This window comes from Nitrosospira sp. Nsp18, from assembly GCF_900103145.1.
Lineage (GTDB): Bacteria > Pseudomonadota > Gammaproteobacteria > Burkholderiales > Nitrosomonadaceae > Nitrosospira.
On the sequence record NZ_FMWY01000010.1, the window covers coordinates 1 to 57,671 of the forward strand.

50 protein-coding genes and 1 tRNA gene (1 of these 51 running past the window's edge) are annotated in these 57,671 nt (G+C 52.6%); 29 read left to right on the forward strand and 22 right to left on the reverse strand.

The window, feature by feature from the left end; genetic code table 11:
- Positions 1 to 168: 168 nt before the first annotated feature.
- From BLS94_RS06260 to BLS94_RS06290, 6 genes are all read right to left on the reverse strand, one after another.
- A complete protein-coding gene (locus tag BLS94_RS06260; RefSeq protein WP_090958640.1) occupies positions 169 to 675 on the reverse strand; it encodes a DUF302 domain-containing protein in 507 nt (168 codons plus the stop codon).
- A complete protein-coding gene (locus BLS94_RS06265) occupies positions 672 to 1,667 on the reverse strand; it encodes a nitrilase-related carbon-nitrogen hydrolase (protein WP_090958643.1) in 996 nt (331 codons plus the stop codon). The genes BLS94_RS06260 and BLS94_RS06265 overlap by 4 nt, the downstream gene beginning before the upstream one ends.
- 387 nt (positions 1,668 to 2,054) lie before the next feature.
- On the reverse strand, positions 2,055 to 2,456 hold the full coding sequence (locus tag BLS94_RS06270) for a cupin domain-containing protein (protein WP_218124753.1): 402 nt from the start codon (positions 2,454 to 2,456) through the stop codon (positions 2,055 to 2,057).
- Between the two features lie 384 nt (positions 2,457 to 2,840).
- Positions 2,841 to 3,242: a cupin domain-containing protein gene (locus BLS94_RS06275; RefSeq protein ID WP_072767846.1), complete on the reverse strand. Its 402-nt coding sequence runs from the start codon at positions 3,240 to 3,242 to the stop codon at positions 2,841 to 2,843.
- Positions 3,243 to 3,328: 86 nt separating this feature from the next.
- Entirely contained in the window at positions 3,329 to 3,808 is a 480-nt protein-coding gene (locus tag BLS94_RS06280; protein WP_072767845.1) for a carboxymuconolactone decarboxylase family protein, read from the reverse strand.
- Between the two features lie 946 nt (positions 3,809 to 4,754).
- Positions 4,755 to 7,343, reverse strand: a complete 2,589-nt coding sequence (locus BLS94_RS06290; protein ID WP_090958646.1) for a TonB-dependent receptor — start codon at positions 7,341 to 7,343, stop codon at positions 4,755 to 4,757.
- A gap of 770 nt (positions 7,344 to 8,113) precedes the next feature.
- Here BLS94_RS06290 and BLS94_RS06300 point away from each other — a divergent pair.
- A complete protein-coding gene (locus BLS94_RS06300) occupies positions 8,114 to 8,887 on the forward strand; it encodes a Kazal-type serine protease inhibitor domain protein (RefSeq protein WP_090958650.1) in 774 nt (257 codons plus the stop codon).
- Between the two features lie 127 nt (positions 8,888 to 9,014).
- Positions 9,015 to 10,202, forward strand: coding sequence for a geranylgeranyl reductase family protein (locus tag BLS94_RS06305; protein WP_090958653.1), 1,188 nt, complete (start codon positions 9,015 to 9,017; stop codon positions 10,200 to 10,202).
- 262 nt (positions 10,203 to 10,464) lie between these two features.
- Here the strand turns inward: BLS94_RS06305 and BLS94_RS06310 are convergent, their stop codons facing one another.
- Together BLS94_RS06310 and BLS94_RS06315 are read right to left on the reverse strand one after the other, a co-directional pair.
- Positions 10,465 to 10,794 (reverse strand): BON domain-containing protein, encoded by a 330-nt coding sequence (locus BLS94_RS06310; protein ID WP_090958656.1) that lies wholly within the window; start codon positions 10,792 to 10,794, stop codon positions 10,465 to 10,467.
- A gap of 506 nt (positions 10,795 to 11,300) precedes the next feature.
- Positions 11,301 to 11,376 (reverse strand) — tRNA-Met (locus BLS94_RS06315).
- A 205-nt stretch (positions 11,377 to 11,581) separates the two neighbouring features.
- Here BLS94_RS06315 and BLS94_RS06320 point away from each other — a divergent pair.
- Both BLS94_RS06320 and BLS94_RS06325 read left to right on the forward strand, forming a co-directional pair.
- A complete protein-coding gene (locus tag BLS94_RS06320) occupies positions 11,582 to 12,751 on the forward strand; it encodes a UbiH/UbiF family hydroxylase (RefSeq protein WP_090958659.1) in 1,170 nt (389 codons plus the stop codon).
- A gap of 324 nt (positions 12,752 to 13,075) precedes the next feature.
- Complete coding sequence (locus BLS94_RS06325; protein WP_072767838.1) at positions 13,076 to 13,789, forward strand: DsbC family protein; 714 nt, start codon at positions 13,076 to 13,078, stop codon at positions 13,787 to 13,789.
- A 35-nt stretch (positions 13,790 to 13,824) separates the two neighbouring features.
- Here the strand turns inward: BLS94_RS06325 and BLS94_RS06330 are convergent, their stop codons facing one another.
- A complete protein-coding gene (locus BLS94_RS06330) occupies positions 13,825 to 15,012 on the reverse strand; it encodes a murein transglycosylase A (RefSeq protein ID WP_072767837.1) in 1,188 nt (395 codons plus the stop codon).
- 39 nt (positions 15,013 to 15,051) lie between these two features.
- Here BLS94_RS06330 and BLS94_RS15195 point away from each other — a divergent pair, with 39 nt between their 5' ends.
- Together BLS94_RS15195 and gdhA are read left to right on the forward strand one after the other, a co-directional pair.
- Entirely contained in the window at positions 15,052 to 15,186 is a 135-nt protein-coding gene (locus BLS94_RS15195) for a hypothetical protein (RefSeq protein WP_256325308.1), read from the forward strand.
- Positions 15,187 to 15,384: 198 nt separating this feature from the next.
- Positions 15,385 to 16,728: an NADP-specific glutamate dehydrogenase gene (gene gdhA, locus BLS94_RS06335; protein ID WP_090958662.1), complete on the forward strand. Its 1,344-nt coding sequence runs from the start codon at positions 15,385 to 15,387 to the stop codon at positions 16,726 to 16,728.
- Positions 16,729 to 16,788: 60 nt separating this feature from the next.
- Here the strand turns inward: gdhA and BLS94_RS06340 are convergent, their stop codons facing one another.
- Entirely contained in the window at positions 16,789 to 18,153 is a 1,365-nt protein-coding gene (locus tag BLS94_RS06340) for an NAD-dependent succinate-semialdehyde dehydrogenase (RefSeq protein WP_090958666.1), read from the reverse strand.
- A 114-nt stretch (positions 18,154 to 18,267) separates the two neighbouring features.
- On the opposite strand from BLS94_RS06340, the gene BLS94_RS06345 reads away from it, so the two are divergent.
- From BLS94_RS06345 to BLS94_RS06355, 3 genes are read left to right on the forward strand one after another with little or no spacing between them, the layout of a single operon-like run.
- A complete protein-coding gene (locus tag BLS94_RS06345; RefSeq protein WP_090958669.1) occupies positions 18,268 to 20,217 on the forward strand; it encodes a transglycosylase SLT domain-containing protein in 1,950 nt (649 codons plus the stop codon).
- Complete coding sequence (locus tag BLS94_RS06350; protein ID WP_090958672.1) at positions 20,214 to 21,146, forward strand: complex I NDUFA9 subunit family protein; 933 nt, start codon at positions 20,214 to 20,216, stop codon at positions 21,144 to 21,146. The genes BLS94_RS06345 and BLS94_RS06350 overlap by 4 nt, the downstream gene beginning before the upstream one ends.
- A 26-nt stretch (positions 21,147 to 21,172) precedes the next feature.
- Positions 21,173 to 22,405: a multifunctional CCA addition/repair protein gene (locus tag BLS94_RS06355; RefSeq protein ID WP_090958675.1), complete on the forward strand. Its 1,233-nt coding sequence runs from the start codon at positions 21,173 to 21,175 to the stop codon at positions 22,403 to 22,405.
- Positions 22,406 to 22,674: 269 nt separating this feature from the next.
- Here BLS94_RS06355 and msrA read toward each other — a convergent pair whose 3' ends face one another.
- The 6 genes from msrA to BLS94_RS06390 all read right to left on the reverse strand — a co-directional run bounded on the left by msrA (position 22,675) and on the right by BLS94_RS06390 (position 28,809).
- On the reverse strand, positions 22,675 to 23,154 hold the full coding sequence (gene msrA, locus BLS94_RS06360) for a peptide-methionine (S)-S-oxide reductase MsrA (RefSeq protein WP_072767831.1): 480 nt from the start codon (positions 23,152 to 23,154) through the stop codon (positions 22,675 to 22,677).
- Positions 23,155 to 23,398: 244 nt separating this feature from the next.
- A complete protein-coding gene (locus BLS94_RS06365; protein ID WP_090958678.1) occupies positions 23,399 to 24,151 on the reverse strand; it encodes an SDR family oxidoreductase in 753 nt (250 codons plus the stop codon).
- Between the two features lie 22 nt (positions 24,152 to 24,173).
- Complete coding sequence (locus BLS94_RS06370; RefSeq protein ID WP_090958681.1) at positions 24,174 to 24,821, reverse strand: thiol:disulfide interchange protein DsbA/DsbL; 648 nt, start codon at positions 24,819 to 24,821, stop codon at positions 24,174 to 24,176.
- An 80-nt stretch (positions 24,822 to 24,901) separates the two neighbouring features.
- A complete protein-coding gene (locus BLS94_RS06375; protein ID WP_090958684.1) occupies positions 24,902 to 25,507 on the reverse strand; it encodes an SPOR domain-containing protein in 606 nt (201 codons plus the stop codon).
- A gap of 23 nt (positions 25,508 to 25,530) precedes the next feature.
- On the reverse strand, positions 25,531 to 27,279 hold the full coding sequence (argS, locus tag BLS94_RS06380) for an arginine--tRNA ligase (RefSeq protein ID WP_090958687.1): 1,749 nt from the start codon (positions 27,277 to 27,279) through the stop codon (positions 25,531 to 25,533).
- Positions 27,280 to 27,534: 255 nt separating this feature from the next.
- On the reverse strand, positions 27,535 to 28,809 hold the full coding sequence (locus tag BLS94_RS06390; protein ID WP_090958691.1) for a TIGR03790 family protein: 1,275 nt from the start codon (positions 28,807 to 28,809) through the stop codon (positions 27,535 to 27,537).
- A gap of 167 nt (positions 28,810 to 28,976) precedes the next feature.
- Between BLS94_RS06390 and BLS94_RS06395 the strand changes: the two genes are divergently transcribed.
- From BLS94_RS06395 to BLS94_RS06450, 11 genes are all read left to right on the forward strand, one after another.
- On the forward strand, positions 28,977 to 30,110 hold the full coding sequence (locus tag BLS94_RS06395; RefSeq protein ID WP_072767825.1) for a rhomboid family intramembrane serine protease: 1,134 nt from the start codon (positions 28,977 to 28,979) through the stop codon (positions 30,108 to 30,110).
- Between the two features lie 433 nt (positions 30,111 to 30,543).
- Complete coding sequence (locus BLS94_RS06400; protein ID WP_072767824.1) at positions 30,544 to 33,399, forward strand: ribonucleoside-diphosphate reductase subunit alpha; 2,856 nt, start codon at positions 30,544 to 30,546, stop codon at positions 33,397 to 33,399.
- Positions 33,400 to 33,435: 36 nt separating this feature from the next.
- A complete protein-coding gene (locus BLS94_RS06405; RefSeq protein ID WP_072767823.1) occupies positions 33,436 to 34,623 on the forward strand; it encodes a ribonucleotide-diphosphate reductase subunit beta in 1,188 nt (395 codons plus the stop codon).
- Positions 34,624 to 34,789: 166 nt separating this feature from the next.
- Positions 34,790 to 35,308, forward strand: coding sequence for a histone (locus BLS94_RS15040; protein WP_143021655.1), 519 nt, complete (start codon positions 34,790 to 34,792; stop codon positions 35,306 to 35,308).
- 306 nt (positions 35,309 to 35,614) lie between these two features.
- The gene (locus tag BLS94_RS06420; RefSeq protein ID WP_090958700.1) at positions 35,615 to 35,893 is read left to right on the forward strand and encodes a hypothetical protein; all 279 of its coding nucleotides are present in this window, start codon (positions 35,615 to 35,617) and stop codon (positions 35,891 to 35,893) included.
- A 267-nt stretch (positions 35,894 to 36,160) separates the two neighbouring features.
- Positions 36,161 to 37,558, forward strand: coding sequence for a class II fumarate hydratase (gene fumC, locus BLS94_RS06425; protein WP_090958703.1), 1,398 nt, complete (start codon positions 36,161 to 36,163; stop codon positions 37,556 to 37,558).
- Positions 37,559 to 37,761: 203 nt separating this feature from the next.
- On the forward strand, positions 37,762 to 38,928 hold the full coding sequence (locus BLS94_RS06430) for a patatin-like phospholipase family protein (RefSeq protein ID WP_176767806.1): 1,167 nt from the start codon (positions 37,762 to 37,764) through the stop codon (positions 38,926 to 38,928).
- Positions 38,929 to 39,024: 96 nt separating this feature from the next.
- Entirely contained in the window at positions 39,025 to 39,750 is a 726-nt protein-coding gene (locus tag BLS94_RS06435; protein WP_090958706.1) for a TerC family protein, read from the forward strand.
- Between the two features lie 202 nt (positions 39,751 to 39,952).
- Positions 39,953 to 40,378, forward strand: a complete 426-nt coding sequence (locus BLS94_RS06440) for a universal stress protein (protein ID WP_072767817.1) — start codon at positions 39,953 to 39,955, stop codon at positions 40,376 to 40,378.
- A gap of 59 nt (positions 40,379 to 40,437) precedes the next feature.
- On the forward strand, positions 40,438 to 40,926 hold the full coding sequence (locus BLS94_RS06445) for a pilin (protein WP_090958708.1): 489 nt from the start codon (positions 40,438 to 40,440) through the stop codon (positions 40,924 to 40,926).
- A gap of 352 nt (positions 40,927 to 41,278) precedes the next feature.
- Positions 41,279 to 41,743 carry a hypothetical protein gene (locus BLS94_RS06450; RefSeq protein ID WP_090958711.1) on the forward strand — a complete coding sequence of 155 codons (465 nt, stop codon included), beginning with the start codon at positions 41,279 to 41,281 and terminating at the stop codon, positions 41,741 to 41,743.
- On the opposite strand, the gene BLS94_RS06455 is transcribed toward BLS94_RS06450, so the two are convergent.
- A complete protein-coding gene (locus BLS94_RS06455; RefSeq protein WP_090958714.1) occupies positions 41,731 to 42,195 on the reverse strand; it encodes a sodium:proline symporter in 465 nt (154 codons plus the stop codon). The two genes, BLS94_RS06450 and BLS94_RS06455, sit on opposite strands and share 13 nt — an antisense overlap.
- A 408-nt stretch (positions 42,196 to 42,603) precedes the next feature.
- On the opposite strand from BLS94_RS06455, the gene BLS94_RS06460 reads away from it, so the two are divergent.
- The 7 genes from BLS94_RS06460 to BLS94_RS06490 all read left to right on the forward strand — a co-directional run bounded on the left by BLS94_RS06460 (position 42,604) and on the right by BLS94_RS06490 (position 49,609).
- Positions 42,604 to 43,164, forward strand: a complete 561-nt coding sequence (locus BLS94_RS06460) for a YqgE/AlgH family protein (RefSeq protein ID WP_072767813.1) — start codon at positions 42,604 to 42,606, stop codon at positions 43,162 to 43,164.
- A 66-nt stretch (positions 43,165 to 43,230) separates the two neighbouring features.
- A complete protein-coding gene (ruvX, locus tag BLS94_RS06465; protein ID WP_090958717.1) occupies positions 43,231 to 43,674 on the forward strand; it encodes a Holliday junction resolvase RuvX in 444 nt (147 codons plus the stop codon).
- The gene (gene pyrR / locus BLS94_RS06470) at positions 43,661 to 44,170 is read left to right on the forward strand and encodes a bifunctional pyr operon transcriptional regulator/uracil phosphoribosyltransferase PyrR (protein ID WP_090958836.1); all 510 of its coding nucleotides are present in this window, start codon (positions 43,661 to 43,663) and stop codon (positions 44,168 to 44,170) included. The genes ruvX and pyrR overlap by 14 nt, the downstream gene beginning before the upstream one ends.
- A gap of 3 nt (positions 44,171 to 44,173) precedes the next feature.
- Entirely contained in the window at positions 44,174 to 45,121 is a 948-nt protein-coding gene (locus tag BLS94_RS06475) for an aspartate carbamoyltransferase catalytic subunit (RefSeq protein WP_072767811.1), read from the forward strand.
- 5 nt (positions 45,122 to 45,126) lie between these two features.
- A complete protein-coding gene (locus tag BLS94_RS06480; protein ID WP_072767810.1) occupies positions 45,127 to 46,401 on the forward strand; it encodes a dihydroorotase in 1,275 nt (424 codons plus the stop codon).
- Between the two features lie 72 nt (positions 46,402 to 46,473).
- Positions 46,474 to 48,621 (forward strand): M3 family metallopeptidase, encoded by a 2,148-nt coding sequence (locus BLS94_RS06485; protein ID WP_090958720.1) that lies wholly within the window; start codon positions 46,474 to 46,476, stop codon positions 48,619 to 48,621.
- Positions 48,622 to 49,051: 430 nt separating this feature from the next.
- Positions 49,052 to 49,609, forward strand: a complete 558-nt coding sequence (locus BLS94_RS06490; protein ID WP_072767808.1) for a cytochrome P460 family protein — start codon at positions 49,052 to 49,054, stop codon at positions 49,607 to 49,609.
- 22 nt (positions 49,610 to 49,631) lie between these two features.
- Here the strand turns inward: BLS94_RS06490 and BLS94_RS14835 are convergent, their stop codons facing one another.
- Complete coding sequence (locus tag BLS94_RS14835; protein WP_176767807.1) at positions 49,632 to 49,796, reverse strand: hypothetical protein; 165 nt, start codon at positions 49,794 to 49,796, stop codon at positions 49,632 to 49,634.
- A 497-nt stretch (positions 49,797 to 50,293) separates the two neighbouring features.
- On the opposite strand from BLS94_RS14835, the gene BLS94_RS06495 reads away from it, so the two are divergent.
- On the forward strand, positions 50,294 to 51,241 hold the full coding sequence (locus BLS94_RS06495) for a class I SAM-dependent methyltransferase (protein WP_090958723.1): 948 nt from the start codon (positions 50,294 to 50,296) through the stop codon (positions 51,239 to 51,241).
- Between the two features lie 155 nt (positions 51,242 to 51,396).
- Here BLS94_RS06495 and secA read toward each other — a convergent pair whose 3' ends face one another.
- Together secA and BLS94_RS06505 are read right to left on the reverse strand one after the other, a co-directional pair.
- On the reverse strand, positions 51,397 to 54,150 hold the full coding sequence (secA, locus tag BLS94_RS06500) for a preprotein translocase subunit SecA (protein WP_090958725.1): 2,754 nt from the start codon (positions 54,148 to 54,150) through the stop codon (positions 51,397 to 51,399).
- 88 nt (positions 54,151 to 54,238) lie between these two features.
- Positions 54,239 to 55,156 (reverse strand): M23 family metallopeptidase, encoded by a 918-nt coding sequence (locus BLS94_RS06505; protein ID WP_090958728.1) that lies wholly within the window; start codon positions 55,154 to 55,156, stop codon positions 54,239 to 54,241.
- 26 nt (positions 55,157 to 55,182) lie between these two features.
- Here BLS94_RS06505 and BLS94_RS06510 point away from each other — a divergent pair, with 26 nt between their 5' ends.
- Entirely contained in the window at positions 55,183 to 55,665 is a 483-nt protein-coding gene (locus BLS94_RS06510) for a DciA family protein (RefSeq protein WP_072767805.1), read from the forward strand.
- A 255-nt stretch (positions 55,666 to 55,920) separates the two neighbouring features.
- Here BLS94_RS06510 and ftsZ read toward each other — a convergent pair whose 3' ends face one another.
- Entirely contained in the window at positions 55,921 to 57,087 is a 1,167-nt protein-coding gene (gene ftsZ / locus BLS94_RS06515; protein WP_072767804.1) for a cell division protein FtsZ, read from the reverse strand.
- A gap of 139 nt (positions 57,088 to 57,226) precedes the next feature.
- On the reverse strand, positions 57,227 to 57,671 hold the 3' end of the coding sequence (gene ftsA, locus BLS94_RS06520) for a cell division protein FtsA (protein WP_090958732.1). 794 nt of this gene lie beyond the right edge of the window; the window shows 445 of its 1,239 coding nt (coding positions 795-1,239); its start codon lies beyond the right edge, outside the window; it ends in the stop codon at positions 57,227 to 57,229.

Below are 57,671 nucleotides of genomic sequence, written 5' to 3' on the forward strand. Positions count from 1 at the left end.
CATTCACCACTGCAAACGAGGTGAGGGATACGGCTTGGGTGGCAAGTCCAGTCCGGACGGTGAGGCCAAGCATGAATTCGCAACCCGCCTCGCCAGTCCGGTGCCAATTTAAATGCCATATCGAGAGTTCAGGGCCTTAGAGTCAGTTGTGACAAGAGGCTGATCAGCCTACGCCATCGTCACCTTTGCAGCCAGCGACTGGAGCTTCGCATCAAGTTCCTTGGCGGCTGCGAGCAGTGGTTCATTTGCCTCGACGGCCATTAGCGATGAAGGCCTTACATATGTCAGGCTGCTTTGATCCTGGTCCTCTTCAATCACGATGAGTTCCACCGGTGCGAAAAGACCCGCCGTCAAATCATGACGCAACATAGTGATGGCCAGCACTGGGTTTCCAATTATGAAGCGGAATACCTTCTTTTGAATGCCAACTTTCTTTATCCAGGCACCATGATTCAGCACAGCGAATAGAATGAATCCGCTGGGCCCCGCATGAGATTCCACTTCCGCCTTGTACGACTCCCAACTTTCAAACTTTGCAGGAAGGTCGTCGATCATCAGTGGTTTTTCTCCGACGTCGGCCAGCAATGCCCGCACGACTTCGTCAAAAGATTTCTTGCTGTCGAACCTGATGCGGACGCCCTGGAAGGGGATTTCTTGCGGGCTGCCAGTTGTCATCGTGGTTCTCCCGCAGTTACGGCGCAATGATGATCTCCTTCCTCGGCAACCGCAATACGGTGAGCGTTGCGCTCTTCGACATGAGCAACAGGCGTGCGATCAATCAACAGGCTGAGGAGTTCCGGGCGACTATAGTGGCCGCGCGAATCCATTTTTCCCTTACGCTTATCGATCAAGGAGAAATCAAGATCGGCAATCACCACCCCTTCACCAGTGCGCAGAGGCTCACCCATCAATTCGCCTTGCGGTGACACAATCGCGGTAAAGCATCCACTAGAGATCGGACCAATGGGGCACCCCGTGTCCTGCATAATCCGAGCTTGTTGATCTGCATTCAGCCAGGCGGTGGCGTTGACAACAAAGCAACCGGACTCCAGTGCGTGTTGGCGGATGTTTACTTGAGCCTGTTCGGAGAAGAGGTCGCCCCCGAACGACCCGGGATACATCGCAGAATGAATCTGCTCGCCATCAGCCATCAATGCGTAACGGGCCAGCGGGTTGTAATGTTCCCAGCAAGCCAGTTGACCGATACGACCGACTGCGCTGTCGACAACCCGCAGTCCGGAACCGTCACCCTGCCCCCAGATCATGCGTTCATGGTAGGTCGGGGAAATCTTACGGCGGCGCTGAATCAAGGATCCGTCAGCATCGAACAGCAACTGTGCATTATAGAGGGTGCCGCCATCGCGCTCATTTACGCCAATGGATACCACCATCCCGGCTTGCCTACACGCTTCACTGATGGCGTGAGTAGCGGCCGAGGGTATAGTCACTGCTTGGTCAAGTAATCGGAGGTATTCCGTTTCCATCTCGAAAGGCCGCTGTACAAAGGAGAAATAGGGGTAGTAAGGGACCACCGTCTCTGGGAAGGTGGCGAACTGGACTCCCTGGCGGCCAAGCTCGAAAATCTTCTGTAGAACTTTATCCACGGTACCTTCGCGGCTGTAAAGCACCGGGCTGATTTGTACGGCAGCGCCTTTTATGAGGTTCATTGCAGTACCCTTTACTGGTCAATTATTGAAAGCTGCGGTTCCTGTACGTGTAGTCCACCGAACCGTCCAGCCCCGCAAGCTTTGCTGGTAGCACTTCTCCCGATAGATCCCGAAGCTTCCAATGTAGTTCGTCGCAATTGTCATGCAGTATTGGCTGTTAGTTGTGGGGCAACCGGATAAGCCGCGCTAGGGATGCCAACCGTCGCAAGTGGCTTGGCCGCGAAAGAGCCGGCAAACAACCGGTTTGCAGGATCCATCCTGCACCACAAGCCATGAGAATCGCGTGCATTTGGACATCCACTAAGGACTTCTGACCCCCCAGTATGAATTTCTTTCTGACTCCCTGGGCGACCACTCTAACCCAACGGTGCAAGTCAAAGCGGACCTTTACTTTTCCAGTACCAGAGATGGAGCGCCTTTCTCCTTAACCAGAAAAACAAGGAATTTTGCTGGCTTTGTGCTACTTGCGTTCCGGGAAACGGTGTGAATATCGTTGAGATCTTCATAATAGCTCTGGCCCGGCGTCAGCGTGACTTCCTTTCCGCCTTTCACCTGCGTCACGATGGAACCCTCCAATACGTAAAGAAACACCTGCGCATTGTGGCGGTGGGCAGGGCTCGAATAGCCCGGCGGAAAGTCCACGGTATACATCTGAGCTTCCTTGCCGGAAACTCCTGCCAGATCTTTCGATATGAGCGGCGTGACAATCTCCTGCGCCATCAGGGGACTGATTATGATAAGAGGACCGGTTATGAGAAATGCCAGCAGCAACATTGGTCTTGCAGACATGTGCATTGCTCCTTTTAAATATATCGTGTTTTAGAATTGAGAGGAGACATTAATAGAGCTGGCGCTCGACGAACACATTGTTCCTCCAGGCGCCATACCCGTCCATGGGAGCTTACACTCCTGCCCCTGAAGGCCTGCACAACCTCATCCCCGTGAACGCGCTGCCGTCACTATTCACAACCTCCGGTTTCCTGACAGCCAGGTTAAATAGTTGCGTGTATATGTACAAGGCTCGATTTGACTATAGTACAGAAAGCATTTTTTGCTAAATAAGGATTATGGCGGTCGGAATTAGGCTGAGCGTTGAGCCAGCAAAGCCAAGGTTTTACGCACTCGCCCTGCCATGGATAGTCGAGGGGCCGGTCGTCTTAAGCCGTGTGGGCGTCAGTGCACCGGCGTAAGAACAGGCTCGCCGCTGTTCTTCAACAGGAAGACCAGAAACTTGGCGGGCTTGGTGAGGCTGGCGTTGCGCCCGATGGTGTGCACATCGTTTGGGCCTTCGTAGAAGGTCTGGCCGGGCGTTAGCGTCACCGGCTTTCCGCCCTGCACGCTCATCACAATCGAACCCTCCAGCACGTAGATGAAACCATGCGCATGGTGGCGATGCACGGGGTCGACAGCGCCTGGCGGATAGTCGACGATGAGCATCAGGGTTTCCTTGCCCGGATAATCGGCCAGCGCCTTGGTCATCAATGGCGTCACGCGCGCCGATGCTGGCGCCTGCTGTGCGCTGGCCGTACCGGCTGCCAACAGCAGCAGCACGGCGAGAGTTCTGAAAATAGTCATGGCTTGTTCCTCGTTGCTGGCCTGCGGCCCATGCGTCGTGGTGAGTTCGGCGCGACGACGTACCACGCAGTCGCGCCGATGCCTGATCAGTACAAACCGGATTTGTCCAAGCCGAATGCCTCGTCATATGAGCCGGGTACAGTCTGGAAGCCCACGCTGACGCGATTCCAGGCGTTGATTGACATCACCAGGAAGGTCAGGTCGGACAATTCCTTATCGGACAGCTGCGTGCGAACACGTTCGTAGACGTTATCTGGCACGCCCTGGGCGGGGAGCTGGGTCAGGATTTCAGTCCATGCCAACGCGGCGCGCTCGCGCGGATTAAACAGCGTGGACTCGTGCCAGATCGCGATATGGTGCAGACGGAGCGGTCGTTCACCATGGATCGTGGCTTCCTTGACGTGCATATCCACGCAGAACGCGCAGCCGTTGATCTGCGATGCCCTGATATTCACCAGATCATGAATAGACTCCTCGATCGTGGAGTGCCTAAGGGCCATGCTGAACTCGACGAATTTCTTGAACAGCTCGGGGGATTGCTTCTGGTAGTCAATGCGCTGGGTCATGATGAATCCTCAATGGTTGACAAAGCCCTATGAGGGGTGACTGGGTATCAACCAGTCACACGGGCCGGGACTGACGCGCCACGGGACACAGTCAAGATGTGAGTCGCTGCTGGCGTTGGGCTATAGGCTTGGCGCGGCGCCGATGCGTTCCCAATCTATCTATAGCACAAATCACGATATGCGGAGCGGGCTCTCGACCTTTAAGATTGAGCTTTAGCTGCCGAATAACCGACGGCATCAAGAACATAAATATTTTTTCAAAGTGAAACTCACCTGGCCTATTCTGAAAATATCCTCAACCATGATAAGATTTCATAGCCATGCCATTATGAGGGGAATCTCTATGCTCAATTTGGATTCGGAGACAATCATCATCAAATGTCCTCACTGTTCAATTAAGTACGAGGAGACAATTTCACGGCTGAAGTACGAACCAAAACTTGCCTGCCCTCATTGCGACAATTACGTTGGGGTCAACCTTCTGGAATTGCATATCGCGCTGGAATCGGTGCAAAAATCCTGTGATGCTTTCCTCAAGAGAATAATGAGAGAGCCCAACCGCAAGCGTTTGCCGTAGGCATCAAATGTTCAATACAGGCGAGTTTTTGCGTATTCCGCGCTGAAAGTTTGTTTTTGCCGTATCTGTTGATGTGCAGTGCTATCGTTCACTTGCCCGATCTCCTCGTCAGTTGTAGGTCGGGCTCCGCCCGACGATCGTAGAATGATGTCGGGCGGAGCCCGACCTACCGATAATTGTGCACGTCGCAGACGATAGAGGATTGCTGAACGCCAACAGGTAATAGACTCAACAGTGGGTACCGGCAGTGGTCAACAATACCGTCTATGCAAATTGCAAGGTAAGCCGGGGGCTGGTTCTGGCAAAACGGGGCTCGACACTCAATTGCGCCTGAGCTACAAACCCGACAACTTTCAAATACCGCCGCTTCTAATAATTAAACTTTAGCTGGGCAAAGAAAGTCCGTTGGGGAAAAGGGTGAAAGATCCAGTACTTGTCATTGTTGACGTTGTTGATGCCGCCGATAGCCGTCCACTGCCGGGTGATTTTGTATTTCGCGATCAAATCGGCGACAACATAGCTCGTTATCCCAGTGTAGGCAAAACCATTCGTATCGCTATTGTTCAACTGGCCAAACTGGCCGCTGCTGTAACGAACACTCACTGAAGCCGTCAGTTTCTCGTTTGCGCGATAAGTGATTATTGCGTTGGCGCGCCAAGTGGGAAGCCTGGGTTGACGTTTGCCGGTTGAGGGAACCGCCGCGTTGGGATTGGCTGCTGTCGGCCCTAATGCCGCCGCTGCCGCATCTGCATCGTGGTTACTGTTTATCCGGGAATCCACCCAGGTGAAATTACCGAGGATATCAAGGCCTTTTATACCTGCGTCGGTTTTCTCCCCCGAAACCTCGATGCCATAAGTATCGATTTCGCCCACATTCGAAATAAAGGTTGCTTGCGAAGTGGTACCGTTAGCCGTAATCAATCCCGTCTGGGAAAAAATAGCGTTTTTTATACGCTCCTGGAACAAGCTGAGACGCAACCTCCCCTTGTCCGGAAAATATTCGGCGGAAAGCTCGGAAGCAAGGGCATCTTCAGGCCTGAGATTGGGGTTTCCATTGACTGATATTGCACTGGCCCCGGTCCCCACCGTCGTGGTTTGAAATAGCTCAGAGGCGGTTGCATAACGGTAAGCCTGACCGATGGCGGCACCGATCTTCACGCGATCCATGGGCCTCCAGGTCAACTTGCCCTTGGGCGAAAAATTGACTGCGCTCTTGTTAGCTTGATCGACCGTTCTGAGTTCAGTGTGAGCGGGGGTACTTCCGTTAGCGGGGATATTTACAGTTGTCGCATTAAAACCGTCGTATGCATGCCAATTCTCCAGACGGCCTCCGACTGTAAAGTTCCAATCCTCATGAAAATCCCAAGCGTCCTGTATCCAGTAACCTTCAGTCTGTGTCTTGCCGGTCGAGTTTGAAAAGATACTTTGACCGTTGCCGCTTTGCCAGTTGCTCGTATTGAACACCGGATTCTTGAGCATATACAGGTCATGGTGAAAGCCAAAACTGATCTCATGGTAGCCCAGCAGATCGACGCTTGGCCGCCAGATGCCCTTGGCATCGATAGTATGCCAACCGGAGCCGGACAAACTGGTGATTCTACCCGGAGCATTGCCGGCGAACGCAAGGGTGGGGTCGACCGTAGGTGCGCGAACGGTATCCTTGCCTAAATCAATCACGCTTCCCGCTAATTCCCAATCAAATATTCCCCCTGTATTGGACCGAAGATTCATGCCGTGCGACCAGGTTGTCTGATCGGTCTGATTACCCGCAAAGGTGGGGCTATTCAGAGCGGACAGATTGTATCGCCTGCCGCCGATATTGACGAAGCCGCTTTGTACCGGATTCCCCGCTGCATCCCTCAGGTAGCTTTGCGTGTTCGAGCTAGCGTTGTTCTGCCACATGCCCAAGGTATAGGCGATCTTTATGGTTGGGGTAATATCATAGGCCCATTTCCACTTGAAATTATCCTGTACCGTGTGGTTGATGTTCCCAGCGCCCAGCGTCTGGTTGGGCGCATTTGTAGCATTTGCGCCCGCGAACGCCCCTGTTACCACTGTATCTCCACTGTTGGCTGCGGTGGTCGAGTTGAGCGCTGTCGCAAACGTTATTGGCTGGCTATGAGCATCGAGATGGCTGTAGTCGAACCGGAATGACAAGTCGTTATACCGATGGCCGATATTTCCGGAGTACCGCTGGGTATCGTAGGTTTCTTTTGTGCCATAGAGATTGAAAGTCTGCCAGGATGATTGCGCATCGGCACCCACTTCAAATTTATCCGGCATTCGCGTGGTGATATTAATCACCCCACCTATTGAATTGCCGGCGTAGGCTGCCGAAAATGGGCCGTACATAATATCGATACGCTCGATTTCAGCGGGCGATACGGTATTCCAGCGAGGCGAACCCGTGTTTGTGTTGTTATTGCCGAGCAACGAGGACAGCAAGATACCATCCGCATAAATCAGGTTGCGCGCGCTGGCTGATGTGCCCGAGGTGCGCATCCCCACGGGCGCGTTGGTGTCACCGATATAGCGATTGCGTACTTGAATGGATGGCATGTACTTAATGGCATCCTCTGTAGCCATGAGATTGACCGTACTGTCCAGTTTTTCCCTGGTCATGCTTTCTGTGGTCTGAGGAAGCCTGTACCTTTCCTTTTCGGTTTGCTTTGAGATCGGCTTCACTTTTCCCCCGATCGTCATTTCCGGCAATTTGACCGCGGGCTCGCCAGTCGGCGTCTGTTTTTCGGCGGCTCCAGCAGGAGTCTGCGCTATCTCCGTACCAGCGGAACGTGCTGGCGCAGGGGTGCCGGCAAGGGGCTTTTTAATTGGTGCTAATTCAGCCTCGACGTCATCTTTTGCCTGCGACCCGTGCTCATCGGTTGCCCAGACAGAAGATACGCAGAGCAAACTTGCCAAGGCAAACGGCATCGATTTCAGCTTTATATTCGGTTTCATATTTCCTCACCTGCTTTTCTTATTACTGAAAAACAGCTGTTTATCGACGCTGCACGATGTATTTTTAAAAGATTTTCGCCAGTCCGTTGATTCCGCTTGATGTAGTTCAGAAAGCCGAAGTTTTCCATGCCGATCTTGCAGCCGATCGTGATCAGTGAACGCAGGCAACGGAATAGCAGACTGATCAATAATCCAAAGTTCGCACCCTGGAATTGGAACGCGAGAATAATCTATTTCAGTCAGCGCAGGAATGCGGCAAATTGTCGCACTATATAAAACAGTGGTTTATTGATCAGCAAGTTACAGCTCCTGGTTCTTCCATGGCAGCCTTTGAATGAGCAGTCACGATTGGCCTCTAGCTGCAATCGAGAAAATGATTTTTCCCTCATTTTCTATTAGATCAGCGGCTTCCGTTTCAGGCGTTCGGGAAACAGAGAAGCATATGAGTAGTGCGGACATTTACAGGTCCGTGGTCTGTCTAGCCCCTGGGTATCTATCCGAACTATTCGCCATACTCGGGCGTCGACGCCTCAGCGAAAGTTGGTCAGGCTGAAATCAGGGAATATGTAAATAGACTTGACTATAAAACAAACACTGCTATGAATACATTGAAGGTTTGCAAGAGCTATCGTTTTTCATTTTCAGATGAAGATGCCTATAAAGGCTTATTAATTATGTCGCGACCACCAGCTGAGCGCCGATTTTGAAATTAATCGATCAATCATTCGGACCAACTTGTATCCAAATCTAAAACAACAGGAGTCACTATCATGAAACAACTGCGCGTGATGGGAACCTTTTCCGCATTGATGGGAATATTGGCTGCGCTTAGCCCTATTGAGGCTATTACCGTATCCCAGGCAGAACCGATGAAACCTTCGAAGATAATCAAGACGGAATATCAATATGCCGCAAAGGTCGCTTGTTCGCTGCTGCTACCGCACCAGGACGGCTCATTGGCGCGCGGCACCTACCGTACGGCTGTCAACATACACAATCCCACCAATAAAGAAGTTACCGTCGCCGCCAAGGTGGCGCTTGCGACACAGTTCGGCTCCGAGCCAGGACCATTCGGCGTAACGCCGTTCAAGGAAGCGGTTCTCCAGCCAGACGGGGCAGTCGGCGTAAACTGCTTTGATATTGCAGGTTACTTTTGTCCCATTGATGGCGTTTGTGTCGATTTTGCATTCCTGGAAGGATTCCTGGTAATAAAAAGTCCGGTACCCCTGGACGTGGTTGGCGTTTATACCGCCCGGCATACGGATGGAGAAGTTGAATCCATCGATGTAGAAGCGGTGGAGCCGCGGCAGATTCGCGAAACGGTCAAGATTGGTGCGACAGAGCCAACCAAACCGGGCGGCGGGAAACGCGTCGATTATCCGCCCAAGGGGAGCTCCGCCTATGGCGAGAAGGAACCGAAACAAATGTGTGGAGGAATTGCCGGATTTCCATGCCCTGATGGCAAGAAGTGTGTGGATGATCCTTCTGACAATTGTGATCCCACCCGTGGTGGCGCCGACTGCAGCGGTATTTGCGTGAAATAACTGCGCTCGGTTTAGAAAGAGTTTGTTTTAAAGTTTAAAGCGCAACGCTTGAGCTTGGTCTTGTTGATGGACGGCTGTATCCATGGGGGCACGTGGAAACAACGTTCCGGACACCTGAGACGATCCAATGCGACACGTCTATGACGTCATCATCGTTGGTGCGGGGCCCGCAGGTTGTGCGGCCGCCCGCACTTTAGCCAGCGCTGGCTTTTATGTTGGTTTGTTTGACAAGGCGATCTTCCCGCGTGACAAAACTTGTGGAGACGCCTTGATTCCTGATGCGCATCACGCGCTGAAAAAACTCGGCCTGATGGAGCGCGTTACCAAAATCTCCTGCCCTGCCAAAGGGATGCGTCTGATTGGCTTCAATGGCAGCAGCGTTTTGATCCGAGCGGATAGCGCTTGTGTGCCGCGCCTGAAATTGGATGAGTTATTGCTGGAGAGCGCCATGGAAGCCGGTAGCGAGTTTATACCTGACCACGAGTTCGCCGGCATTCTTGATGAGAACGAGGAAAATTACCAGGTGGAGTTCGCGAGAAATGGTAATTATGTCTTCGCGAGGGCACATTGGATATTGCTGGCAACCGGTGCTAATGTCAGGTCAATTCAGCACGCTGGCTTATTGCTGAGAGCTGAATGTCGCAATTTCGCGGCTCGCCAGTATGTGCGTAACGAACGCTTGGCAAGAGATCTGCACGAGCTGACATTTACTTTTGATCCCTCGGTGAAGGGCGGTTATGGCTGGATTTTTCCGGGGCCGGATGCAATATTCAATATCGGCATCGGATTCTTTGGTTCCGCACATAAATACTGCAACCCTCGTCGCAGCTACGAGCGGTTTATTGCCAAATTACCCCTTGCTCAAGACTTGATGCGAGATGGCAAGATCATCAGCCCTCTCAAAGGCTCACCACTTCGCACCGGCTTGTCCGGTACGCGCTTCGCCCGCGGCGGCTTGCTGGGCATCGGAGAATGCATCGGCGCGACTTTTCCGCTTACCGGCGAGGGAATCGGAAAAGCAATGGAAACGGGCATTCTTGCGGCGGAGGCGATTATGGCCCAATACGATCTAGGTCGCGCCGCTGTAGCCCAAGCCTATACCCAAAGTATAAAAGCCCTCCAGCCAAAGTTTGAAGTCTACCGTAAAGCCGAATTTTTATTTAACTGGCCGTACCTGACCAACAAGCTAGTGGGGCATACCGCTAAAAGCGAATATACGCGCGGCAAAGTGGAAGGGTTGTTTAACGAAACGTCCGATCCCGGTTTTTTGCTAATGCTCTCAAGATGGATGAGGATTCTTTTCGCTAATCGGTGAAGCTATGCTTCAATATCGCCTCTATTGATTAGCTCTGTTGATGGGCCAAGTGAATAGTATGAATTTCGTCATTCCGGGGCTTGCCCGGAATACAGTCCAAGCTGACGACGGCATACTTTACATGCCGCCGCAGGCCAGGTCCCACCCCGTAGCAAGACGCAATGACTTGGTTTATTTCTACACGGCAAATACCCGACAAAAAACCGGCCGAATCATCCGGCCGTTGTATTCCTGGTGGAGCTAGGGCACGAGCAGAATTGGCCTAATGCTCTTTCTTGATCTTTATGTGACTTATGACCTTCGTGACACCTTCGACGGCGTGAGCGATCGAATGTGCTTTATCGATTTCAGCTTGACTCCTGGCTGTGCCGCTCAGCACTACTACACCATTCTTATCTGTATCAACCATGATATGCATCGCGCTGACATCCTTTTCGGCCGCCAACCTGGCTTTGATCTTGCTGGTGATTACCGAATCCTTAACAAATTCACCCACACTTGAATCCGAGTCGTGACTTGCGGAAAAGCCCGTAACAGGCATCCATAACGTCCCGATCACAAATATACTTGCCAAAAGCTTAGTTGTTTTCATTGTCTTATCCTTCGAAATTGGGTAGGGATACAGAATGTCACTTCCCTCGTGCTCGGTCTGTACGGTGCCGTACACTGGCGCTGCGCCGTAGCGCTCTATATAGCGCTATTCACTTCAGAATGGTACGAAACAAATAGGTGCCGTGAAATAAATTAACGGATCGGGATAAAAAGCTTTAATACAGCGAAAGAAGACGGTGTATCGTTGGCGGTAGCTAGCAGCCTGTCGGGCTTGAAGATCACAGCGAAAAAGTGACTGGGTGAGGAGGATTTTAAGGATTTTGAAGGTCAATAATTATTCTATTGGCCGAAAAAGCGGCGAGATATGAACCAGCCAGACGCTTTTGCAGCGATTTCCTTTAAGTACGCAGGCTGCTAAGGGTAGGACCAAGGTATCCATCGGTACGCGCTTGACATACCATTACCCAAATGAAGCATGGAAGGATCTCGGTTCAGCGCTCCACTACTGCGCGACGAAGTTGTATTACGCTTAATTGCTTGATTTTTTGGTAGCGAATCCCAGATTCGAACTGGGGACCAACGGATTATGATTCCGCTGCTCTAACCACTGAGCTAATTCGCCACGTATAAGCCGAAGAGGTCGAATTTTGCCTTCAGCAAGGGACGCTGTCAAGATTAACAAGGATTTCCCGCTGCTATCTCCATGATCTTTCAGGAAGAAAAAAGATGGCTCTAGCTGAGTTTCATAATACGTTCCGGTATGACGTTTAGCGTCCGGTGATATTCCAACCTCATCCCACCTAAACCAAAGCCTGTATAATGCCTTTATGAAATTCGACGTCATTATTGTCGGCGGCGGCCTGGTTGGAGCAAGCCTGGCGCTTGCTCTCAAAGACAGCGGCCTCAAAATAGCATTGGTGGAGTCGCGCCCACCTCTCCCGCTACCCGCTGACGACAGTTGGGACAGCAGAATCTATGCCATCAGCCCAGGCAGCATGGCCTTCCTGCAAAACCTGGGGGTCTGGCAAACGCTCGACAAATCCCGGATGAGCCCGGTATACAACATGGCCGTGTTTGGCGATGATAGCGCCGCACGCATTGATTTCAGCGCTTATGATATCGGATTCCCGGAACTCGCTTTCATACTGGAGAATCGCCAGCTTCAGGCTGCGGTATGGGAGGCTCTCAAGCGTCGAAAAAAACATCTGAAGATTTTCTGCCCCGCGCAATGTGTCTCGATTACATGGGCTGACACTCATGCCGATCTGCAGCTCGCCGATGGCAACGTGTTGCAAGGGTCGCTGATCGTCGGCGCGGATGGCCTGAATTCCTGGGTACGCGAGCAGGCCGAAATCACGGTGGTGCGGCGTTCCTATCAGCAGACAGGCGTGGTGGCCAATTTCAACGCCGAGCAGCGCCACAATAATATCGCTCACCAGTGGTTCCGGCGAGACGGGGTATTGGCGCTCCTTCCATTGCCCGGCAACCTGGTATCCATGGTGTGGTCGGCCAAGGAAGAGCAGGCGCGCAAGTTACTGGGTCTACCTGAAGCAGAATTGTGCCAGCAGGTTGCTGAGGCTTCGTGCCACACCCTGGGTGAGATGCAACTCGTCACGCAGCCTGCTGCTTTTCCGCTTAATTTCGTGCACGTGAAAAAGCTGGTGCAGCCGCGTCTTGCGCTTGTTGGCGACGCCGCGCATGGCATTCATCCCCTTGCCGGGCAAGGTGTGAATCTGGGCTTGCGCGATGCGCATGAACTGGCCTCTACCCTCATGGCGCGGGGCTTGCAACCGGACTGCGGTGATTACCAGTTGCTGCGGCGTTATGAGCGGGTACGCAAGGAAGACATCCTGGCCATGGAGCTGGTTACTGATGGGTTACAAAAGTTATTCAGCAATCCTAACCCGACACTGATTCGCTTGCGTAATCTAGGGCTGGGAATCACCAACCGCCTACCCCTCATAAAAGACCGTTTGATGCAGCACGCATTGAGCTGAAACCGAGCCATGGATTGATCGGCTCAAGTACCGTCAGGCTAACGATCAGGCATCAAAAACTACATAAATCTAAATCCGGCAGTTGACTGCTCATTTGTCAACAAAACGCTATAATTGAAAAGGATTTTTCGTACCCCATGAGCTTCACCTTTTTGGTGAGCTCGCTACGGGGCGGATTGAACAGTTTTTGCGGCACAGAGCTGCGTTGCAACTCCTTGGAATGGAATGACCATTCCGCGTCGTTGCGCCTTGCTCTGCGCCTCAAAAACCGCTCACGCCACCCCGTCCAACTGCCGAATTCAGGTTAAACGGAGCAATCAGACCATGCGTATAAATCTTATCTTCTCTTCGCTGCTATTGTGCTTCCTTTTCGGTACGGCTTTTGCTGATGAGGCGTCTTTGAAAAAAGCGATCCAGGCAAATTTCCCGGGGGAGAAAATCGAAAGCCTGAAGAAAACTTCCTATCTCGGGCTATACGAAGTTGTGGTGGGTGGAGAGTTGTTTTATACCGATGAAAAAGCATCCTACCTTTTTTTCGGTCATGTCGTTGATCCACAGACGAAGCAAAGCTTGACCACCACACGCTTGCAGCAGATAAAGGATACACGGCGGATAAGTATTGACTCTCTTCCCTTGGAGTTTGCAATTAAAGCAGTCAAGGGGAATGGAAAGCGCAAGCTCGTGGTTTTTTCCGACCCGAATTGCCCGTATTGCAAGCGTCTGGAACAAGAACTGGCCAACGTTAACGATGTGACTGTCTATACGTTGCTTTACCCAGTGCTTAACGGCTCGGTACCTACCGCCACTTCAATATGGTGTTCACCTGACCGGCTCAAGGCTTGGGAGGATTTCATGCTTAAAGACATTGCACCTACCGGAAAAGACTGTGAGACCCCGATTGGCAAACTTCTTCAGGCGGGCCAGAAGAACGGGATAAGCGGTACCCCGACGCTGATTTTTGCGGATGGCTCGCTTGCGCCAGGATTGATGGCCGCTGAAGCCATAGAAAAGAAACTGGGTGGGTCATCCGCAAAATGACAGGCAATGAGATTGTGGCGTCTGTCCGGTCAAGTTCAATTCCTTCTGGTCTGAACTTCCGGTACATAGCCGGCAGGCATTAAAACCCACATCTTGCCTGGCTGTTTCATCTTGCCTGCCTGTTCCGCTGCCTCGGTTCCAAAACCCCAGAAGAAATCGGCGCGAACATTTCCCTTGATGGCCCCGCCTGTATCCTGCGCCACCATGAGCCGATAAAGCTGCTTATCGGTATTAGGCCAGGTCGTGGCGAGAAAAACCGGTGCGCCCTGAGGCACGGCCCGAGGGTCGACAGCAAGGCTTCTGCCGGCGGTCAGCGGTACACCGAGCGAGCCTAGCGGTCCCGGCACGGCGGTTGGCACCTCGCGGAAAAAAACAAAGCTCGAGTTCTGCCGTAATAATTCGCCCAGCTTATGCGGATTTCTCTGACCCCATGCCCTGATTCCTTGCATCGAAGCTTTTTCCAGGGGTAACTCGCCGCGCTCCACCAACAATTTTCCGATGGATTTATAGGGATGGCCGTTTTGTTCGGAATAGCCCACGCGCACGACCTCACCATTCTCGAGTTGCACCCGGCCCGAACCCTGTATCTGCAGGAAAAACAGGTCGATCTCATCATCCACCCACAGCAGTTCCCTTCCCTGTAGTGGCGCCGGATTACTCACAATGTCAGACCGGCTATAATACGGTACGATTTTGCGGCCTTGCAACCGGCCTCTCAGCCGCATATTTTTGAGTTCCGGGTAGATCTCGCTTAGGTCAACCACCAGAAGTTCATCAGGCGTGCTGTAAAGCGGATAGCGATAATGCTTCGATTGCTTGCGGCTTCCTTTTAACAGCGGCTCATAGTAGCCGGTGATGAGGCCATCGTCGCTACCATCGGAATTCAGTACCTGATGGGGCACAAAGCGGCTCTCGAAAAATCTTCGCAGCGTAGCCCCGTCTTGTCCACGCACGGCGGCAGCCTGGATGCAGGTTTCGCCCCACAGCGGCTTATTTTTTAGAACAGCGCAGCTTCGGAGGAAGGCATCCCATGCGGGTAGGATATCGTCCTCTGCCCAACCCGTCAGGGAGCCCCAGTCGGTTGGCTTAAGCATGGGTACCAGAGAGGTTGGCGCAGCCGGCGTTTCCATAGCGACGGGCGGAGTCGGTGCCGTGGACATCATGGTGCACGCGTTGAGCAATAGTAACGCGGCAACAGCAAGCGAGGCCGATTGGTCTTTCATCAGATTATGGGTTAGAGTTGCGTATGATAAATATACATCATGCTTGATCCTATGTGGATATTACTGCTGGAAGCGGGTGTCGCTCTATCGTTATTTGTTCTTGTCGTCTGGTGGACAGCCAAGCCGCGCAAGAAAGATGACGAGGACGACGAAAATGACGGAAAAAACGAATAAAACGCTTTGCTCAAAAGGTGACAGGCGTTTGCCGGGATAGTCGCATCCGCGCCATACGGCAAAGATTGATGGCGGAAGATCAAAAAATTCCGTAACAGTTTCCGCAACTATTCCCAAATATAAATATAATGCGAGTCCACAAGTTATTTGGCAGAATACTCACTTTATGAGTATGGTTTTGTTACGCTGGGGAGCAAAATGAGATACCAAAGTTTTCAGGAGTTCTGCGCTTACATAGCCGAGCGGAACCCGGGCCAACCCGAATATCTGCAAGCGGTTGCAGAAGTCATGGAGAGCCTCTGGCCTTTTATCACCGAAAACCCCCGCTATGGCGAGCACGGCATTCTAGATCGTCTGATAGAAGCGGAGCGGGTAATCATTTTCCGGGTCTCCTGGGTAGATGACAAGGGCGAAGTGAATGTCAACCGTGGCTACCGGATCCAGCACAGTTCCTCCATTGGACCTTACAAGGGCGGCACTCGTTTTCACCCCTCGGTGAATCTTTCCATCCTTAAATTTCTGGCGTTCGAGCAAACTCTCAAAAATGCGCTCACCACGCTGCCCATGGGTGGGGGCAAAGGGGGCGCGGACTTCAATCCCAAGGGCCGGAGCCAGGGAGAGATAATGCGTTTCTGTCAGGCTTATATGAGCGAGTTGTTTCGCCATATTGGTTCGGATATCGATGTGCCGGCCGGGGATATCGGTGTTGGCGGGCGAGAAGTTGGCTTCATGGCGGGCATGATGAAAAAGCTCTCCAACCGTGCCGACTGCGTTTTTACGGGTAAGGGGCTGAGTTTTGGCGGATCGCTGATTCGTCCGGAAGCCACCGGTTACGGCACGGCGTATTTCGCCGAGGAAATGCTCAAGCAATCCGGCCGCGCGCTCGACGGGATGCGGGTTTCCGTCTCGGGCTCGGGGAACGTTGCGCAATATGCCGTGGAAAAAGCGATGGCGCTCGGGGCCAAGGTAATAACCATGTCCGACTCCAGCGGGACTGTGGTGGATGAAGAGGGCTTCACCCCTGAAAAACTGGCTGAGCTGATGGAGTGCAAGAACCTTCGCTATGCGCGAATCAGCAATTATGCGGAATGCGCGAAAGCCAATTTTATTCCCAACATGCGTCCTTGGCATATTCCGGTCGATGTCGCCTTGCCATGCGCGACCCAGAACGAGCTAAGTGATGAGGATGCAGCGAACCTGATCAACAACGGCGTGATCTGCGTGGCTGAGGGCGCCAATATGCCTTCCACGGCGGAGGCGGTGAAACGCTTCGAACGCAGCAGTGTTCTTTACGCACCGGGTAAAGCGAGTAATGCGGGGGGCGTGGCTACCTCCGGTCTCGAAATGAGCCAGAACGCCATGCGTCTCTCATGGCCTCGGAACGAGGTGGATGCCAGGTTGCTCGAAATCATGCAGGCTATTCATCGGTCCTGCCTCCAATATGGCCGACGCAATGACGGCACTATCAGTTATGTCAACGGCGCCAACGTTGCGGGCTTCGTAAAAGTAGCGGATGCAATGATTGGTCAGGGCGTGATCTGATCCCTGCGGTGATGTCAACCCTTATCAACCTCTTGTCAACCTCTTCCGCCTCATCTGGCTTTATCTGACCCACACTGTCTTTATGTTAACGAATTCGCGTATGCCGTGATACGACAATTCCCTGCCAAACCCGGAAGCCTTTGTGCCACCAAAGGGCAGGCGCGGGTCGGACCTGACCATGCCGTTAATGAAGCTGCAGCCCGCCTGGATTTTCCGTGCAAGCCGTTCGGCTTTTTCCGTGTCACGGCTCCAGATGCTTGAACCCAGACCGAAGCGGGTATCGTTGGCAATGCGAATGGCCTCTTCTTCATTTGCTGCACGTATCACGGCGGCCACGGGGCCGAATAACTCTTCATGATATGCCCGGGTTTTTGCCGTTACCCGATCCAATATCGATGGCGGGTAATACGCGCCCTCTCCTCGCATTGGTTCACATCCGATAATCGCTTGCGCGCCTTGTCCGATCGAATCGACGACTTGTCGATGTAAATCTTTCCGCAGATCAAACCGTGCCATCGGCCCGATCTGGGTTGTTTCATTCATGGGATCACCTATTTTCAAATCTTTTGTTTTTTTTATGAACAGCGATACAAACTCATCGGCAATGTCTGCTACCGGAATGATGCGCTTTGCAGCTATGCATGACTGTCCACAGTTCTGAAACCGTGATTTCACCGCGAAAGTGGCGGCAAGTTCGAGATCGGCATCTTTCAGCACGATGAATGCATCCGATCCGCCCAGTTCCATGACGCATTTTTTCAAATGCCGACCGGCATGGGAAGCCACTTCGCGCCCAGCGGACTCCGAACCTGTAAGTGTCACCGCGTTGACGTGCTGGCTGGCAATAACCTCGGCTACGTCGGCAGACTCGATCATGAGTGTCGCAAATAGATGTGGGGGAAATCCCGCATCGCGGAACAATTGCTCTAGCGCCAACGCGCATTGAGGGACGTTTGAAGCATGCTTCAAAACACAGGCGTTGCCAGCCATCAACGCTGGGGCTGCAAAACGAATCACCTGGAAAAATGGAAAATTCCATGGCATCACACCCAGCACGACGCCTGCCGGTTCGTAGGAAACATAGCTCTTGCCCGCATCGGTCTGAACCATTTCCGGCTGCACGAAATGCTCGGCGTGCACTGCGTAGTAATCACAGACAAGAGCGCATTTTTTTATCTCTGCATGGCCCTCGCGCACTGGCTTCCCCATTTCAATGGCCATTAGCGCGGCATATTCGTCGATTCGTTCGTGCAACAGCTTGACAACGCTATGCATGCGCTCGGCCCGGTCGGGGAGCGTCATTTGCGCCCAGGTTCGCTGCGCATTCCAGGTTTTTTCCAAAGCCGCCGCGAGATGATGACTATCCCAACTGGGATAGGTTTTTAGCGTTTCATTGGTGGTGGGGTTCAGGCTGATATATGGCATGATGTGCTATTCTTCAGGAAGAGAAACGCCCTATCCGAACGGGAGACAAATGCGTATGGCGTAAGCCGGTATTTCACCCAATTTTCAGCTCACTCAATTATTTTATAGCAGGTTATGAAAATCTTTTTTGCAATGTTATTTTTTGCTATGTCTGCCGGAACCGTGGCCGCGAGTCAGGATGACGATTTCATGACCATGAGGCAAGCGTTTCAAAGCGGTGACGCCAGCCGAGTGGCGGCATATGCGCAACGCCTGCGAGGGCATGTACTGGAGCCTTACGCAATCTACTATCAGCTATACCCTCAGCTTGAGAATATCGCCGTGAGCACGCAGACGGTCAAAGGTTTTCTCGATCGTTATAAGGATAGCCCGCTGAGCGACAAACTACAGGGTGAATGGCTAAAAAGTCTCGGCAAGGCACAGCAATGGGAATTATTTGCAGAGGGATATCCGGATCTCATCAACAAGGATATTGAGCTTACCTGTTATTCACTTCAACACCGTATCGCCACAAACGATGCCAGTGCATTTACCGAGGCGCGCCCATTATGGTTTAACGCGCGGGACATGCCGGAAAGCTGCACGGCGTTGTTCGATGCGCTGGATCTTGCCGGAAAGCTGACGGTGGAAGATGTATGGACGCGCCTGCGTCTCGCGCTCGAAGCGGGCAATGTAGGAGTAGCGAAACGCATCAATGAATATCTGCCGGAAAATGAGGCGCTCAATGCGCGCCAGCTTGACTCTGCCGCTGGGAATCCATTGCGCTTTCTCGAAAAACATCGGCATGAGATCGATACTCGTGCCGAGCGTGAAATCGCTCTTTTTGCAATACTGCGTTTGCTCCGTAACAACCCCGAACAAGCTTATGCCTATTGGCCGAGAATGCGCGCGCGATTCAGCGATGCGGATCACACGTATTTCATGGTGCAATTGGCGGATCAGGCGGCGCGAAAGCTGAATCCGCGCGCCCTTGACTGGTTTGCGGAAGCCGCCAGTGCCGACACCCCAGTGGTGTTATCAGATGCACAACTCGGGTGGAAAACGCGTGCCGCCCTGCGCGCCGGTGATTGGGATCGGGTGCTGGATGCGATTGAAGCCATGTCTGCTTCGGAACAGGAGACAGGCGTATGGCGTTATTGGAAAGCGCGGGCGCTGAAAGCCAGAGGTAAAACAACGGAAGCGAATGTTATTTTCGCTCCCCTGAGCACCGAGCACAACTTTTATGGCCAACTGGCGGAAGAGGAACTGGGCGTAACGATCGGCGTTGCGACCGAACCCTATAAACCCACGTCGAAGGAGATTGCCGCCATCGAGCGGCTGCCGGGAATAAAACGGGCCCTTGCCTTGTATCGCCTGAATCTGCGAACGGAAGCCACACGCGAATGGGCTTGGGCGATACGCGATTTCGACGATGGACGCCTGCTTGCCACCGCTGAAGTTGCGCGGCGTCATGGAATCTATGACCGTGCCATCAATACGGCGGATAAAACGGTACGGCAGCATGATTTCACCTTGCGTTTTCTCGCTCCTCACCGCGATGCGCTGCGTAACCTCGTGAAGCAACAGGAACTCGACGAGGCCTGGGTATACGGACTCATCCGTCAGGAAAGCCGGTTCATCAGCGATGCCAGATCCAGCGTCGGTGCGACGGGCTTGATGCAGTTGATGCCGGCTACCGCGAAATGGGTATCAAAAAAAATGGGCATCCGGAAATTTTCCCCTACGCGCGTATCCGAGATAAACACCAATCTGACCTTGGGTACGTATTATCTCAAGCATGTTTTGACACTTTCCGATAACCAGCCATTGCTGGCTTCTGCCGCCTATAACGCCGGCCCTAGCCGGGCGCAGCAATGGCGCGGCGACAAGCCGATGGAAGGCGCGATTTACGCCGAAACCATCCCTTTCACTGAAACCCGCGATTATGTAAAAAAAGTCATGAGCAACGCAATGTATTACGCCAACACCTTCGGGCATCCGACGACGGCGCTCAAGCATCGGCTTGGGGTTGTGATGTCCCGAGAGGATAGCGAGCGATTTTCAGAAGCGAAGAGTAAACAATGAACATCAAAAACGTCTGTATTTTTGGCGGCAGCGGATTTGTCGGCCGGCATCTTGCAAATCTCCTGACCATGCAGGAAATCTACATGCGGATTCCCACCCGCAGCTACAAGCGCGCCAGAGGTCTACTGGTTTTACCAACCGTACGCCTGGTGGAAGCGAATATTTACGATGATGCGGAACTTGACCGGCTACTGAAAGGCATGGATGCGGTCATCAACCTGGTGGGTATCCTGCATGGGGACTTCAATACTGTGCACGTGGAGCTCCCGCGCAAAATTGTGGCTGCATGCAAGCGCAATGGAATAGCGCGCTTACTACACATGAGCGCACTGAATGCCGGTCCGAGCCAACCGAGCGCGTATTTGCGCTCCAAGGCCGAAGGTGAAAAAATCGTGATGACGTCCGGCTTGACCGCAACCAGCTTCAGGCCGTCCGTAATTTTCGGCCCCGGAGATTCGTCGCTTAGCCTGTTTTCCAGGCTGGCGTGGCTCCCGGTGTTGCCCCTGGGATCTCCCGAAGCAAAATTTCAGCCGGTATTCGTCAAAGATGTGGCGCACGCATTTGCTGCCAGCTTGACAGCAACCCACACCTTTGGTCAGCGCTATGATCTGTGCGGCCCACAATGTTATAGCCTGCAGCAATTGGTGGAATATGCCGCGCACATCACCGGACATGACCCGGCCATTATCGGCCTCAATGACAGCCTTTCTTATCTGCAGGCGATGATAATGGAGTTTCTACCCGGAAAACTCGTGACCCGTGACAATTATTATTCAATGAAAGTGGACAGCGTCTGCAATTGTGACGACCCTGGCAATTTTGCGGAAGCCTGGGGTATTTCGCCCACTGCCTTGGAAGAAGTGGCCCCAATATATCTGGCGGGCGATGTGCCGCGGGAGCGGTACGATGATTTTCGCGCTGGACGATAGTCCAGTCCTTCCAGGATATACTCATAATGAAGACTTATCTGGTAGGCGGTTCCGTTCGCGATGAAATTCTGGGCTTGCCGGTAACCGACCATGATCATGTGGTTGTAGGATCATCGCCGGACGAGATGATACGGCTTGGCTATCGTCCGGTAGGAAAAGATTTTCCTGTTTTCCTTCATCCCCAGAGTCAGGAGCAATATGCGCTGGCACGTACCGAGCGTAAGGTGTCGCGCGGGTACAAGGGCTTCGAAGTTTATGCCTCGCCTGAAGTCACCTTGCAGGAGGACCTGGCGCGACGCGATCTCACCATCAATTCCCTTGCCAAGGATCAGGATGGCACTATCATCGACCCGTTTGGCGGCCTGTCTGACCTCGAAGCCGGGCTACTGCGTCACATAAGCCCGGCATTCACTGAAGACCCGGTTCGTGTGCTGCGAACCGCTCGTTTTGCCGCCCGCTTCGGTTTCCGAATCGCACCCGAGACCCTCGCGCTGATGAGCGAGATGGTGCACAACGGTGAAGTGGATGCGCTGGTACCGGAACGCGTCTGGCAGGAATTTGCGCGCGGTTTAATGGAACAACGACCTTCGCGCATGTTCTATGCGCTCCGCGAGTGTAGCGCGCTCGTCCGTATCATGCCTGAAGTGGACGCCTTGTTCGGGGTACCCCAACCGGCGCAACATCATCCTGAAATTGATACCGGCGTGCATGTGATGAGCGTTATTGACCATGCAGCTTCCAGGAATTATTCCCTGCCAGTACGGTTCGCCTCGCTGACGCACGATCTTGGCAAAGGCACGACTCCACCGGAGGAATGGCCGCGCCATATTGGTCACGAAGCACGAAGCGTCAAGCTGGTGAAAAACTTATGCGAGCGCATCAGGGTACCTAACGAAGCGCGCGACCTCGCTTTACTGGTCGCACGCTACCATGGCGACGTGCATCGTGCCGCAGAGCTGCGGCCCGTCACTATCGCCAATATGTTGCAAGTTGTGGATGCCTATCGCAAACCGGAACGCTTCGAAGAATTTTTGCAGGCTTGCTCCTGCGATTTTCACGGTCGGCCCGGCTATGTGGAAAAGCCTTACCCCCAGGCTGAGCGGTTACGCGACGCGTTCGATGCGGCCAGAAGCGTGGATGCGGGCGCAATTGCCACTGAGTTGACCAAAACCATCTCCGATCCCACTCGCCTGCCGGGCGCGATCAATAGCAGGGTGAGCGAAGCCCGCATTGCCGAGATCAAAACCCGGCTGGCTTAATCGCCGCGACAACCGGCTGATATGTTCTATACGATTTGCGGTAGGCAGTAGGATGGGTGGAGCAAAACGCAACCCATCATTTGGGCTGACATCTACCTGCGTCACCTTGAAAATCACTTAGCGAACCTGACAAGATGCGGCGGTATCGTTCGTAAATCGATGCGTACGTTGCCCGGTTTTGATGGATTGCGCTTGCTCCACCCATCCTACAAATCTGTGGAACCGAATATGCAATCCCACCATCGCTTGCGGTGCAAGACATCGGTCCTTCAACTGTGGCAATGGCCCCGGACGCCGCGCTTTTCGAAATAGCGTTGATGGTATTCCTCCGCGGGATAAAACTCGGAGGCCGGCAAAATTTCCGTGACAATAGGCTCGCGCCAGCGCCCACTTTGCTGTAATTTTTCCATGGACGCTTTTGCCGCAATCTCCTGCTCAGGCGTGTAAAAGAAAATCGCCGAACGGTATTGCGTACCTACGTCCGGTCCCTGCCGATTGGGTGTGGTGGGATTGTGGCAATTCCAGAACACATCGAGCAACTCATCGTAACCAACCTGAGATGGATCGTATTCCACCTGCACCACTTCGGCATGACCGGTCTCACCCGAGCATACATCGCGATAAGCAGGATTTTTGATATGGCCGCCCGCATATCCGCTTATCACCTCATTCACGCCCTTGACCGCCCGAAAAGCAGATTCCACGCCCCAGAAACAACCTGCTCCAAAAATTGCTTTTTCTGTTGTCATTCCGGCACCTCCTCCACGTAACCACGCGTAACCACGTAACCGACTCATATGCCCATGCTGATGTTCGAACGGATCGCCAGCATAACCGGAGAATAGCTTTCGTTCTCTATCAAAAAATTCAGAATACCACGCTGGCTGCAAAGCCATCAAACATAGTGGAGCAAGATTTAGTGCCAGTGCCGGCCTGCTCTGGCGCCGCCCGTCATGGATAACATGCAAAAATCAACTGAAAAATCCGGCATGGTTATCTCGGCTTCCGCGGTGCGTTGGCGAATAGGCGGTCATAAAGAAAATTGGGGAGGAACTTTAAAACCCGGGCGACAATCGCCATCTGCCAGGGAATCACGGTGAACAGTACCTTGTTCTCGATAATACGCACGATTTTTTCCGCAACCTCTTCCGCTGTAAGAAGGAAGGGCATGCGGAAGGGGTTATTCGCCGTCATCGGTGTCGCAACATAGCCGGGACAAACGGTTATGACCGATACACCATTGTGGTGCATCTCGACTCGCAGGCTTTCGAGATAGCTGATGGCGGCAGCTTTGGAGGCTGAGTAAGCGCCGCTTCCTGGAAGACCCCGATAGCCTGCAACGCTGGCAATGCCGACCAGGCTGCCTTGTCCGGCTGTCCTCATTACGGAAATAAACGGCTGGAAGAGGTTCACCATGCCGATCACATTGGTTGCGAGGATACTCTCAAAAACTTCGCTATCCTCGGCATATTCGGTAAGCGTACCGCTACTGATGCCCGCATTGGCAATGACGATATCCGGGCAGCCATGGCGGCGCATGAAATCGCGCGCGGCGGCTTGCATTGCGCCGGCATCGCGGACATCGGCCACATAGGTCGATGCACCCGGTAATTCTGCCGCAAGAGTTTCCAATAAATCCGCGCGCCGTGCGATTAGACCCAGCGTTGCCCCCAGACGGGCATAGTGTCGCGCCAATGCTCTACCCAAGCCACTGGATGCCCCACTTATGACAACTTTCAACGGCATCGAACAGCGTCTCGATATCGCACTATTTCTTTACCCGCTCCTTGCGCACTTTTTCAATCAACTCATCCATCGTTCTGATGGTGTCGTCGGGCGTGCCACCCATTTTTCCGCTGGTGAGGTAGCGACCATCCACCACTATCGCCGGCACGCCTGTGAGGCTGTAATCCTTGGACATATGCGTTGACCGCGACGCCTGGTTTTGCACCGCGAAGGAGTTGTAGGCATCGATAAATTTCTTCCGGTCTATTCCCTGCTTCGCCATCCAGTCGAATAATACCTCGTCCTTGGTCAAATCGATTTTGTCGCGATGAATGGCCTCGTAGACCTTGTCATGCAGCCGGTCTGTCTCGCCTAGCGCGTCCAGCGCATAGAAGGTTTTAGCGCCGGGAATCCAGTTTGCGCGAAAGATGGCGGGAACGTAACGAAAGCTCACATCTTTAGGCTTTCGCTTCAGCCATGCCTTGATTCGCGGATGAAGTTCATAGCAATGCGGACAACCGTACCAGAAGAATTCTATGACTTCAATCTTGCCGTCACTGTCAGTTGGCCGAGGTTGGGGCAGAAGCGTGTAATCCGTCCCTTCAACAATTTCGGCGCGAGCGGCTGAAATACCAGTGAGGCTTATGCCGACCAGAAAGAGGACCGCCGCAAGCAAACGCAATGAATTCATTTTTTTCTCCTGGAAATAGACTGCATATTTATTACGCGCCGTTTATTCGCGCCCGACAGCGAGACTAAAACATTCCTTCTTTACTGCACTCCTTCATGTATTTTAACGAGACTGCTCTGCACACCGCTTTGTTGCAGGGACGCCCGAACCCGGTTGCTATCAGCAACGCTGGAAAAAGGTCCTACACGTACCCTGTGCCAGGTACCTTTTTCCGGCAAATTGGCGGCTTGAACAGATGCTTCCACTCCGAGCATGGCCAGTTTCGCTTTCAAGTTGTCCGCGTCATCGGCATTCTGGAAAGACCCTGCTTGAAGAAAGTATTTATCCTGGGAAGAAGTCCGCTGCGCAGCCTGCTTGATCTGGTGCTCCGGCACGGGCTCCTCGGCATCCGGCAGGATTTTGTAGAATTCAAAGCGTGGTTTGGCATCGGGGACGTTGGCCGGCTTGGCTTCCATGCCTGAGGATTGTGCCGGTCTTTCAGTTTGAGTTGCGGCACTTTTCGCCGCGGCGCTCTCCGCAACCTTGTCCTGGGATATAAATGGGCTGGGCGCCTGATTGATGTACATCCATGTGCCGATGGCACTGAGAAGGCCCAGCGCATAGCCGATAAGTACCCCTAGGAGAAGCGTGCTTTTGCTTTTGGCGAAAATTGAAGAGTTGGTGTGGGTTTTATAATCTCGGCTCATGGGAAGCTTATTCAATATGATGGCTACATTTTACCCGGCGCGCTTACGCCCAGCAGTTTCAAACCATTGCTCAATATTTGCCGGATCGCGGCAATTAGCCCTAGCCGGGCCAGTCGCAGCGGAATTTCCGGAACGAGAAAACGGGTAGCATTATAGTAACTGTGAAACTCACTCGCCAGTTCTCTGAGGTAGAAGGCGATCAGATGAGGAGAAAGTTCCTTCGCTGCCGCCTCCACCATTTCAGGATAGTCGATCAGCTTCTGCAAAAGAGATAATTCTGCGGGGTCTGTCAGCGGGGACATATCCGCTGTATGAAGCATCGCCGGGTCTTCACCCCATTGTTCCAGCACGCTGCAAACCCTTGCATGGGCATATTGCACGTAATAAACGGGGTTATCGTTGCTTTGTGATTTAGCCAGGTCCAGGTCAAAATCCAGATGCTGGTCGCTTTTACGCAATACGTAAAAAAAGCGTGCCGCGTCGTTTCCCACTTCCTGACGTAATTCACGCAACGTGACAAATTCTCCCGAACGGGTGGACATGGGCGCTTTTTTTCCGTCGCGGTAGAGCACCGCGAACTGCACCAGCGCAATTTCAAGTTTTCCGGGATCAATAGCCAGCGCTTTCATCGCGCCTTTTACTCGTGGAATATATCCATGATGGTCGGCCCCCCAGACATCGATGACGCGTTCAAAACCACGTTCGAACTTATTGAGATGATAAGCGATATCTGAAGCGAAATAAGTAAACTGCCCATTTTCCCGCTGAACCACCCTGTCTTTTTCATCGCCGAAATCGGTCGATCGGAACCACTGCGCGCCATCCTGTTGATATAGATAGCACCCCTGTTCGAGTAATTGGACTGCATGTGCTACATCACCGTTATCGAACAACGATTGCTCGGAAAACCATGTATCAAAAGCAACACCGAATTCCATCAAATCATTGCGGCAGTCGCCCAATTGCTCCGTCAGGACGAAATTGTGAATGTATGCGTAATCTTGCCCCAGCAGTTTCTTGGCTTTGGCAATCAGCCCGTCGAGGTCCGCTTCGGTACCGGTATCCGTTTCCTCAGAGATACCTTCAAACAGCAAGTCAGGCCGATGCACGTACCGTCCTGCATGCGCCTTGTAAATCAGGCGGGCCATATCACGTACGTATTGGCCCTGGTACGCGTTGCCGGGGAAGCGCGAAGTGACTCCGTTCAGTTCCAGGTAACGCAGCCAGGTGGAAAGCGCAAGAATATCCATCTGACGTCCGGCGTCATTAACGTAATACTCACGCGCGACGGAATAACCTGCAGCCGCCAGCACATTGGCGAGGCTTGCGCCGAATGCCGCACCTCGCCCATGTCCGACGTGCAAGGGTCCGGTCGGATTGGCCGAAACGAATTCCACTTGTACCTTTTTACCTGCACCCAGATTAATATGGCCGAACTGCTCGCCGCTCTCCAGTACATAACGGGGAAACTGCTGCTTGGCGGAAGTCGTGAGAAACAAATTAATAAAGCCGGCACCCGCGACCTCTATCTTTTCCAGATAAGGTGAAGCGGAAAGCACATTGACGAGCAGCGCGGCGATCTCACGCGGACTTTGACGCAGAGGTTTAGCCAATTGCATCGCGAGGTTACAGGAGTAATCCCCGTGGCTTGCCTGGCGGGGACGCGCAAACTCTATATGCGCGTCCAGCGCCAGCGGGCCCATTTCGCTCAAGGGCACGCGCAGGAGCTCAGTAAAATGGGATTTAAAGTTGGGCTGAACGGGAGGAATCATGGCTGCATGGCGATAGCGACAGGTGGGCAGCGGTTATTATAACGACGTTGGGATGAGTTACGCTGCCAGTTTGATCGGCACAGCGATAGATGGAAGGGGAAAACCGCCTCTGGTTCGCTGTGGCGGCGCCCACCAGACGATTGTGCAAATAAAGAATAGCGTAAAATTGGCCGGTCAGGCATCACGTCAGCGCCGGATCAATTCGGTATAAACCGGCGTATCAGCGTATCCGGCAATGAGCCAAGCTCAACCCTATCACCATTGCAATCTGAGATAACCTTCTTTTTCAGCGAAATTGAAGCGTATTATATTAGCGCCACGGCTTATAAGTGGCCGCTGAGCGAGAGGCTTGTACGGCCCCACCGCTGAGCGGGACTGCTCCATGCGGAGCCGCCGTTGGCGTGGCGAGAAAATGTGCAGTTCGAATTGCCCCGCGCGAATTTCTCTCAGTTCGGGAGCGAATGGCTGGGCCAGCGGTTCGCCCACGAACACGCCCTCGCCCGGCCATGCCACGCTTTTCCAGTAAGATTCAATGGCGCTTTCACCAAGCGCGTAGTGAAACATGGCAACAGCGGGAAAAGGGAACTTCTGTATATGGCTGCATGGCTCGATCACCGTCCCATAACTGGCAGTGGCGCCCGCTTCCAGCCAGCGCAGGCTGCTCATCTGCATTGAATCGGTAAGCTGGCCGCCGGCTGAAGTTAAATGATCTGCCATTGCACCAGGCAGAAAATCCAGTGTATGGAGTTGCGGCACGTCCGCCAGGCCCGTGAAATAAAAAAGAACGTCATGCCTACCTGAAATTGCTTCGGTTTCCAGAATTTCGATGGGAAAAACACCGGCCAGTTCTTTTGCGGCCAGCTCGAAATAGCTCGCTCGCACACTGCGTGCCTTGTCAGGCGTTATTATCAGATAGGCATGACCCTTTGGGAAACTGCGATCAGAGGCGACTCCCCGATCGATCAGTGCCTTGACCTGCTCGAAATCGGTCCCGGCCAGCATCATGGCAGGGCGTATGTTATGGTCGCCAACAGGATGAAGACTCGACGAGTTGAAATATGGGCTGGGTCTGGTAGGGCCACACTCGGATGAGCAATAGCGTTCGTCGAAGCCGAAAGCCAGCGCCGAGGTCAGCGACATGCAAGCTACCCGGTAGGGAAGTGTCCAGGCGACCGCGTAGGCTTGAATGTGAGGGGGCGTAGCCTCATCGATTTCCATCTTTAATTGCTGAAACTCATCCCTTGAGAGGGCGCTCCGGCCGGAGGGAAAACTCAGGTGAATCATGTTGGCTGCCGGGATATGGCGCGCCTTCTGGTAGTAATCACCGATTTTAAGGGATTGGGGATCGCTGTCGTTAATGATGACAGCAAGCTCATCCGGCACCAGCCCCGTGCGCGGCAACTCGATTCTCGCTTGAGCATGGACAGGCATTGGCCCGAGCATCAGGGCGAGCACCAGGGCGATCAGCAGGACGGGGAGGCAGGTCAGAAACTTCCAGCTTGCAAATCGCCGGCGGGCAAGGCGTTTCATCGAAGATGCGGGTAGAGGCGCCCATTCCGGTGCGAAGAACCCCTGCCCTGAAGCCGGGGCTCGCAAATTCCAGTTTTGAGAAACATCCTTGTTCCTCAAGCATATAAAATAAGCAGGCTTCATCCTCGTGCATAATAAACGCTCCGCGAAAATGCGTCCACCGTCCCATGCTGCCTCTACATGATCTTCTCTACCAGCGGTTGCCTGGTATACCCGTTACCAAACTGCTTGTCGGCGTCAACCTCCTGGTCTTCGCAGCCATGCTCGTGGGCGGGGCGGGACTGTGGCATTCTTCCAATAGCGTGCAATTGGCCTGGGGCGCAAATTTTGGCCCGGCTACGCAGGACGGCGAATGGTGGCGCCTGGGTACCGCGCTATTCCTCCACTTTGGCGCAGTTCACCTGACGCTCAATCTCTGGGCGCTCTGGGATGCCGGACAACTCGTTGAACGAATGTACGGGCACGCACGCTTTGCCTGCATCTATTTCGCCAGCGGTCTGGCGGGCAACCTGCTGTCACTCGTTGCACATAGGGGACTAGCCATCTCCGGCGGCGCTTCAGGCGCCATTTTCGGCCTGTTTGGCGCCCTCCTCATATTTCTCTGGCGCGAGCGCCACAATCTTCATCCGAAGGAATTTCGCTGGTTTTTCTGGGGGGCTGCGGGTTTTGCACTTGCCAGCCTTGTGCTCGGCCTTTTAATTACCGGCATTGACAATGCGGCGCATATCGGCGGTTTTTTTTCCGGTTTACTCGGCGGAATAATATTTGCACAGCCTGCCGGTATAACAGAACGCCTCTCCCCTCGATTTCGCCACATCCGCGTTCTTGCCGGAGCCGCTTTTGCACTCGCAATTGTCATCCTGGTCAGCCAGGTTCCCGTGCGCACTTACCGCTGGAGCGAAGAGGTGCTGGCGCGTAAGGAGATCGGCGAATTCTTGCGGGACGATGCAGCGATCACACAGTCCTGGCAGAGCATACTTGATAAGGCCAGGCAAGACGGCACCTCATTCGAGGAACTGGCAGGACGTATCGACACATCTGTTGCAGACCGCTATGAAGAAAGCTTTGAGCTGCTTTCCGAGCTTCCGCCCGATCCTGCCCTGCCCTCCGCCGCCACGGTGGAAATACTGCGCCATTATGCCGAGCGCCGCAGAGATGCATCACGCGCTTTGGCGGAGGGATTGCGCGCCAACAAGCCCCAGCAGATCCGCGACGCCCTTGAAATGGAAAAACAATCGCGGCAGCTCACTCAACCTGAAAAAGATGAGCTTTCCAGGCGTAAGCAAGCAGGGCAGGAATAAAGACAAAGATACGAGCTGAAGGAAATAAGCGTCATCAATCAATAATACGTATGTAGTAGCATTTTACTCGTTCAGTTATCAGCCGCTGGAGTACCGCCTGCAATCATCGGGGGCAATTACCCAAACCATAATTCTATCGCGCTGCTCTGTGATAACGAAGCGTCTAAAAGCGAAACACGCAATAGTTTTGCCGTCCCGCTGAGGCAGCGCCGCATTGTCCGCGATTCGGGTTTTAGTCCGCCCGGTATGCTTTAATCTCATAAAAAGCTTTTGACATACATCAAAAAATATTGCACTGTATGCACTAGTTCTAGTAAAATGTATCCAATATTTCTACTATATGTAGTGGTTTACAGATTTATCGATATCCGCCGCCACCCCCTTCAGCCATGGGGAAGAAGCCGCTTTCCCGTATAGATGAGGAGAATCCGACATGCAGCTTGCAACAGACCACATGAACCGTCCGGCAGTAGCGGGGCACGAGCTTTCTTCAGCCCTTCCCGCCCAGGACACCCGGTATTCCCAATACAAGATCATTCGCCGCAATGGTTCGGTGGTCGGGTTCGAGCCGGCCAAGATTTCCATTGCTATGACAAAAGCATTCATCGCCGTCAATGGCGGCCAAGGTGCGGCTTCGGCCAGGGTACGAGAATTGGTGGCGCGACTGACCGATGACGTAGTCAATGCATTGATACGCCGCCAGCCTTCAGGCGGGACTTTCCATATCGAGGACATTCAGGATCAGGTGGAACTCGCATTGATGCGTTCTGGAGAGCATGATGTGGCGCGCGCTTACGTGCTCTACCGCGAGGATCGCGCGCGGAAGCGGGCGAGACAGAAAGAAATGGGCGTGGTCGAAGCGCCAGCCAGCATTCTGAATGTAATGGAGAACGGCGTCAGGATTCCGCTGGATACGGCGCGCCTGCTGACGCTGATCGAAACTTCCTGCTCAGGCCTGGGCGAAGTGGTAAACCCGGCGCTGATACTGAAAGCCACCTTGAAGGACTTGTACGACGGCGTTCCACTGGAAGAGGTAAGAAAATCGCTGGTGCTGTCGGCACGCGCGTTAATTGAAAAAGACCCTGCCTACAGCTATGTCACTGCGCGGTTGTTGTTGCATTCCCTCCGTTTCGAAGTGCTGGGCGAAGAAGTCTTGCACCAGGAAATGCCCGGTCGCTATGCAGAGTATTTTCCTGACTTCATCAAGCGCGGCATCGATGCCGAGTTGCTGGATGAACGTCTGGCGCAGTTTGACCTGCCGCGTTTGGCCAAAGCACTGGATGCCGGCCGCGACCTCCAATTCGGCTACGTGGGTTTGCAAACTTTGTATGATCGCTATTTTCTGCATATACGGGGCAGTCGTATCGAGTTGCCGCAGGCATTTTTCATGCGCGTGGCAATGGGACTTGCCCTGAACGAAATTGACCGCGAGGGACGCGCATTGGAGTTCTACCACGTGCTCTCGAATTTCGATTTCATGAGCTCCACTCCAACCCTGTTTAATTCAGGGACCCGCCGTTCGCAATTGTCTTCATGCTACCTCACCACTGTGCCGGATAACCTCGATGGCATTTACGAGGCAATCAAGGAAAATGCCCTGCTCGCCAAATATGCCGGGGGACTGGGTAATGATTGGACACCGGTACGGGCGATGGGCTCGCACATCAAGGGTACAAACGGCAAGTCACAAGGCGTAGTGCCTTTCCTCAAAGTGGTCTCCGATACCGCGGTGGCGGTAAACCAGGGCGGCAAGCGCAAAGGCGCGGTTTGCGCCTACCTGGAATCGTGGCACCTGGATGTCGAGGAGTTTCTGGATTTACGCAAAAATACCGGGGATGACCGCCGCCGCACCCATGACATGAATACCGCCAACTGGGTTCCCGACCTGTTCATGAAGCGCGTCATGGAAGGGGGTGAGTGGACGCTTTTTTCGCCCTCCGACGTGCCCGACCTGCATGAAAAATTCGGCAAACCGTTTGAGCAGGCTTATCTCGCCTACGAGGAGAAGGTCGCGCGCGGCGAGCTCAGCCTGTACAAGAAAATTCCCGCGCAACAGTTATGGCGCAAAATGCTCAGCATGTTATTTGAAACCGGCCATCCATGGATCACTTTCAAGGATGCCTGCAATATTCGCTCGCCGCAAAGCCACATCGGTGTAGTGCATAGCTCCAATCTCTGTACCGAGATAACCCTCAATACCAATGATCACGAAATCGCCGTATGCAACCTGGGGTCGGTCAATCTGTCGGCACATATTGCCGACGGCGAGCTCGATGCCGTCAAGCTCAAGCGCACTATCGGTACCGCCATGCGCATGCTGGACAATGTGATCGATATCAATTTCTACGCCGTCGCGAAGGCGCGGAATGCGAACCTCAAGCATCGTCCGGTGGGACTAGGCATCATGGGCTTCCAGGATTGCCTGCATATGCTGCGCATTCCCTACGCCTCGAATGAGGCGGTGGAATTTGCCGATCATACAATGGAAGCGGTTGCCTACCACGCCTACTGGGCCTCCACCGAGTTGGCCGAAGAGCGCGGGCGTTATGCTTCCTATCGCGGCAGCCTGTGGGATCGGGGGATTCTGCCTCAGGATACGCTGGATCTTTTGCGCGAGGAGCGCGGCGGTTACATCGAGGTAGACAGGTCGGCCACACTTGGATGGGATGCGCTGCGCGAACGCATAAGAGAACATGGCATGCGCAATTCCAACTGCCTGGCAATTGCCCCAACCGCAACCATTTCCAATATTATCGGTGTATCGGCCAGCATCGAGCCTGCCTTCAAGAACCTTTACGTCAAGTCCAATCTATCGGGCGAGTTCACCATGGCGAATGAATTCCTGGTAAACGACCTGAAAAAACTGGGACTCTGGGACGAAGTCATGATTTCGGACCTGAAGTATTTCGATGGTGCCCTTGGCCAGATAGACCGGGTACCGGCCGATATTCGCAGGCTATATACCACCGCCTTCGAGTTCGATCCACAGTGGTTAATCGAGGCGGCGGCGCGACGGCAGAAGTGGATCGACCAGGCACAATCGCTCAATATCTATATGGCGGGTGTATCCGGGAAAAAACTGGATGAGACCTATAAACTGGCTTGGCTGCGCGGCTTGAAAACCACCTATTATTTGCGCTCCCTGGGCGCGACTTCAGCGGAAAAATCCACGGGCAGAGCAGGCTCCCTGAACGCGGTGCCCATAGAAGGAAACATGCCAGTGAGCGTGACGGCAACTGACGTGAGTTATTGTGGCATCGATGATCCCGAGTGCGAGTCATGCCAATAATAATTGGCAGGAATTGGAAAATAAAAGGAGAAGGATATGCTGACATTTGAGGACGACACAGTGCAATCGGGAATGCCACGAATAAATGGTGCATCGAGCGACGCAAAAGTGCTGGCTGCGTCCAGGCTGAGCCTGCAAGATGCTGGTTCAAATGGGATTGAAGCGCAGAATGGCGAAAATATTGGCAGGCCTGCCGCCGATATAAATCGGCGCCTGTCGGTCGAAGACAAGCGCATCATCAATTGCAAGGCGGATGTCAATCAACTGGTGCCGTTCAAGTACAAGTGGGCATGGGAGAAGTATCTTTCCGCCTGCGCCAACCATTGGATGCCGCAGGAAATCAACATGAGCGCAGACATCGCCTTATGGAAAGACCCCAATGGACTGACTGAGGATGAACGTCGCCTGATCAAACGGAACCTGGGTTTTTTTGTTACCGCTGATTCGCTGGCTGCCAACAATATCGTACTCGGCACCTACCGCCACATCACCAACCCGGAATGCCGCCAGTATCTGTTGCGCCAGGCGTTTGAAGAAGCGATCCATACGCATGCTTATCAGTATATTGTCGAATCGTTGGGTCTGGACGAGGGGGAGATTTTCAACGCCTATCATGAAGTGGCGTCAATTCGGGAAAAAGACGAGTTTCTGATTCCATTCATCGACACACTCACTGATCCGGCATTCGAGACCGGCACACCTGAAGCCGATCAGAAGTTGTTGAGGAGCCTGATCGTATTCGCCTGCATCATGGAAGGACTGTTCTTTTACGTGGGTTTCGTACAAATTCTGGCGCTCGGCAGGAATAGTAAGATGACGGGTGCAGCGGAACAGTATCAATATATTCTGCGGGACGAATCCATGCACTGCAATTTCGGCATAGATGTCGTTAATCAGGTCAAAATGGAAAATCCGCATTTATGGACCAAAGCGTTCCGTGATGAAATCAGCGCGCTCATGCAGAAAGCGGTGGAACTGGAGTACCGTTATGCGGAGGATACATTGCCGCGTGGTGTCCTGGGATTGAATGCGCCGATGTTCAAGGAATACTTGCGCTATATCGCCAATCGCCGCTGCCAGCAGATCGGTCTGGATATCCTCTATCCGGGCGCCAGCAATCCTTTTCCCTGGATGTCGGAAATGATCGACCTGAAAAAGGAAAAAAACTTTTTTGAAACCCGCGTTACAGAATACCAGACCGGGGGCGCGCTAAACTGGGACTGAATTGAGAAAACCGATCAGTATGCTTGATTCACAGTACTACCGGTAATACTGTGAATCTACGTGTAGCGGTAGGTGTAGTAAGTGTGACATGTTGTAAACCCCTGAGTAATCTTACCTGGAGGTTGAAATGGCGACTACCAAGAAATCCCCGGCAAAGAAACCTGCCGTGACGAAATCCGCGACTGTGAAAAAGCCCGCAACCAGCAAAAAAGCGCCAACCAAAAAAACAACAGCAGCGGAGGAACCAGCCGAGAAAGTCGGGAGCAAAAACGCTGCTTCAATCAAGAAACCTGTAGCAAAAGCGACCGCTTCCACAACGACCTCGGCCAAGCAGGAAAAAACGGCAGCCCCAAAACCGGTTAAAAAAGCGTCCAAGAAAGCAGTCGAGGAACCAGCAGAGAAAAAGACCGAGAAAAAAGCCAAGAAAAAGGCCGAAAAAAAGGCTGAAAAGAAACCTTCCGCCTCAGCCAGCAAGTCGGCAGTAAAGAAAGATACCTCGGACAAGACAGCCTCTCCAGGCAAAAAAGCCAGCGCGAAGAAATCCGAAGGGAAAACGGCTTCGACTAAAACCAGGACCGAGAAAAAGGCGAAGAAAGCAACCGGCAAAAAAAAAGCGGCTAAATCAGCTAAAGCCAACAGCCCAGCTTCAAGCTGGCCATTTCCTCTTTCAAGATCAGACTCCTGAGCCTAGGGTTGGTTGGCATTGCGGATCAGGCTGCTACCGGAGAAGTGATAAGCCGGTCCGGCAACCATAGATATAAACGCTTGCCTTCTCTTTTTATAGTTCTCACAATTGAAACATCGAAAATCGGTTGCTCTTTCTGTCGAGCGAAAGCGGCTCCCGGCTTCCTCTTCCAATAGGTGCCGCCGCGCAACCAAACCCTCAATAATCATTGTCTTTTCTCTGCATGGATTATTTACACTGGTAAAATTTTGCAGACGAGGTTAAGATTAAAGCCAGTTCAACCTGTAAATCCTAGTGGAGGTAGTCATGGGTTATAAAATTCCACCAGCGTCACGCGATTACGACACCAAGCGTATTGTCGAACGTCCCGATGGTTTTTATTGGCATGATGAGAAGGAGAGCGACAAGATTTTCGGTCCCTTTCCGACACTACTCGAAGCCACGCAGGATATGGAATACAACGCGGAATCCGATTATGAACCTGGGGAAACCCTGGAGCAGGCGGAGGAAGAGATTGGAATATCCGACTGGATTGATCCTGAAACCGGCCAGCCTGGTGAAGTTTCATTTCGTCTTGAAAATTGATCAGTGCGGTTTTGGTTTTGCAGATTTAATCTGCTGGCCCGGCATGAGCTCGCCGAAGGTCTGGAAACAAACCCATCGCTTCGACCAGCCTGGGCACTCGTGATGTGGAATCCCGGGAAGGGGCCTGAAAACCAATCTCAACCGCTTACTGTGCGATTTCACAACCCTGCGCTTTATCCTCTGGTAACAAATCGATCGGTAACTCCGGCTTCCGTTCTGGCCAGGCATTCAGAACTGCCCCATCTATTCATCTAGCCGAAGGTCTGCATGAGTTACCGCGAAGAACGCGACAGCATGGGCATGATGCAGGTGCCTGCCAACGCGCTGTGGGGCGCGCAGACGCAACGTTCCCTGCAGAACTTCAGAATTTCCTTCGAATGCATCCCATTCGCACTGCTTCACGCCCTTGCGCTGGTGAAGCGTGCAGCAGCCAGCGTCAATCGCGATTTAGGTCTGCTGGATGCCGATGTCGCCGCTGCCATTACGCAGGCTGCCGATGAGGTGGCTTCAGGCCGCCATGATGCGGAATTTCCGCTTGTGGTATGGCAGACGGGCTCCGGTACCCAGACCAACATGAACATGAATGAGGTACTGGCGAACCGTGCTTCCGAATTGCTCGGCGGCGGGCGCGGGGTCGAATGCAAAATCCATCCCAACGACGACGTGAACAAGGGCCAATCGTCCAACGACGTGTTTCCTTCGGCGATGCATGTGGCAGCGGTACGTTCGATCGATCAACAATTGATACCCGCCATTGTTGCGCTGAGGCGGACTTTGGCGGACAAGGCGGAGGAATTTTCCGATATTGTCAAAATCGGCCGCACTCATCTGCAGGATGCGACGCCCCTGACGCTGGGGCAGGAGTTCTCGGGTTATGTTTCCCAGTTGGATCACGGACTGGTGCATGTGAACGCATCGCTTCCACATTTGCATGAACTGGCCTTGGGTGGCACTGCGGTGGGAACCGGCCTGAACACCCATCCTGAATTTGCCGTCCGTGCAGCAGCGGAATTGGCAAGGCTGACGAATCTGCCGTTTGTCACGGCGCCCAATAAATTTGAGGCGCTCGCCGCTAATGATGCACTCGTTCATGCCCATGGGGCGCTGAAGACGCTGGCGGCGTCATTGATGAAAATCGCAAATGATATCCGTTGGCTCGCTTCCGGCCCTCGTTGCGGTATCGGGGAATTAAAAATCCCCGAAAATGAACCGGGCAGCTCCATTATGCCGGGAAAGGTCAATCCTACTCAATCGGAAGCGATGATCATGATTTGTTGCCAAGTGATGGGTAACGACGTAGCGATTAATTTTGGCGGCTCAATGGGGAATTTTGAGCTGAATGTCATGAAGCCGCTTATCATCCATAACTTCCTGCAAAGCATACGCCTGCTTGCGGACGGCATGACGAGTTTCAACGACCATTGCGCGGCAGGCATATCGGCCAATATCGAACGTATTGATGAGTTGTTGCATAATTCGCTGATGCTTGTGACAGCGCTCACGCCCCACATCGGCTATGATGTCGCAGCAGAAATTGCCAAGAAAGCGCATCGTGAAGATACGACGCTGAGAGAAGCGGCAATTGCCTCGGGTCATGTTACAGCCGAGCAATTTGATGGCTGGATAAGGCCGGAGGATATGATAGGGACAGCCAGGCGGAATTAATTACTGCCCCTGAATTTTCAAGGCGACCAAAATCAGGGCCAGCGCCGGCATGAATGCAAAATCCGGATCTACATCGAAATATCATGAAATTGCGCGGGATTCCTGAAGTTACGTTTGCTGTGCAGGCTGGCGACTACCGGAATGTTTGCTACGGCAATCTTGCATGAGGCATCATAGACAGGAGCAGATTTGGCTGCTGGCGAATGAGTTTGATACAGCCATCAACTGCACCGCCTAAGGTCGGTCTTGTGCTGACTGGCGGTGGCGCGCGCGCAGCCTACCAAGTGGGCGTATTGCGAGCCATCGCCGAGATGTTGCCGAAGAGGACACGCAATCCCTTTCCTGTGATTTGCGGTACTTCCGCCGGGGCATTCAATGCCGCAAGTCTCGCAGTTTCTGCCCGGAATTTTCATGAGGGGGTGCGCGATCTGTCGGCGGTGTGGGAGAATGCCCGTGTCAGCCAGGCCTATCGTTCCGATCCCATCGGCGTATATGGAAACGCGGCACGCTGGTTGGCTTCGCTACTGCTCGGTCGCTTAAGAAAGCGTAGCGTAGTCTCTTTGCTGGACAATTCGCCGCTCGCTCAATTACTGGAATACAGCTTGCCGCTTCATGGCATTCAGAGAAGCATCGAAGCAGGTGCTTTGCATGCGCTGGGCATCACCGCATGGGGCTATACTTCCGGCCAGTCGGTTACGTTCTATGAGGGCGTTGACGGTATAGCACCCTGGAAACGGGAACGCCGCATCGGCATATCGGCACGTATCGGGGTTGAGCATCTGATGGCCTCCTCCGCTATTCCTATTCTTTTTCCAGCAATGCGGCTCAATCGCGAATATTTCGGCGATGGGTCCATGCGTCAGCTCGCGCCCATCAGTCCAGCGCTGCATCTGGGCGCGGAACGGGTGCTCGTAATAGGCGTACGCAAGGCTGTCGAAGCGCAACCCGAGCGCGCCACAGTCGACAGCTACCCTACTTTGGCGCAGATAGGAGGCCATGTTATGGGCAGCCTTTTTCTCGACAGTCTTTACGTTGACCTGGAGCGCCTGCAGCGTATCAACAATATTATCGGGATGATTTCGGATGAGAATCTGAAAAATAACGGCATGCCGCTACGCCAGATCAAATCGATGGTAATTTCTCCCAGCGTGGAAATCAATAAAATCGCCGAACAGCACGCGCACGCGCTACCGCGTACCGTACGGCTTTTTTTTCGTAACATCGGCGCGATGCGGCGAGACGGCTCGGCGCTGCTGAGCTATGTTTTGTTTGAAGAACCCTTCTGCCGTGCACTAATTGAACTTGGATATCAGGACACCGTGCCGCGCAGATCGGAAATTCTTCAATTCATTCACGCTGAGAGCGAGTGAGCGAGACGCTGGTATAATTGCGGTAACGGCCTATTCAAGGAGGACTATATCTTCTTGCCCAAGTTTACGTAGCCACCTAATTTTCAGAGATTATTTATGGACTTCGCCAGTCCGCAATTCTGGGTCGCGGTACTCCAAATCATCGCCATCGATATCGTCCTGGGCGGTGATAATGCGGTCGTCATCGCGCTTGCATGCCGACGATTGCCGGAGAAGCAGCGAAATCTCGGGATTTTTTGGGGGGTACTCGGTGCGATCGGGCTGCGGGTTGTGCTGGTTTTCTTTGCCCTCAATTTGCTGGCGGTTCCATTCCTGAAGATTTTAGCCGCGTTGTTGCTATTATGGATTGGCACCAAGCTGCTTCAACCTGAGCCGCACGACAACGGGCATAAAGTTGATGCCAGCACAACGCTATTGGGGGCGATCAGGACTATCATTATCGCCGACGCGGTGATGAGCCTCGATAACGTCATTGCGATTGCAGGCGCGGCCAAGGACAGTATCGGTTTGGTTGTTTTCGGGTTGCTGGTGAGCGTGCCCATCATTGTTATGGGTAGCAAACTGGTGATGAAGCTGATGGATCGTTTTCCTGTCACCATCGCCATTGGTGCGGGCTTGCTGGGGTGGATCGCGGGAGATATGAGCATTACCGACGCAGTCAGCAAGGAATGGGTGAATACGAACGCGGCTTATCTGCACTGGCTTGCCCCCGCTTGTGGCGCATTGCTGGTTGTGGTAACCGGTAAATGGCTTGCGGCGCGAGCCCAGGCAAAAAGTGCGGCCGTTGTGGATCTGGTGGATGATGTGAACAAACCGCTATAGTTGCCGCTAGAAGCCTGTCGGGCTTGAAGAATGGCAGCGAAAAAGTGACTGGGTGAGGGCAGATTTTGAGAATTTTGAAGGCCAATAGTTATTCTATTGGTCGAAAAAGCAGCGAAATATGAACCAGCCAGACGCTTTTGCAGGCGATTTCATTTAAGTCCGACAGGCTGCTGGATAACCGTCGTTTTGGTGGAGAGAACATATGTTGAAATTCTTGTTACCGGTGGATGGTTCGGACGCTTCTGATAGAGCAATTGCTGAATTTATCACCCTTATTGATTGGTACAAGGAAAAACCGGAAATCCATTTGTTAAACGTGCAATTCCCACAGCGCGGGAATGTACCTCTGTTTATAGACAAGGAGAGTATTGAACTGTATCAGCAGGAAGAAGGGATGAAAGAGCTGCGGGCAGCACGTGAATTACTGGATCGGGCGGGCATCGGCTACAAGCTTCATATCACGGTAGGAACTCCGCCGGATATGATTTTGCGTTATGCGAAGGAATTAAACTGCAATCAAATCATCATCGGGCCGCGGGGATTGGGGGCGGTCAAGGGGATCTTGCTGGGTTCGGTAGCCAGCAAGGTTATTCAACTATCAACAATACCAGTGCTACTTATTAAATGACAAATGGGATGAAAAGCACTGGATATGGCACGAGTTCTAACCAAAGGAGCTTTATCAGGATGGCGCTGGATCGGAAGGGCTTGACCTTGATCGAATTGATGATGGTGTTCGCGATTACTGGCATTTTAGTAACCGTAGCGATCCCGCCTGCATATCTGCTTTATCAGGATTCCCAGGCTCGGGCTCAAGTTACTGAAGCGGCTGATCTTCTGGATAGCGTAAAGGCACCTGTTTCCGCGTTTTATTCGGATAACGGCAGATGGCCTACAAAATCGGAGTTCGATACTCTTGTGAAAACACAGGCCGGAAAGTATGTCGCAGGCCTAACGCCTGCGACCCTGGCTTCCGGATTTCAGGTAACGGCAACATTTAAAAATAATGGGGTGAGCCCTGAGCTCTTGAAGGATAATGTGGGCAGAACGCTGGTTTTAGCGACCACCGATGGCGTAAAATGGATTTGCAACGACAACACTCACCCCGCTGCCGGCGTGCCCGGGCTGACAGCAGGGAGCGTACTACCTCAGCATCGTCCCCCATCTTGCAAATAGCGCCCAGGTAAATATTAACCTGGCGCATGGACGCTATTCGATTACGGGATATCGGTGGGCTATAAAATGATGTTGATTCTTATGCGTATGGTTAATCGGTACGATAGCAGGTGAGCGTACCGCAACCCGGCAATGGACCCTCTCCGTAAAGGGGGATGTGGATTATCCAAAATCGCTGAATTCGTGATGGGCAATTGACCGCGACGACCTAAAGCTTATAATCTTCAAGTACTCCCGCTAAACAGGATAACAGGATTGAAATCCTGTTGCAGCTTAGCTTATTGTATTTATCCCCCAGCGCTATGCCCGCTCGAATATTTTTATAGCAGGACAAGATAACCGGAAAGAATATATGAATGAAGGTAACGACACTATCGCACCGTATGACCAGATAGCAGCATACTTTAATCAAGTCCCCATGTGGCCCCTGGTTCTGCTGGCTGCCGCGACCGTTGTTGCGGGGATTTATGAACTATATTACCGCAAACGCCGGAATGAGGCCGCCGAGGAATTCCGTTCAGCTATTCTGCATACCCTTTCCGGCCTGTATCCCGAGCCTGTCAACTGGCCTAAAAGCATAGATACTTATCTTTGCGCCAGATTACCGGTAATGCAGGAAATTATTGATGACTTTAAGCCCAATATCCGCCAGGAGGAGATACCGGCGTACAACAGGGATTGGGAAAACTACTGCCAGTTTTGCCGGTCCGAGGTGACCGACGAGAAATGTACCGCAGCGGAGAGAGACGATCAGGGGCCGAACCCAAAAAAAACTTTTCACACGCTTGTTTCCAAACTCTTGCGTTATGGGAAGTGAGCTCTCGATAAGACTTTGTACGTACCAGCCAGAGAAATTCCAAACACGACGTGTGTCACCACTGTGATCCAGTCGCGCGCCTCTGAAAACCAAGGGAAAATGGCCGTCACGCCATACATGTTTACTGTAAATATCATCAACCCGTAGATAGAACCCGCGAGCAGGGAAAGCATCATTCCGATGCGGGAAAGCAAAAGGGCCAGAATCAGGCTGTAAACAATGGAAATCGCAAAGTGAATAACGGTCGCGATTATCATCACTTTCCAGTCGAACGTGGCCGGGGGCGGTAGAACGCCTTGCCCCAGGAGGATAGCCGCGGTGAAACGCGCATCTCTATAGAAGATGCGCGGCAACGCGTCCGTGAACACCAGCCACAGGAAAATCTGGGCCCCCGTCGCAACCACTCCCGCGACAATGCCGGAACTGATCGCCGGCCTCCAGTTCAACGGCATACGTCGCAAAAAAAAATCAGGCTTTTACCGCTCATATCCTCGCTCACATCCTTCGAACTCCCATTATTTATGTCATACGCCCAACTGAAATCTCCGGGGGCTTGCGCCCCCCATTGGAAGACAACTGCCGGGGGAGACGCTGCTGCTGATGGGGCGGGTTCATGGGTCGGCGCAGCTTCGATTTCTTCAAAACGTACTACTGAAAACGAATTCGTTCTACAATGATAGCAAAGCCGCTTTGTAGGCACAGGCGCGAAATGCCGGCGGATAATAATTATATTGTTATCCGAATACTCGTGAAAAATGAACCTGGCTGCAACTAAACGGGAAAGCCGGCAGTCCCTGGATCAGGTGCTGGCAAATTCAGACCCTAGAGATATCTCATAGCAGGATGCAATCAGCCTATCCATGCAAAGCGTCAACTTGACCCATCATTTTTTGATCGCCATGCCCGCCTTGGCAGACCCCTTCTTTTCCAAGACGCTAACATATATCTGTGAACATAGTGATCAGGGCGCCTTGGGCCTGGTGGTTAATCGGCCCATTGACCTTACTCTTAAGGACCTGCTGGATCAATTGGATATTTCTTCCGATGATCAGGCTGTAGGAGGGTTGCCAATCATGTTTGGCGGACCGATACAACTGGATCGCGGCTTCGTACTGCATCAACCTGTCGGTGACTGGCAATCCACAATGGTAGTACATGATAAGGTTGGGCTCACCACCTCACTGGATATTTTACGAGCGATAGCAAGCGGAGAAAGCCCAAAAGAATTACTCGTTGCATTGGGGTATTCGGGATGGGCGCCGGGGCAGATAGAGCATGAATTATCCCAGAATACATGGCTCACCGTGCCCGCGTCACCAAATATCATCTTCGAGTTGCCGGCTGAGGAGCGTTTGACGGCGGCGATGCGTCTGCTTGGCGTCGATTTATCAAGCCTTTCGGATGAAGTGGGGCATTCTTAATAACAGCGTTCTATTCATCGGCAATGCTCCACGACGGCAAGCGGGCTTGTCCGGCGACTCCCGACCATGAATATTGAAACCCACCTTATCGGGACGATTTTGGCTTTTGATTTTGGCGAGAGGCGCATCGGTGTGGCGGTGGGTAATCTTGAGCTGGCTTTAGCGCATCCGCTTGCTACCGTAAGCAACAAGAATACAGCGGAATGCTTCGAAAGCATCGCTCAGCTAATTGATGAGTGGCATCCAGCGCTGTTGGCAGTGGGTTTGCCAACTCATGCAGATGGTTCGGAACATGAATTCACCCGGCGGAGCCGTCGTTTCGCGCGCCGCCTTGAAGGCCGTTTTGGCATCAGGACGGTACTGGTGGATGAGCGCTATACTTCAATTGAGGCCAGCGCAGCGCTGCGGGAAGCAGGTGTAAATAAAAAGAAGCAAAAACCACTATTGGATCAGATAGCCGCTCAGCTGATATTGCAAACCTATTTTGATGGACGAAATGCAATTACCTAATGCAGAACAATTGCTGGCCGAGCTCACCGGAAGAATACGGCCCGATGTTGAAACAACCACCGCGCTCGTCGGAATCCACACGGGAGGGGTATGGCTGTCGCAACGGCTGCACCAGGATTTGAAGCTTTCGCTTCCCTTGGGTGCGCTGGATGTTTCGTTCTATCGAGACGACTTTGACCAGATTGGCCTACATCCTCAGGTTAAGCCCTCAGACATTCCATTCAAGGTGGAAGGCAGTCATATAATTTTAATAGATGACGTGCTCTATACCGGGCGCACCATACGGGCAGCTATCAATGAATTATTTGATTATGGCAGACCAGCAAGCGTTCGCCTCGCTGCCTTAATAGACCGGGGGGGGAGAGAACTCCCCATCGTCGCCCAGTATGTTGGAGCAACGCTTGACTTGCCTTCGGATAAAATGCTCGCGCTCGAAAAATCCGATAACGGAAAATTGAGCCTCAGCCTGTACGACAAACGCCGGGATAATGAATAACCCGTGAATAATCCGCAACTGAACAAGAACGGCGAATTGCAGCACCTGCTTACCACTGAGGGATTGTCCGCCGCTATTCTGCTGAATATCCTCGATACCGCCGAGTCTTTCGTCGGGGTTACGGAGCGCGATGTCAAGAAAGTGCCCTTGCTACGCGGTAAATCCATATTCAATTTATTCTTCGAACCCAGTACACGCACTCGCACCACCTTTGAAATCGCGGCCAAACGCCTGTCTGCCGATGTCGTCAATCTCAACATTGCCGTTTCCTCGCAATCCAAAGGTGAGACGCTGCTGGATACGGTGAATAATCTCTCCGCGATGCACGCCGACATGTTCGTGGTGCGGCACTCGCAAAGCGGAGCGGCGCACCTGATCGCCCGCCATGTCCGGCCCGAGATTCATGTCATCAATGCCGGAGACGGCCGACACGCGCATCCTACACAGGGGTTGCTCGATGTATTCACCATTCGCCGTTACAAGCCCGATTTTCGTAATCTTCGAGTAGCGATAGTCGGCGATATTTTGCACTCGCGCGTTGCGCGCTCTCAAATTCATGCGCTTACGACACTAGGTGTGCCGGAAGTACGAGTCATTGCACCAAAAACCCTGCTCCCTTCAAAGGTTGAACGTCTCGGCGTACATGTTTATCACGAAATGGAGCACGGGCTAAAAGATGTAGACGTGCTGATGATGTTGCGCCTGCAAAGCGAGCGCATGCTGAGTGCCCGTCTCCCCAGCACTGAAGAATACTTCAAGTATTATGGACTCACTCAAGAGAGGCTGGCGCTGGCCAAGCGTGATGCTATTGTTTTACACCCCGGCCCGATGAATCGGGGCGTCGAAATTGACTCCGCAGTTGCCGACGGCAAGCAATCGGTAATTCTGCCGCAAGTGACATTCGGCATCGCAGTACGGATGGCGGTAATGTCGATTTTGGCAGGCAATTGAAAGAGATGAAAAAGATCATCAGGAGCGGTCGTATCATAGACCCGAGGAGCGGAACTGACGCTATCATGGACGTGTTCATTGCGGCAGGCAAAATCGTCGGCCTGGGTGAAAGCCCGCATGGTTTTCATGCCAACCGGGAAATAGATGCCAGCAACATGATAGTGTGCCCCGGCCTGGTGGATTTATCGGCCAGGTTGCGCGAGCCGGGTTTCGAATATAAAGCCACCCTCGAATCCGAAATGGCTGCAGCGGTAGCCGGAGGTATCACCAGCCTGGCCTGCCCTCCCGATACTGATCCCGTACTGGATGAACCGGGGTTGGTGGAAATGCTGAAGCATCGCGCCAGAAGTCTCAATCAGGCTCATGTTTATCCTGTCGGAGCACTTACTCAAGGTTTGAAAGGTGAACGGCTGACGGAAATGGCTGAATTACGTGATGCCGGATGCGTCGCTTTCGGCCAGTCGAATATGCCGCTTCCGAACATACGTGTGATGATGCAAGCCATGCAATATGCTTCTACCTTCGGCTTCGTGGTTTGGCTCCGTCCCCAGGACATGAATCTTGCCGACGGTGGCGTGGCGCATGACGGCGAAGTGGCGACGCGATTGGGCTTGCCCCCGGTTCCTGTTTGCGCGGAAACCGTAGCGTTGGCGAATATTATTTTGATGACGAGGGAAACGGGCGCCAGGGTTCATCTATGCCGTATCTCCAGCGCGGAAGGCGTCGCCATGATTCGCGCGGCCCGGCAGCAAGGCCTGCCCATTACCTGCGATGTATCGGCTAACCATATACATCTTTCCGAAATGGATATCGGTTTCTTCAATTCGAATTGTCATCTCATTCCACCACTACGGGCTTTGGGAGATCGTGACGCGCTACGAGCCGGCCTTCTCGACGGCACGATAGATGCGATATGTTCGGATCACGCGCCAGTGGATGAAGATCACAAATTGCTACCTTTCGCCGAGGCCGAGGCCGGCGCCACAGGCATGGAATTGCTGTTGCCGCTGGCTTTGAAATGGGGGGCTGAAAAAAAAGCTCCCCTGGCCCAGGTGTTGGCGAAAATCACCGCGGAACCCGCCCGTATACTGGGTGTGGAAGCCGGTTACCTGTCTCTTGGCGCTACCGCCGATTTGTGCATTTTCGACCCCGAACAATACTGGAAGGTAGAAGCAACTGCGCTGAAAAGCCAGGGAAAGAACACCCCATTTCTCGGTATGGAACTGCCAGGCAGAGTAAAATATACCCTGATCAACGGTAACATCGTGCACGAAGGTTGAGGTTTGGAAGTTGCGCCACAACCATGCGTTGTCATTTTCGTATCTCTGCAACTGAACTGATTTCTCGACAATATGATGAATCCTCTGCTTGATTTTTCCGGACTGCCGCGCTTTGCGGATATTCGAATCGAACATATCACCCCGGCGGTAAAACAGTTGCTGGCCGATGGCCGCAACACTATTGACCGGATACGTGATGACAATGCCGTGCCGACCTGGCAGAATTTCGTGCAACCCATAACAGACGCCAATGAGCGCCTGTCTCGAGCTTGGGGGCAGGTATCACACTTGAATGCGGTGGCGAATACGCCGGAGTTGCGCGAGACCTACAACGCCAACCTGCCATTGGTCACGCAATATTATGCGGAGTTGGCGCAAGACCCCGTCCTCTTTGAGAAATTCAAACAACTCCGCAACAGCCGGGAGTTCGAGAGCATGAATCAAGCTCGAAAGAAGATAATCGAAAACGACTTACGGGACTTCCGCTTGGGTGGGGCAGAGCTACCGCCTGAGAAGAAAAAGCGATTTCTCCAAATTCAGGAAGAGCTGTCGGCGCTGGGTTCCAGATTCAATGATAACCTGCTGGATTCCACTAATAGTTTTGTATTGCATGTACAAAGCGCGGATGAGCTTTCCGGCATTCCCGACGATGCAGTGCAAGCGGCGCGGGAAATCGCGGAAAAAGATAATGCCCCGGGTTGGAAATTTACGCTGCACGCCCCATCATATATGCCCATCATGCAGTATGCCGACAACCGGGCGCTGCGCGAAACGATGTATCGTGCTTATTCTACTCGCGCCAGCGAGATAAGATCACCGGCTCCGCAAGCTGAAAACGCTGCCAATCTGGATAACACGCCGCTTATTGCGAAAATGCTTGAACTGCGCAAGGAAGAGGCGCAGCTGCTGGGATTTGATTGCTATGCCGAAGTCTCGCTTGCGACCAAAATGGCCTCAACCCCAAAACAGGTACTGGATTTCTTGAGTGAACTCGCAGCCAAGGCGAGGCCCTACGCCGAGCGCGACCTCAAGGAATTACGTCAATTTTCCGCTGAAAAAATGGGATTGCAAAATGTCGAAGCATGGGATCTGGCTTATGTAAGCGAAAAACTGCGCCTCGACCGTTATGCATTCTCTGAGCAGGAGGTGAAGCAGTATTTTCCTGAAACCAGCGTGCTACCGGGCATGTTCAAAGTGGTCGAGCATCTTTATGGCATTACCATTGCCCAGCTAAAGGCTGCCGACATTCAGCTCTGGCACGCCGATGTAAAGCTTTTCAATATCATGGGTGTTCAGGGAAATCTGATCGGCCGTTTTTATCTTGACCTCTACGCGCGCCCAGGCAAGCGAGGCGGAGGATGGATGGATGACGCTATCAGCCGCCGCCGTATCGGCGGTAATGAAGTGCAAGGGGAAGAAAGCATTCAGGTACCGGTCGCATACCTTAACTGCAATTTCTCTGCACCCGTTCATCTCGATGGACAAACTCGTCCCGCCTTGTTCACCCACGACGAGGTGATTACGCTATTTCATGAATTTGGGCATGGCCTGCACCATCTGCTTACGCAGGTGGAAGACTTGGGCGTGTCGGGCATTCATGGGGTGGAATGGGATGCGGTGGAACTACCCAGCCAGTTCATGGAAAATTTCTGCTGGGAATGGGAAGTCCTGCGTGACATGACCAGGCGCGTTGACTCGTTGCCGCGAAGCGGCAGTCTGCAGGAGCCGGCGAGCAGCGATCAATCTCTTCCGCGCGATTTGTTCGAGAAGATGCTGGCAGCGAAGAATTTCCAGAGCGGCTTGCAAATGCTTCGCCAGATAGAATTTGCGCTATTCGATATGCACCTTCATGCTGATTTCCGCCCCGGTGGAGAAAAAACAGCGCAGCAATTACTGGACGAGATCCGTAAGCAGGTTGCGGTAATTATCCCTCCTGAATTCAATCGGTTTCCCAATAGCTTTTCACATATTTTCGGTGGAGGCTACGCTGCCGGCTATTACAGCTACAAGTGGGCGGAAGTGTTATCTGCCGATGCGTATAGTCTTTTTGAAGAAAGTCCTTCCGGGGTTGTAGTCAATCCCGAAACCGGCGCCCGCTTCTGGAATGAAATTCTTGCAGTGGGCGGAAGCCGGGCCGCGCTGGAATCATTTATCGCATTCCGCGGGCGTAAGCCAAAAATAGATGCCTTGTTGCGCCACCACGGAATGGCGCCTGCGTGAAAAATATACGGGAAAGGCTCGACCGCGCAGAAACATTCGGCAATCTTTGAGCCTGGAGGAAATTTGGGTGCGGCGGGACTAACTTGAAGGAGTTACAACGGGTGGCCAAGCATTTCTGATATCGTTATCCGCTAAATGGCTCCTGTTGTTCCGAGTTTCCTGCCGGTTTTGCGATTCATTTTGATCAGCCGATTATTCTTGCAACAACGTCTCTCCAACGCTAGTATAGAACTCGGGCAAGTCACTCATACTCTTCTGTCCTATAATAAGTCTTCAATAAGGACTTGTAATCCGGGAAGGAGGGCATGCTACATATCCATTTTGCAGCCCTTCAGCCAGGTAAATCAGCTAGATCAACCGGGCTCGGGGACAGCCCGTAAAAATAGCTTATGGGAATTCTTGACGTCGCTGGACAATAGGAGAAAAAAAGATGAAACATGTTACATGGGGGGTCGTTACGGCTGCGGTACTGGCTATGGTGTTTGGAGGTTGTGCGCAGGTGCCGCCATCGCCCCAGGTTCAAAAATACTCGGATAGCGAGTTGCCCGTGCCTGCGGACTATAAGAGCTGGCCAAAGTTTTTATCTGATGTGCAGCGAGCCGACGTCAAACAAGTCCGCGAAATCTATATCAACCCCGTCGGACATAGCGCCAAAATGGGTGATGAATTTCCTAATGGGACCATTTCCGTGATGGAGATTTACAAGGTTAGGGAAGCTGCCGACGGTACCCCTCTGAAGGGCGCGGATGGTAAATTTGTCAAGGGTGAGCTGTCAAAAATAGGCGTGATGGGCAAGGGCGCGGGCTGGGGTGAAAGTGTGACGCCTCCGGAACTCAGAAACGGCGATTGGGTATATTCCATGTACATGGCTGATGCCAAAACGAAAGCGCCGGACGATACGGCAACCTGTCGCGCATGCCATCTACCGCTCACGGATAAAGACTACATTTTCCGCTACGACGAATATTTTCAGAAACGCGTAAAATAGTCGTGCCTGCAAAACTTCATCTTTAACAAACGGCCATCATTAATCGATGGCTATCTTCATTTTTTTTGCCCGCGGCATTGCAGACGTTCATGGCATTACCCCGGCGCGCCCATCTGCTTTCATGTGCCCCAATCATCGGCTCCACCGCATTACTATAACCCGATAATCCGGTCCACGTATGCTTCATGGGGCATCTCTACAAGACAACATTTTCAGCGCTCGGAAGCGGCCTTGGTCGGACCTTTGGAAGGATAGCGCTGTACCGAGCGGCGAAACATGTGAAGAGGCGAATATTCCATGAGTTGCGCAAATACCAATTTGCCTGAATGCATAATGGGAAATCGCAGAGGGAAAATTACAGCTTTCCAAAAAACTCATGTTGAAACGGTGACACCCTTATATACGGCGTTTCCTGTTGGCAATCAATTTGTTATTTAACCGTCCGAGCTGAATTGCCCGACACTACTGACTCCGGATCTCCATTCGGGCATCAACTCATGCTGAGCCAGTCGCCAACATTGCATTAGTCCTGTGCGTTGCGTAGTATTCATTTCAAGCCATTCGAGGCCAACGAAATCCTTGGAAACTTCATCTTGCCAGTAATGGTCGCCCTTTCTCTATCCCATTCGCCGCTAATTTCCCTCAGGCGGCGAGTTTCGCAAGAAGCTCTACAGGAAGAAGAATATGAGCAAAATTTGGTTTGTAAAACGGCAAGAATGCCCAGCATGCGCTTCAGGTAGCTTCAGAACGATATACCAATGCCAATATGACAGATCTCCAATAGCAGATTATTTGGTAGATTTTTATTCGCCACAAGGCATGGTTGAATTTGAGTATCTCGAAGGAGCTGCTTACGTTCTGTCCGAATGCGATGTCTGCGGTTTGATTTTTCAAAGAGATATTCCAAACGATTTTCTGATGGAAAGACTGTATGAACATTGGATAAATCCCCAAAAAGTATTTAGCCACCACTTGAAGAATCGCGGACTTGAATACTATTCACGCCATGCCCAGGAAATTATGCACATTATTGCGTATTTCCGAAAAAATCCTACATCCTTGAATTTTCTCGATTTTGGTATGGGGTGGGGCGAATGGGCGCTGATGGCGAAGGCTTTTGGATGTAATTCATTTGGTTCAGAATTATCTACCGAACGAATACAACACGCGAAGTTAAATGGGATCAGGATTATAAATTGGGGCGAGATTCCTCAATATCGCTTCGATTTCATTAACACTGAGCAGGTATTTGAACACATACCAGAACCTTTACAGACATTACGCCATTTAAGCAGCAGCCTAAAAACAGATGGAATTCTGAAGATTAGCGTCCCCTATGCACCTGATATAGAGCAAAGATTAAAAGTCATGGACTGGAAATCAGAAATAGGCTCAAAAAATTCTCTTATGCCTGTTGCTCCTCTCGAGCATATTAATCTTTTTAGAAAGCAGTCATTCTCCAAGATGGCAATTCAAGCAGGATTAGAAGAATTACTGATCCCCAAAAAAATACAATATCAATATTTAACCGACTGGGGTGGAGCGAAGAAAATTTTGAAGAGTATGCTCCGTCCGTTTTACAGAAATATTCTAAAAAAAGGGAACTATATTTTTTTCAGAAAGTGTAGATAAAAATAACAAGCGCTAATTTTTTGGAATAACCCTCCGCTCGTAGATTACGACCGGAGGGTCTGGATGTGCCGTGACCCCTTACTACGCGCCCAAGCGCAACGCGCCATGCGCGTGAGGCTACTGATTTGGGGCCACGTCCGCGTATCGAATGCCCATTAACTGAGCTTGCCGTGACATTGTTTATACTTTTTCCCTGATCCGCAAGGGCATGGATCATTGCGCCCGATCTTCTCCCCTTGGCGCACGAATGGCTGATGCTTCTCCGGATGATCCTCGGCGTCGCGATTCGGCTCACCGCCTTCGAAAGATCCCTCTTCACCCAGCGCTTCTTCGAAAGCCGCGTGGTGATACTGTACGTTTATAGGTGAGCGTTGTGTTTCCGCCACGGCTTCCACCTGCTGCTCACTTCTTATCTGCACGGTCATGAGCGTCTTGGTAACTTCCGCCTTGATCCCCTCAAGCATGGAAGTGAATAGTTCAAAAGCCTCCCGCTTATACTCCTGTTTAGGGTTTTTCTGTGCGTATCCTCGAAGATGGATACCCTGACGCAGGTGATCCAGCGCCGAGAGATGCTCCCGCCAATGGATATCGAGACTTTGCAGCATAACGGCACGCTCGTACTGATGCATGACATTCGCGCCAACCTGGTCGACCTTTCCTGAATAATATTCTTGCGCTGCTGCACTGATCCGCTGATGCATGTTTTCGTCATGCAGGTCGGGCTCCTTCTCCAGCCACTCCTGTAATGGCAATGCCAATTGATACTCGGCCGCCAAGGCCTTCTCCAGCCCTGGAATGTCCCATTCCTCCTCTACACTTTGCGTCGGGATATAAAGTGCGACCAGACTGCGCAACACGTCGTCGCGCATTGCCGTAATCGTTTCCGAGATATCTTGCGACTCCAGAAGTTCACCACGTTGCTCATAGATTACCTTGCGCTGATCGTTGGCGACATCGTCGTATTCCAGCAACTGCTTTCGTATGTCGAAATTGCGGGCTTCCACCTTGCGCTGGGCGTTTTCAATCGCGCGAGTGACCCAGGGATGCTCAATGGCCTCACCTTCCGGCATGTTAAGCCGCTGCATGATGCTTGCTACCCGATCAGATGCAAAGATACGCAGAAGTGGATCTTCCAGCGAGAGATAAAAACGGCTGGAACCCGGATCGCCCTGGCGGCCCGAACGGCCCCGCAACTGATTATCCACGCGGCGAGATTCATGCCGCTCTGTGCCGATAATATGTAATCCGCCTTGTTTCAGCACCTCATCATGAAGAAGTTGCCATTGCTGCTGCAATTGCCCGACTCGCTCGATCTTTTCCGGTTCGCTCATGCTTTCGTCGGCACGAACCCGCTCAAGTTCAGGTTCAGGATTGCCGCCAAGTACGATATCGGTTCCGCGACCCGCCATATTCGTGGCGATCGTGATCATTTCGGGACGTCCGGCCTGGATGACGATCTCAGCTTCTCTTGCGTGCTGCTTGGCATTCAATACCTGGTGCGGCAACTTCTCGCGGGTCAATAACCCGGAAAGCTCCTCATTGTTTTCAATAGAGGTCGTTCCGACGAGAACGGGCTGTCCCCTCTTATGACAATCCCTGATATCTTCAATGATAGCGCGATTCTTTTCTCCCATGGTGCGGAATACCTGATCCATGCGGTCATTGCGGATCATGGGGCGATGGGTTGGAATGATGACTGTTTCCAGCCCGTAGATTTGCTGAAACTCGAAAGCCTCGGTATCCGCCGTGCCCGTCATGCCGGCCAGCCTCTGATACATGCGGAAATAGTTTTGAAAAGTGATCGAGGCAAGTGTCTGGTTCTCCTTCTGGATCGAAACACCTTCCTTTGCTTCCACCGCCTGATGCAATCCTTCCGACCAGCGCCTGCCAGACATGAGCCGCCCGGTGAACTCGTCGACGATGACCACCTCGCCATCCTGTATCACGTAGTGCTGGTCAAGATGAAATAACGCGTGTGCACGCAGGCCAGCGTATAAATGGTGGACGAGATTGATGTTGGCCGGATCGTAGAGACTGGTTCCAGGAGGCAGCAACCCAGCATCGGCAAGCAAGTTTTCCGCGTGCTCGAAACCTTCCTCGCTCAACAGAACCTGCTGGGCTTTTTCGTCTACGCTGAAGTCACCCGCACTTTTTTCGGTTTCCTGGCGAACCAGTTTCGGAATCAGCGCGTTCATACGCACATAAACTTCGGTGTTGCCTTCGGCCTGACCGGAGATAATCAACGGCGTGCGCGCCTCATCGATCAAGATGGAATCGACTTCGTCAACGATGGCATAATTAAGTACGCGTTGCACCCGCTCGACAGGGTGGTTCACCATGTTATCGCGCAGGTAATCGAAACCGAATTCATTATTGGTGCCGTAGGTTATGTCTGCCGCATAAGCGGACTGCTTTTCACCGTGATCCATCTGTGAAAGGATTACGCCTACGCTGATACCGAGGAATTGATAAAGATGCCCCATCCACTCCGCATCCCGTTTGGCAAGATAGTCATTCACGGTAACGAGGTGAACGCCCTTGCCAGCCAGTGCATTGAGATAAGCGGGCAAGGTCGCCATCAGCGTTTTACCCTCGCCTGTTCGCATCTCGGCAATCTTGCCGCTATGCAGCACCATGCCCCCGATCAATTGAACGTCGAAATGACGCATCCCGAGCACCCGTTTGCCAGTTTCACGTACCACGGCGAATACCTCGGGCAGTAAAGCGTCAAGGGTTGTCCCGTCGGCAATGCGCTGCCTGAATTCTTCGGTTTTTGCACGCAGTTCGGCGTCGGTAAGCGCCGCAATCCTGGTTTCCAGTGCGTTAATCGTCGCCACCGTCTGGAAATACTGTTTGATCAGCCTATCGTTACGGCTCCCGAAAACTTTCTTGAGCAGATTGTTCAGCATGAAATCTCAAAAATTCTGTTAGCGACTATCCAAAAAATAAGGGGTGAGGTTTTTGGCCTCACCCCCACCCGCAGAGTATTGACCCGGCTCAACCGGGCATCTTCAAGAATCGTGACGGGTTTTGCGGCGAGCCCTTGTGCCGGACTTCAAAATGCAGATGAGGACCGGTAGAACGACCAGTGCTGCCTACTTCCGCGATCTTCTGCCCGCGCACCACGACTTGGCCCAGCCTGACCAAGCGCTTGGAAGCATGAGCATAACGGCTGACGAAATCATTGCCGTGGTCAACATCGACCATATTACCATATTCGGGATGAAAATCGGAATACACTACCACGCCGCCCGCCGCAGCCACGATGGGCGTACCTGTTGCAGCCGAGAAATCAACCCCTTCATGAAAAATGCGTCTTCCCGTAAAAGGATCTATACGCACCCCGAAACCCGAGGAGTACCATTTTGTGTTCACAGGCATCACGGACGGAAGCATTTTCTTCTTGAGCCTGTCTTGCATCAACAATGAATCCAGTGCGCCAAGCTTGTCGCTACGGTCATCCAATGCGAGCGACAGTTCCTGGATCTTACTGTTGAACTCTGCAAATGACATATCCTCGGATGGCAGCGTCGATACGGTTCCTCCCTGACCGGGATTCTGATTAAACCGAAATTCCTGAGGCTTGATACCCGATAATTCCGCCAGACGAGCGCCCACGGAATCCAGCCGCAGCAGCTGTGCCTGCATCTGACCCATTCTGACTGCCATGGCATTGAGGCTATCGCGCAAGTACGACTGGTTTTTTTTATGTTCCTCCTGCTGTACACTCGAAACGAGCGATCTCAGGGAAGGACTGTCGATCTTGTCAGCATACCGAAGAGAAAGATAATTCAACCCCATCGCAAACAATACAGAAGCTAAAACTCCTCCCCCTGCCAGAAGTACAAGATGCACGCCGGTCAGGGTCAAGGTTCTCGGTTTTTTTAAATTATTGGAAATTAGAATAATATGCATCTCATTCCCTAAATTACTCTTTAGCTATGACCGTCCACAAGATAAATTTCTACCTTGGAACCCTAAGGCTGACGCCCAAGCATCAGCGATTATTCAGCTACATGGACGAGTTAACCGCGATGCAACAGGCATTCTCGAAAATCGTTCCGCACCAACTGGTTCGACACTGCACGCTAGGCGGATTCTTTGAAGGAAACCTGACGATATGTGCAGGTAACGGTGCAATTGCGGCAAAACTCAGACAGACGTTGCCGTCATTATTATTAAAATTTCAAGCGATGGGCTATGAGGTTACTGCAATTCGACTTGCTGTGCAAGCAGATTACCGTAATATTCGTAAGGGTGATTTACCCGGTAAAAAAATGCGGATAGGCCGGGCTGGCATGGAAAGGCTGAGTGAATTGGCCGAAGGATTGCCACCATCGCCTCTAAAAACCGCAGTCGAATCGCTGCTGGAAAAACAGCGAATGGAAGGCGAGAAGAACGGCTACGGCTCGGATATTATCTAAAATCCCGGCAATGGTGGGGAGATCGATGGATTCCTGGATGGATTCGTATAACGCATGCGTAGGCGATAGCGTGCCTTGTGCGAAAATTTCGCGCTCTGCGGATGAGTAATGACAAACTTGCCACGGAACGCGAAGGCCGCTGAGTCTTCCGTGCTATCGGCTCAAGCTCCGCTGGCGATCACAGCGATCGCGAACCAGCCTCAGCTCATGAGGCCTATCCGGGCGAACAAATATTTTATTTATTCATAAGCAATGCTAATCCGCTTGCTTCCTCAAGAACGCGGGAATATCAAGGACGTCCACTCCCGATTGTTTCATGGCCTCGATGGTGGCATCGCGCCGTCTATTCGTACGTAACGCGGCCGGGGCATCCAGATCCTTCCAGTTGATACCATCCGCCGAGAGGGCATTATCTGTCCCGGTGCGCGTGTGGATCACGCTTAGCGGTTTAGGTTGTATGCGGTTAACGACACCGCCCAGCCCTGTGGCAACCATGGTCACCCGGAGATTTTCTTCCATATTTTCATCGATGACGGTGCCGACTATCACGGTGGCGTCTTCCGCCGTAAAGTCTTTGATCGTATTCATCACCTCGTGCACCTCGCGCATCTTCATGGCTGAGCTAGCGGTAATGTTCACCAATATTCCTCGCGCACCGGAAAGGTTCACATCCTCCAGCAGGGGACTGGCGACAGCCTGTTCCGCCGCTGCGCGCGCGCGGTCCGCCCCTGAGGCAAACGCCGAACCCATCATTGCCATGCCCATTTCCGACATCACCGTTTTTACATCGGCAAAATCGACGTTGACAAGGCCCGGGCAATTGATAACTTCCGCGATGCCGGCCACGGCGCCGTACAGTACGTTGTTGGCAGCCTTGAACGCATCAAGCATGCTCACGTCTTCGCCTAAAACCAGCATCAGCTTATCGTTGGGAATTACGATCAGCGAATCGACATATTGTGACAACGCTTCCATTCCTGCCTGAGCTGCTTTAAGCCGCCTGCCCTCGAACGAAAAGGGCTTGGTAACCACTGCTACGGTAAGGATTCCCATTTCCTTGGCCACTTGCGCCACCACGGGCGCAGCGCCGGTTCCGGTACCGCCGCCCATTCCCGCGGTAATAAATAGCATGTCCGCGCCTTCGATTAATTCGGCGATCCGGTCGCGGTCTTCCAACGCTGCGTTACGTCCGATTTCAGGATCTGCGCCAGCGCCCAGTCCCTTTGTGATCGCTGATCCCATTTGCAGCAGAGTACGTGCCTGATTACGCTTCAATGCCTGGGCATCGGTGTTGGCACAAATGAATTCGACGCCTTGCACGCCGTTCAGGATCATGTGATCCACGGCGTTACCGCCGCAACCGCCCACGCCAATGACCTTGATGACGGCTTCCTGTGTTTCTGTATCCATGATTTCGAACATTACGCTCTCCTTTAGGAATTGTATCAACTGAACAGTATTTGTTATTTAAGTCTTTCCGCTTTTGAACGCTGCTGCCAGCCGCCCCTTCGCTGTCGAAAAGAGACCTCCCCCATTTTTGGGGTCTTCGGATAGGAGGCCCTCAAAAATTGACTTGAAACCAACTTCTCATCCTTTCCAGAATTCGCTTGAACGAGTTGCCCTGCAACCGGGTGTGCTGGTGTCGCTGGAGATGTTCCATGCCGGCCAGTATCAAGCCAATGCCGGTAGAGCACCGCGGCGTAAGCACCACTTCTTCCAGGCTGCCGTGATAGTGCGGAAGGCCTAGCCGTACAGGCATATGGAATATCTCTTCGCCGAGCTCCACCATACCTTGAAGGGAGCTGCTGCCGCCGGTAATGACGATCCCGGACGACAGCAGTTCCTCGAAGCCACTGCGGCGCAGTTCAGCCTGCACCAGCGAATAAAGCTCTTCCACACGGGGCTCGATGACTTCTGCCAGTGTTTGCCTGGAAAGCTGGCGTGTTCCACGGTCGCCCACGCCCGCCACTTCCACCATTTCATGCGGGTCAGCCATACCGCGCAAG

What these genes read in the sequence shown, in the direction of transcription:
- BLS94_RS06260 (WP_090958640.1), bottom strand. Translation starts at nt 675, where the DNA reads ATGACAACTGGCAGCCCGCAAGAAATCCCCTTCCAGGGCGTCCGCATC.
- BLS94_RS06265 (WP_090958643.1), bottom strand. Translation starts at nt 1,667, where the DNA reads ATGAACCTCATAAAAGGCGCTGCCGTACAAATCAGCCCGGTGCTTTAC.
- BLS94_RS06270 (WP_218124753.1), bottom strand. Translation starts at nt 2,456, where the DNA reads ATGTCTGCAAGACCAATGTTGCTGCTGGCATTTCTCATAACCGGTCCT.
- BLS94_RS06275 (WP_072767846.1), bottom strand. Translation starts at nt 3,242, where the DNA reads ATGACTATTTTCAGAACTCTCGCCGTGCTGCTGCTGTTGGCAGCCGGT.
- BLS94_RS06280 (WP_072767845.1), bottom strand. Translation starts at nt 3,808, where the DNA reads ATGACCCAGCGCATTGACTACCAGAAGCAATCCCCCGAGCTGTTCAAG.
- BLS94_RS06290 (WP_090958646.1), bottom strand. Translation starts at nt 7,343, where the DNA reads ATGAAACCGAATATAAAGCTGAAATCGATGCCGTTTGCCTTGGCAAGT.
- BLS94_RS06300 (WP_090958650.1), top strand. Translation starts at nt 8,114, where the DNA reads ATGAAACAACTGCGCGTGATGGGAACCTTTTCCGCATTGATGGGAATA.
- BLS94_RS06305 (WP_090958653.1), top strand. Translation starts at nt 9,015, where the DNA reads ATGCGACACGTCTATGACGTCATCATCGTTGGTGCGGGGCCCGCAGGT.
- BLS94_RS06310 (WP_090958656.1), bottom strand. Translation starts at nt 10,794, where the DNA reads ATGAAAACAACTAAGCTTTTGGCAAGTATATTTGTGATCGGGACGTTA.
- BLS94_RS06320 (WP_090958659.1), top strand. Translation starts at nt 11,582, where the DNA reads ATGAAATTCGACGTCATTATTGTCGGCGGCGGCCTGGTTGGAGCAAGC.
- BLS94_RS06325 (WP_072767838.1), top strand. Translation starts at nt 13,076, where the DNA reads ATGCGTATAAATCTTATCTTCTCTTCGCTGCTATTGTGCTTCCTTTTC.
- BLS94_RS06330 (WP_072767837.1), bottom strand. Translation starts at nt 15,012, where the DNA reads ATGAAAGACCAATCGGCCTCGCTTGCTGTTGCCGCGTTACTATTGCTC.
- BLS94_RS15195 (WP_256325308.1), top strand. Translation starts at nt 15,052, where the DNA reads ATGCTTGATCCTATGTGGATATTACTGCTGGAAGCGGGTGTCGCTCTA.
- gdhA (WP_090958662.1), top strand. Translation starts at nt 15,385, where the DNA reads ATGAGATACCAAAGTTTTCAGGAGTTCTGCGCTTACATAGCCGAGCGG.
- BLS94_RS06340 (WP_090958666.1), bottom strand. Translation starts at nt 18,153, where the DNA reads ATGCCATATATCAGCCTGAACCCCACCACCAATGAAACGCTAAAAACC.
- BLS94_RS06345 (WP_090958669.1), top strand. Translation starts at nt 18,268, where the DNA reads ATGAAAATCTTTTTTGCAATGTTATTTTTTGCTATGTCTGCCGGAACC.
- BLS94_RS06350 (WP_090958672.1), top strand. Translation starts at nt 20,214, where the DNA reads ATGAACATCAAAAACGTCTGTATTTTTGGCGGCAGCGGATTTGTCGGC.
- BLS94_RS06355 (WP_090958675.1), top strand. Translation starts at nt 21,173, where the DNA reads ATGAAGACTTATCTGGTAGGCGGTTCCGTTCGCGATGAAATTCTGGGC.
- msrA (WP_072767831.1), bottom strand. Translation starts at nt 23,154, where the DNA reads ATGACAACAGAAAAAGCAATTTTTGGAGCAGGTTGTTTCTGGGGCGTG.
- BLS94_RS06365 (WP_090958678.1), bottom strand. Translation starts at nt 24,151, where the DNA reads ATGCCGTTGAAAGTTGTCATAAGTGGGGCATCCAGTGGCTTGGGTAGA.
- BLS94_RS06370 (WP_090958681.1), bottom strand. Translation starts at nt 24,821, where the DNA reads ATGAATTCATTGCGTTTGCTTGCGGCGGTCCTCTTTCTGGTCGGCATA.
- BLS94_RS06375 (WP_090958684.1), bottom strand. Translation starts at nt 25,507, where the DNA reads ATGAGCCGAGATTATAAAACCCACACCAACTCTTCAATTTTCGCCAAA.
- argS (WP_090958687.1), bottom strand. Translation starts at nt 27,279, where the DNA reads ATGATTCCTCCCGTTCAGCCCAACTTTAAATCCCATTTTACTGAGCTC.
- BLS94_RS06390 (WP_090958691.1), bottom strand. Translation starts at nt 28,809, where the DNA reads ATGAAACGCCTTGCCCGCCGGCGATTTGCAAGCTGGAAGTTTCTGACC.
- BLS94_RS06395 (WP_072767825.1), top strand. Translation starts at nt 28,977, where the DNA reads ATGCTGCCTCTACATGATCTTCTCTACCAGCGGTTGCCTGGTATACCC.
- BLS94_RS06400 (WP_072767824.1), top strand. Translation starts at nt 30,544, where the DNA reads ATGCAGCTTGCAACAGACCACATGAACCGTCCGGCAGTAGCGGGGCAC.
- BLS94_RS06405 (WP_072767823.1), top strand. Translation starts at nt 33,436, where the DNA reads ATGCTGACATTTGAGGACGACACAGTGCAATCGGGAATGCCACGAATA.
- BLS94_RS06420 (WP_090958700.1), top strand. Translation starts at nt 35,615, where the DNA reads ATGGGTTATAAAATTCCACCAGCGTCACGCGATTACGACACCAAGCGT.
- fumC (WP_090958703.1), top strand. Translation starts at nt 36,161, where the DNA reads ATGAGTTACCGCGAAGAACGCGACAGCATGGGCATGATGCAGGTGCCT.
- BLS94_RS06430 (WP_176767806.1), top strand. Translation starts at nt 37,762, where the DNA reads ATGAGTTTGATACAGCCATCAACTGCACCGCCTAAGGTCGGTCTTGTG.
- BLS94_RS06435 (WP_090958706.1), top strand. Translation starts at nt 39,025, where the DNA reads ATGGACTTCGCCAGTCCGCAATTCTGGGTCGCGGTACTCCAAATCATC.
- BLS94_RS06440 (WP_072767817.1), top strand. Translation starts at nt 39,953, where the DNA reads ATGTTGAAATTCTTGTTACCGGTGGATGGTTCGGACGCTTCTGATAGA.
- BLS94_RS06445 (WP_090958708.1), top strand. Translation starts at nt 40,438, where the DNA reads ATGGCGCTGGATCGGAAGGGCTTGACCTTGATCGAATTGATGATGGTG.
- BLS94_RS06450 (WP_090958711.1), top strand. Translation starts at nt 41,279, where the DNA reads ATGAATGAAGGTAACGACACTATCGCACCGTATGACCAGATAGCAGCA.
- BLS94_RS06455 (WP_090958714.1), bottom strand. Translation starts at nt 42,195, where the DNA reads ATGCCGTTGAACTGGAGGCCGGCGATCAGTTCCGGCATTGTCGCGGGA.
- BLS94_RS06460 (WP_072767813.1), top strand. Translation starts at nt 42,604, where the DNA reads ATGCAAAGCGTCAACTTGACCCATCATTTTTTGATCGCCATGCCCGCC.
- ruvX (WP_090958717.1), top strand. Translation starts at nt 43,231, where the DNA reads ATGAATATTGAAACCCACCTTATCGGGACGATTTTGGCTTTTGATTTT.
- pyrR (WP_090958836.1), top strand. Translation starts at nt 43,661, where the DNA reads ATGCAATTACCTAATGCAGAACAATTGCTGGCCGAGCTCACCGGAAGA.
- BLS94_RS06480 (WP_072767810.1), top strand. Translation starts at nt 45,127, where the DNA reads ATGAAAAAGATCATCAGGAGCGGTCGTATCATAGACCCGAGGAGCGGA.
- BLS94_RS06485 (WP_090958720.1), top strand. Translation starts at nt 46,474, where the DNA reads ATGATGAATCCTCTGCTTGATTTTTCCGGACTGCCGCGCTTTGCGGAT.
- BLS94_RS06490 (WP_072767808.1), top strand. Translation starts at nt 49,052, where the DNA reads ATGAAACATGTTACATGGGGGGTCGTTACGGCTGCGGTACTGGCTATG.
- BLS94_RS14835 (WP_176767807.1), bottom strand. Translation starts at nt 49,796, where the DNA reads ATGAAGCATACGTGGACCGGATTATCGGGTTATAGTAATGCGGTGGAG.
- BLS94_RS06495 (WP_090958723.1), top strand. Translation starts at nt 50,294, where the DNA reads ATGAGCAAAATTTGGTTTGTAAAACGGCAAGAATGCCCAGCATGCGCT.
- secA (WP_090958725.1), bottom strand. Translation starts at nt 54,150, where the DNA reads ATGCTGAACAATCTGCTCAAGAAAGTTTTCGGGAGCCGTAACGATAGG.
- BLS94_RS06505 (WP_090958728.1), bottom strand. Translation starts at nt 55,156, where the DNA reads ATGCATATTATTCTAATTTCCAATAATTTAAAAAAACCGAGAACCTTG.
- BLS94_RS06510 (WP_072767805.1), top strand. Translation starts at nt 55,183, where the DNA reads ATGACCGTCCACAAGATAAATTTCTACCTTGGAACCCTAAGGCTGACG.
- ftsZ (WP_072767804.1), bottom strand. Translation starts at nt 57,087, where the DNA reads ATGTTCGAAATCATGGATACAGAAACACAGGAAGCCGTCATCAAGGTC.